57 protein-coding genes and 1 pseudogene (2 of these 58 cut by a window edge) are annotated in these 54,527 nt (G+C 63.9%); 23 read left to right on the top strand and 35 right to left on the bottom strand.

Annotated features, from left to right (window positions below; all coding sequences use genetic code 11):
* Positions 1-600, top strand: partial view of a metal ABC transporter permease gene (locus AC0V7N_RS06855; protein WP_475455894.1) — the 3' portion only. Its footprint begins 210 nt before the window's first position; only the last 600 of its 810 coding nucleotides appear in the window; its start codon lies beyond the left edge, outside the window; its stop codon occupies positions 598-600.
* Complete coding sequence (locus AC0V7N_RS06850) at positions 587-994, top strand: Fur family transcriptional regulator (protein WP_475455892.1); 408 nt, start codon at positions 587-589, stop codon at positions 992-994. Before AC0V7N_RS06855 ends, AC0V7N_RS06850 begins: the two co-directional genes overlap by 14 nt.
* Positions 995-999: 5 nt before the next feature.
* Here the strand turns inward: AC0V7N_RS06850 and AC0V7N_RS06845 are convergent.
* The 5 genes and pseudogenes from AC0V7N_RS06845 to AC0V7N_RS06825 form a co-directional block, all read right to left on the bottom strand.
* Positions 1,000-3,071 (bottom strand): annotated as a pseudogene (locus AC0V7N_RS06845) (3-hydroxyacyl-CoA dehydrogenase NAD-binding domain-containing protein).
* 130 nt (positions 3,072-3,201) lie between these two features.
* Complete coding sequence (locus tag AC0V7N_RS06840; protein WP_475455888.1) at positions 3,202-4,149, bottom strand: ABC transporter permease; 948 nt, start codon at positions 4,147-4,149, stop codon at positions 3,202-3,204.
* Between the two features lie 3 nt (positions 4,150-4,152).
* Positions 4,153-5,133 (bottom strand): ABC transporter permease, encoded by a 981-nt coding sequence (locus AC0V7N_RS06835; protein WP_475455886.1) that lies wholly within the window; start codon positions 5,131-5,133, stop codon positions 4,153-4,155.
* A gap of 1 nt (position 5,134) precedes the next feature.
* Positions 5,135-6,604 carry a sugar ABC transporter ATP-binding protein gene (locus AC0V7N_RS06830; protein ID WP_475455884.1) on the bottom strand — a complete coding sequence of 490 codons (1,470 nt, stop codon included), beginning with the start codon at positions 6,602-6,604 and terminating at the stop codon, positions 5,135-5,137.
* A 49-nt stretch (positions 6,605-6,653) separates the two neighbouring features.
* Positions 6,654-7,667 carry an ABC transporter substrate-binding protein gene (locus AC0V7N_RS06825; protein WP_475455882.1) on the bottom strand — a complete coding sequence of 338 codons (1,014 nt, stop codon included), beginning with the start codon at positions 7,665-7,667 and terminating at the stop codon, positions 6,654-6,656.
* A gap of 196 nt (positions 7,668-7,863) precedes the next feature.
* On the opposite strand from AC0V7N_RS06825, the gene AC0V7N_RS06820 reads away from it, so the two are divergent.
* From AC0V7N_RS06820 to AC0V7N_RS06790, 7 genes are all read left to right on the top strand, one after another.
* On the top strand, positions 7,864-10,272 hold the full coding sequence (locus AC0V7N_RS06820) for a glucan 1,4-alpha-glucosidase (protein WP_475455880.1): 2,409 nt from the start codon (positions 7,864-7,866) through the stop codon (positions 10,270-10,272).
* Positions 10,273-10,327: 55 nt separating this feature from the next.
* Entirely contained in the window at positions 10,328-11,347 is a 1,020-nt protein-coding gene (gene gnd, locus AC0V7N_RS06815) for a phosphogluconate dehydrogenase (NAD(+)-dependent, decarboxylating) (protein WP_475455878.1), read from the top strand.
* 22 nt (positions 11,348-11,369) lie between these two features.
* Positions 11,370-12,746: a glucose-6-phosphate dehydrogenase gene (zwf, locus tag AC0V7N_RS06810; RefSeq protein WP_475455876.1), complete on the top strand. Its 1,377-nt coding sequence runs from the start codon at positions 11,370-11,372 to the stop codon at positions 12,744-12,746.
* A gap of 14 nt (positions 12,747-12,760) precedes the next feature.
* Positions 12,761-13,465: an ROK family protein gene (locus AC0V7N_RS06805; protein ID WP_475455874.1), complete on the top strand. Its 705-nt coding sequence runs from the start codon at positions 12,761-12,763 to the stop codon at positions 13,463-13,465.
* A 212-nt stretch (positions 13,466-13,677) separates the two neighbouring features.
* Positions 13,678-14,136, top strand: a complete 459-nt coding sequence (locus AC0V7N_RS06800; RefSeq protein WP_258588625.1) for a Ros/MucR family transcriptional regulator — start codon at positions 13,678-13,680, stop codon at positions 14,134-14,136.
* 123 nt (positions 14,137-14,259) lie between these two features.
* Positions 14,260-15,360, top strand: coding sequence for an aminotransferase class I/II-fold pyridoxal phosphate-dependent enzyme (locus AC0V7N_RS06795; protein ID WP_475455871.1), 1,101 nt, complete (start codon positions 14,260-14,262; stop codon positions 15,358-15,360).
* A 159-nt stretch (positions 15,361-15,519) separates the two neighbouring features.
* Positions 15,520-16,758, top strand: coding sequence for an MFS transporter (locus AC0V7N_RS06790; protein WP_475455869.1), 1,239 nt, complete (start codon positions 15,520-15,522; stop codon positions 16,756-16,758).
* Between the two features lie 69 nt (positions 16,759-16,827).
* Here AC0V7N_RS06790 and AC0V7N_RS06785 read toward each other — a convergent pair whose 3' ends face one another.
* Positions 16,828-17,529 carry an alpha/beta hydrolase gene (locus tag AC0V7N_RS06785; RefSeq protein ID WP_475455867.1) on the bottom strand — a complete coding sequence of 234 codons (702 nt, stop codon included), beginning with the start codon at positions 17,527-17,529 and terminating at the stop codon, positions 16,828-16,830.
* Between the two features lie 175 nt (positions 17,530-17,704).
* Between AC0V7N_RS06785 and AC0V7N_RS06780 the strand changes: the two genes are divergently transcribed.
* Positions 17,705-18,646 (top strand): GlxA family transcriptional regulator, encoded by a 942-nt coding sequence (locus AC0V7N_RS06780; RefSeq protein ID WP_475455865.1) that lies wholly within the window; start codon positions 17,705-17,707, stop codon positions 18,644-18,646.
* A gap of 259 nt (positions 18,647-18,905) precedes the next feature.
* Here the strand turns inward: AC0V7N_RS06780 and AC0V7N_RS06775 are convergent, their stop codons facing one another.
* From AC0V7N_RS06775 to hemC, 6 genes are all read right to left on the bottom strand, one after another.
* Positions 18,906-19,622, bottom strand: a complete 717-nt coding sequence (locus AC0V7N_RS06775; RefSeq protein WP_496627763.1) for a glutamine amidotransferase — start codon at positions 19,620-19,622, stop codon at positions 18,906-18,908.
* Between the two features lie 19 nt (positions 19,623-19,641).
* Positions 19,642-20,121, bottom strand: a complete 480-nt coding sequence (locus tag AC0V7N_RS06770) for a tellurite resistance TerB family protein (protein ID WP_475455863.1) — start codon at positions 20,119-20,121, stop codon at positions 19,642-19,644.
* Between the two features lie 53 nt (positions 20,122-20,174).
* Positions 20,175-21,776 (bottom strand): heme biosynthesis protein HemY, encoded by a 1,602-nt coding sequence (locus tag AC0V7N_RS06765; protein WP_475455861.1) that lies wholly within the window; start codon positions 21,774-21,776, stop codon positions 20,175-20,177.
* Positions 21,777-21,786: 10 nt separating this feature from the next.
* Complete coding sequence (locus tag AC0V7N_RS06760) at positions 21,787-23,256, bottom strand: COG4223 family protein (protein WP_496627762.1); 1,470 nt, start codon at positions 23,254-23,256, stop codon at positions 21,787-21,789.
* A 110-nt stretch (positions 23,257-23,366) separates the two neighbouring features.
* Entirely contained in the window at positions 23,367-24,083 is a 717-nt protein-coding gene (locus AC0V7N_RS06755) for a uroporphyrinogen-III synthase (RefSeq protein ID WP_475455857.1), read from the bottom strand.
* Between the two features lies 1 nt (position 24,084).
* Positions 24,085-25,011, bottom strand: a complete 927-nt coding sequence (gene hemC, locus AC0V7N_RS06750; protein ID WP_496627761.1) for a hydroxymethylbilane synthase — start codon at positions 25,009-25,011, stop codon at positions 24,085-24,087.
* A gap of 157 nt (positions 25,012-25,168) precedes the next feature.
* Between hemC and tsaD the strand changes: the two genes are divergently transcribed.
* The 7 genes from tsaD (at position 25,169) to AC0V7N_RS06715 (ending at position 30,051) form a co-directional block, all read left to right on the top strand.
* Entirely contained in the window at positions 25,169-26,254 is a 1,086-nt protein-coding gene (gene tsaD, locus AC0V7N_RS06745; RefSeq protein WP_475460227.1) for a tRNA (adenosine(37)-N6)-threonylcarbamoyltransferase complex transferase subunit TsaD, read from the top strand.
* Positions 26,255-26,265: 11 nt separating this feature from the next.
* A complete protein-coding gene (locus AC0V7N_RS06740) occupies positions 26,266-27,297 on the top strand; it encodes an NAD(P)H-dependent glycerol-3-phosphate dehydrogenase (protein ID WP_475460225.1) in 1,032 nt (343 codons plus the stop codon).
* Positions 27,298-27,335: 38 nt separating this feature from the next.
* Positions 27,336-27,632 carry a YciI-like protein gene (locus AC0V7N_RS06735; protein ID WP_475455855.1) on the top strand — a complete coding sequence of 99 codons (297 nt, stop codon included), beginning with the start codon at positions 27,336-27,338 and terminating at the stop codon, positions 27,630-27,632.
* A 39-nt stretch (positions 27,633-27,671) separates the two neighbouring features.
* Entirely contained in the window at positions 27,672-28,097 is a 426-nt protein-coding gene (locus AC0V7N_RS06730) for an EVE domain-containing protein (RefSeq protein WP_475455853.1), read from the top strand.
* Entirely contained in the window at positions 28,052-28,750 is a 699-nt protein-coding gene (locus AC0V7N_RS06725) for a class I SAM-dependent methyltransferase (protein ID WP_475455851.1), read from the top strand. Before AC0V7N_RS06730 ends, AC0V7N_RS06725 begins: the two co-directional genes overlap by 46 nt.
* A 131-nt stretch (positions 28,751-28,881) precedes the next feature.
* Positions 28,882-29,298, top strand: a complete 417-nt coding sequence (locus tag AC0V7N_RS06720) for a DUF1761 domain-containing protein (protein WP_475455849.1) — start codon at positions 28,882-28,884, stop codon at positions 29,296-29,298.
* Between the two features lie 15 nt (positions 29,299-29,313).
* Positions 29,314-30,051, top strand: a complete 738-nt coding sequence (locus tag AC0V7N_RS06715; RefSeq protein ID WP_475455847.1) for a glycosyltransferase family 25 protein — start codon at positions 29,314-29,316, stop codon at positions 30,049-30,051.
* A gap of 28 nt (positions 30,052-30,079) precedes the next feature.
* On the opposite strand, the gene gcvA is transcribed toward AC0V7N_RS06715, so the two are convergent.
* Positions 30,080-31,009, bottom strand: a complete 930-nt coding sequence (gcvA, locus tag AC0V7N_RS06710) for a transcriptional regulator GcvA (RefSeq protein ID WP_475455845.1) — start codon at positions 31,007-31,009, stop codon at positions 30,080-30,082.
* Positions 31,010-31,175: 166 nt separating this feature from the next.
* On the opposite strand from gcvA, the gene AC0V7N_RS06705 reads away from it, so the two are divergent.
* Positions 31,176-31,427, top strand: coding sequence for a hypothetical protein (locus AC0V7N_RS06705; protein WP_475455843.1), 252 nt, complete (start codon positions 31,176-31,178; stop codon positions 31,425-31,427).
* Between the two features lie 208 nt (positions 31,428-31,635).
* On the opposite strand, the gene AC0V7N_RS06700 is transcribed toward AC0V7N_RS06705, so the two are convergent.
* Positions 31,636-32,172, bottom strand: a complete 537-nt coding sequence (locus AC0V7N_RS06700) for a L,D-transpeptidase family protein (protein ID WP_475460223.1) — start codon at positions 32,170-32,172, stop codon at positions 31,636-31,638.
* Between the two features lie 144 nt (positions 32,173-32,316).
* Here AC0V7N_RS06700 and AC0V7N_RS06695 point away from each other — a divergent pair, with 144 nt between their 5' ends.
* A complete protein-coding gene (locus tag AC0V7N_RS06695) occupies positions 32,317-33,000 on the top strand; it encodes a response regulator transcription factor (protein ID WP_010912284.1) in 684 nt (227 codons plus the stop codon).
* Between the two features lie 122 nt (positions 33,001-33,122).
* Positions 33,123-33,578, top strand: coding sequence for a cyclic nucleotide-binding domain-containing protein (locus tag AC0V7N_RS06690; protein ID WP_027031869.1), 456 nt, complete (start codon positions 33,123-33,125; stop codon positions 33,576-33,578).
* Positions 33,579-33,846: 268 nt separating this feature from the next.
* Here the strand turns inward: AC0V7N_RS06690 and xth are convergent, their stop codons facing one another.
* From xth to tesB, 7 genes are all read right to left on the bottom strand, one after another.
* On the bottom strand, positions 33,847-34,653 hold the full coding sequence (gene xth, locus AC0V7N_RS06685) for an exodeoxyribonuclease III (RefSeq protein ID WP_496627760.1): 807 nt from the start codon (positions 34,651-34,653) through the stop codon (positions 33,847-33,849).
* 170 nt (positions 34,654-34,823) lie between these two features.
* Positions 34,824-35,504: an outer-membrane lipoprotein carrier protein LolA gene (locus AC0V7N_RS06680; RefSeq protein WP_475460221.1), complete on the bottom strand. Its 681-nt coding sequence runs from the start codon at positions 35,502-35,504 to the stop codon at positions 34,824-34,826.
* A gap of 134 nt (positions 35,505-35,638) precedes the next feature.
* Positions 35,639-38,308 carry a DNA translocase FtsK gene (locus tag AC0V7N_RS06675; protein WP_475455839.1) on the bottom strand — a complete coding sequence of 890 codons (2,670 nt, stop codon included), beginning with the start codon at positions 38,306-38,308 and terminating at the stop codon, positions 35,639-35,641.
* A gap of 207 nt (positions 38,309-38,515) precedes the next feature.
* Complete coding sequence (locus AC0V7N_RS06670) at positions 38,516-38,791, bottom strand: hypothetical protein (protein ID WP_475455837.1); 276 nt, start codon at positions 38,789-38,791, stop codon at positions 38,516-38,518.
* Positions 38,792-39,113: 322 nt separating this feature from the next.
* Entirely contained in the window at positions 39,114-40,475 is a 1,362-nt protein-coding gene (locus AC0V7N_RS06665) for an ammonium transporter (RefSeq protein WP_475455835.1), read from the bottom strand.
* Between the two features lie 31 nt (positions 40,476-40,506).
* Positions 40,507-40,845, bottom strand: a complete 339-nt coding sequence (locus AC0V7N_RS06660) for a P-II family nitrogen regulator (RefSeq protein WP_010912291.1) — start codon at positions 40,843-40,845, stop codon at positions 40,507-40,509.
* Between the two features lie 300 nt (positions 40,846-41,145).
* Complete coding sequence (tesB, locus tag AC0V7N_RS06655; protein ID WP_475455833.1) at positions 41,146-42,006, bottom strand: acyl-CoA thioesterase II; 861 nt, start codon at positions 42,004-42,006, stop codon at positions 41,146-41,148.
* A gap of 98 nt (positions 42,007-42,104) precedes the next feature.
* On the opposite strand from tesB, the gene AC0V7N_RS06650 reads away from it, so the two are divergent.
* Complete coding sequence (locus AC0V7N_RS06650; RefSeq protein WP_475455831.1) at positions 42,105-43,364, top strand: ubiquinone biosynthesis hydroxylase; 1,260 nt, start codon at positions 42,105-42,107, stop codon at positions 43,362-43,364.
* Here AC0V7N_RS06650 and AC0V7N_RS06645 read toward each other — a convergent pair.
* The 4 genes from AC0V7N_RS06645 to AC0V7N_RS06630 all read right to left on the bottom strand — a co-directional run bounded on the left by AC0V7N_RS06645 (position 43,341) and on the right by AC0V7N_RS06630 (position 44,856).
* Positions 43,341-43,508: a hypothetical protein gene (locus AC0V7N_RS06645; RefSeq protein ID WP_475455829.1), complete on the bottom strand. Its 168-nt coding sequence runs from the start codon at positions 43,506-43,508 to the stop codon at positions 43,341-43,343. The two genes, AC0V7N_RS06650 and AC0V7N_RS06645, sit on opposite strands and share 24 nt — an antisense overlap.
* Positions 43,509-43,587: 79 nt before the next feature.
* Positions 43,588-44,115 carry a hypothetical protein gene (locus tag AC0V7N_RS06640; RefSeq protein WP_475455827.1) on the bottom strand — a complete coding sequence of 176 codons (528 nt, stop codon included), beginning with the start codon at positions 44,113-44,115 and terminating at the stop codon, positions 43,588-43,590.
* Positions 44,116-44,275: 160 nt separating this feature from the next.
* Positions 44,276-44,632, bottom strand: a complete 357-nt coding sequence (locus AC0V7N_RS06635; protein WP_475455825.1) for a YciI family protein — start codon at positions 44,630-44,632, stop codon at positions 44,276-44,278.
* On the bottom strand, positions 44,629-44,856 hold the full coding sequence (locus tag AC0V7N_RS06630) for a hypothetical protein (RefSeq protein WP_475455823.1): 228 nt from the start codon (positions 44,854-44,856) through the stop codon (positions 44,629-44,631). Before AC0V7N_RS06630 ends, AC0V7N_RS06635 begins: the two co-directional genes overlap by 4 nt.
* A gap of 261 nt (positions 44,857-45,117) precedes the next feature.
* Here AC0V7N_RS06630 and AC0V7N_RS06625 point away from each other — a divergent pair, with 261 nt between their 5' ends.
* On the top strand, positions 45,118-45,543 hold the full coding sequence (locus AC0V7N_RS06625; RefSeq protein ID WP_475455821.1) for an OsmC family protein: 426 nt from the start codon (positions 45,118-45,120) through the stop codon (positions 45,541-45,543).
* Positions 45,544-45,645: 102 nt separating this feature from the next.
* Here the strand turns inward: AC0V7N_RS06625 and AC0V7N_RS06620 are convergent, their stop codons facing one another.
* From AC0V7N_RS06620 to AC0V7N_RS06590, 7 genes are all read right to left on the bottom strand, one after another.
* Complete coding sequence (locus AC0V7N_RS06620; protein WP_475455819.1) at positions 45,646-46,275, bottom strand: YceH family protein; 630 nt, start codon at positions 46,273-46,275, stop codon at positions 45,646-45,648.
* Positions 46,276-46,511: 236 nt separating this feature from the next.
* On the bottom strand, positions 46,512-47,291 hold the full coding sequence (locus tag AC0V7N_RS06615; protein WP_010912301.1) for a succinate dehydrogenase iron-sulfur subunit: 780 nt from the start codon (positions 47,289-47,291) through the stop codon (positions 46,512-46,514).
* Positions 47,291-47,728 carry a DUF3052 domain-containing protein gene (locus AC0V7N_RS06610; protein WP_475460219.1) on the bottom strand — a complete coding sequence of 146 codons (438 nt, stop codon included), beginning with the start codon at positions 47,726-47,728 and terminating at the stop codon, positions 47,291-47,293. The genes AC0V7N_RS06615 and AC0V7N_RS06610 overlap by 1 nt, the downstream gene beginning before the upstream one ends.
* Positions 47,729-47,730: 2 nt before the next feature.
* Positions 47,731-49,566, bottom strand: a complete 1,836-nt coding sequence (gene sdhA, locus AC0V7N_RS06605) for a succinate dehydrogenase flavoprotein subunit (RefSeq protein ID WP_475455817.1) — start codon at positions 49,564-49,566, stop codon at positions 47,731-47,733.
* A gap of 1 nt (position 49,567) precedes the next feature.
* Entirely contained in the window at positions 49,568-49,966 is a 399-nt protein-coding gene (sdhD, locus tag AC0V7N_RS06600) for a succinate dehydrogenase, hydrophobic membrane anchor protein (protein WP_475455815.1), read from the bottom strand.
* Positions 49,966-50,388: a succinate dehydrogenase, cytochrome b556 subunit gene (gene sdhC / locus AC0V7N_RS06595; protein WP_475455813.1), complete on the bottom strand. Its 423-nt coding sequence runs from the start codon at positions 50,386-50,388 to the stop codon at positions 49,966-49,968. Before sdhC ends, sdhD begins: the two co-directional genes overlap by 1 nt.
* A gap of 259 nt (positions 50,389-50,647) precedes the next feature.
* A complete protein-coding gene (locus tag AC0V7N_RS06590; protein WP_475455811.1) occupies positions 50,648-51,088 on the bottom strand; it encodes a hypothetical protein in 441 nt (146 codons plus the stop codon).
* A gap of 340 nt (positions 51,089-51,428) precedes the next feature.
* On the opposite strand from AC0V7N_RS06590, the gene AC0V7N_RS06585 reads away from it, so the two are divergent.
* Entirely contained in the window at positions 51,429-51,791 is a 363-nt protein-coding gene (locus AC0V7N_RS06585) for a hypothetical protein (protein ID WP_475455809.1), read from the top strand.
* 12 nt (positions 51,792-51,803) lie between these two features.
* Here AC0V7N_RS06585 and AC0V7N_RS06580 read toward each other — a convergent pair whose 3' ends face one another.
* The 3 genes from AC0V7N_RS06580 to leuC all read right to left on the bottom strand — a co-directional run.
* The gene (locus tag AC0V7N_RS06580; protein ID WP_496627759.1) at positions 51,804-52,988 is read right to left on the bottom strand and encodes a diguanylate cyclase; all 1,185 of its coding nucleotides are present in this window, start codon (positions 52,986-52,988) and stop codon (positions 51,804-51,806) included.
* A gap of 76 nt (positions 52,989-53,064) precedes the next feature.
* Complete coding sequence (locus AC0V7N_RS06575; RefSeq protein ID WP_475455805.1) at positions 53,065-54,261, bottom strand: GGDEF domain-containing protein; 1,197 nt, start codon at positions 54,259-54,261, stop codon at positions 53,065-53,067.
* A 162-nt stretch (positions 54,262-54,423) separates the two neighbouring features.
* Positions 54,424-54,527: the final stretch of a 3-isopropylmalate dehydratase large subunit gene (gene leuC / locus AC0V7N_RS06570; protein WP_475455803.1), read on the bottom strand. Its footprint extends 1,306 nt past the window's final position; the window shows 104 of its 1,410 coding nt (coding positions 1,307-1,410); its start codon lies beyond the right edge, outside the window — the gene reads right to left on this strand; its stop codon occupies positions 54,424-54,426.

Genomic DNA, 54,527 nt, shown 5'->3' with positions numbered 1-54,527 from the left:
GTCGCCGGCATCGGCATCGGCCTGCTTGGCGAGCGCGCGCATCGCGACGTCGCCATCGGCATAGTGCTGACGCTGTCGCTCGGCCTCGGCCTTCTGTTCCTGCACTTCTACACCGCCTTCGCCTCGCAGGCGACGAACGTGCTGTTCGGCAATGTGCTTGGCATCAGCCTGCGCACCGTCGTGGTGCTCGCGGTACTGGCGGTGGCGATCCTTGTTGCACTGGTGCTGATCGCCCGGCCGCTGCTGTTCGCCAGCCTGCAGCCGGAGCTCGCCGAAGCAAGGGGGGTGCCGCTCAACCTCGTCTCGACCCTGTTCATGATCCTGGTCGCGGTCGCGACCGCCGAGGCGGTGCAGATCGTCGGCGTGCTGCTCGTCTTCTCGCTGATGGTCGGCCCGGCGGCGACCTCGCTGCGGCTGACGCGTGGCGTGCTCGCCGGCATCGCGGTCTCGATGGCGCTGGCCGTCACGATTGCCTGGGTCAGCCTGTCACTCGCCTTCCTGACCGACTGGCCGACGAGCTTCTGGATCACGGTGCTGGGTGCCGCAGCCTATCTGGTCAGCGGCATCGCGCAACACTCGATAGCCAATGACAGATCCTGAACTCACCCGGAACCAAAAGTTGGTGCTGGCGGCCATTTCCCGCGCCGGCAGGCCGGTCAGCGCCTACGACATTCTCGACGACATCAGGCCGCACGGCATCAAATCGCCGGTACAGGTCTACCGGGCGGTCAAGAAACTCATCGAGAATGGCGCGGTTCACAAGGTCGAGAGCCTCAATGCTTTCGTGCCGTGCGCCGGCCAGCATAGCCATGGCCGCGGAACCGCGATCCTGGCGGTCTGTGAACAATGCGGCCGGGTCACAGAATTCAGCGACGACATCATCGATCGCCGGCTCGCCGAATGGGCAACGCGCGAGCGCTTTCACATCGAAGCGACGAGCATAGAGGTCAACGGCCGCTGCGCCGACTGCACGCTCGGACAAAATCAGGGATAGCGCCGTCAGGCCGTCGCGTCGGTCTCCCACGAGCCGGTTTCGGCCATGCGCCGAAGCAGGGGCGCTGGCTTGAACACGTCCTTGCCGGTCCGCTGATGCCAATAGTCGAGCCGCTCGATGATCTTGCCGGCACCTTCGAGGCCGGCCCAGAACATCGGGCCGCCCTTACCAATGGGAAAGCCGTAGCCATTGACCCAGACGACATCGATGTCGGAGGCGCGAGCCGCGATCTTCTCTTCAAGGATCTTGGCGCCCTCATTGACCAGGGGATAGAGCGTGCGCTCGATGATTTCTTCCGCACCGATCGCGCGCGGCTCGATGCCCTTCTCGGCGGCCTTGTCGCGGATCAGCGCCTCCACCTCCGGATCGGGAACGCCCGCCCGCGCACCGGCCTCGTAGAGATAGAAGCCACGGCCGGTCTTCTGGCCGAAACGCCCCTGCTCGCACAGCGTGTCGGCAATCACGGCCGTGAGGCCGCGCGCCTTGCGGTTGCGCCAGCCGATATCGAGGCCGGCGAGATCGCCCATCTGGAACGGTCCCATCGGCCAGCCGAAATCGGTGAAGGCCTTGTCGATCTGGCTGGGCGTCGCCCCCTCCAGCAGCAGCGCTTCCGATTCCGAACCGCGCGCGGCCAGCATGCGATTGCCGACGAAGCCGTGGCAGACCCCGACGACGACCGCCACCTTGCCGATCCGCCGCGCCATGTCGACGACGGTTGCCAGCGCGTCCGGCGCGGTCTTTCGGCCCGCACGATCTCCAGCAGCTTCATGACATTGGCCGGCGAGAAGAAATGCAGGCCGAGCACATCCTGCGGCCGCGAGATCGAGGCGGCGATTTCATTGATGTCGAGATAGGAGGTGTTGGTGGCAAGGATGGCGCCGGGCTTGGCTATCGCGTCGAGCCTGCCGAACACCTCTTTCTTCACCGCCATGTCCTCGAACACCGCCTCGACGATCAGGTCGCACTCGGCAAGGTCGGCATAGTCGGTGGAGCCTTTGAACTGGGCGAGCCGTTGATGCTTGGTATCTGCCGTCAGTGAGCCGCGCGAGACCGAAACAGCATAGTTCTTCTCGATCGTGCCCAGCCCGCGTTGTAGGGCCTCCTCGCTGCTCTCCAGCAAGGTGACGGGATAGCCGCCATTGGCGAAGGCCATGGCGATGCCGCCCCCCATCGTGCCGGCGCCGATGACGCCGACGCGGCCAATCCTGCGCCTGACGATGTCCTTGCCGGGAAGCTTTGCCGCCTCGCGCTCGGCGAAGAACAGATGGCGCTGCGCCCGCGACTGGTCGCTGGCAACCAGCCCAGCGAATAGCGCGCGCTCGGCCGCCAGTGCTTCGTCGAAGGGCAGTGTGACGGCATTGCGCACCGCTTGCGCGCAGGCGATCGGCGCTTCGAGGCCCCGTGCCTTCTTGGCGAGATCCGCCGCCTCGGCATCGAAAGCCGCGAGATCCGTTTCCCCAAGCAAGTCATTGCGATCGCGCACCGGCGTGAACGGACCACCCTTGCGGGCGATTTCCCGGGCGAAGTTCACGGCATGCGTGGTCAGGTCGCCTTCAAAAACGGCATCGACCAGACCGGCGGCATGCGCTTCGGTCGCGCCGATCGGTGTACCTGAAACGATCATCTTCAGCGCCTTCACCGCGCCGGCCAGGCGCGGCAGCCGCACCGTTCCGCCGCCGCCGGGAAGGATGCCGAGCTTCACCTCGGGCAGACCGAGCTTGGCGCCGGCATCGGCAACGCGGAAATGACAGCCGAGCGCCAGTTCGAGGCCGCCGCCGAGCGCGGTGCCGTGGATAGCGGCGACCGTCGGCTTGGCGATGGTTTCCAGCATGGCCACGATGGCGCGCAGATCGGGTTGCTGCACCGGCTTGCCGAATTCGGTGATGTCAGCGCCGGCGACGAAGGTCCGCCCAGCGCAGGCAATCACAATGGCCGCCACCGACGCGTCATCGCGCAAGGCAACGAGCGCCTGCATCAGCGGTTCGCGGACGTGAAAACTCAGCGCGTTGACCGGCGGATTGTCGATGGTGACGATGGCGACGCCATTCTCGTTCACGACGCTGACAGAACTGGACAAGCGGAGCCCTCCCGAGGCCAACTGCGATCGCGGAAGGGTTTACTAGCCCGCGCTGCGAATGGAAACCTGATGTTGGGCTGGCCTAACGATTGCCCGGGAGCCCAGCGTCAACGCGTCGTGATCCTTCACGCTAACGCACCGCCTTTTCCCCTCCCGCCGCGGTAATAACCCCAACGATGATCAGCCCCGTCAACAGCAGCCGCACCCCGGCACTGACCCCAAACGTGTTGAGCATGGTGAGCAGCAGCACCAGGAACAGCGCCGCGCCCCAGACTCCCGGCACATTGGCCTTGCCGCCGGCTACCGACGTGCCGCCGATGACCACCACGGCGATCGAGGCCAGCAGGTATTCATTGCCGATATCGACATTGGCGCCGCGGAAATAGCCGGCCAGCAGGGCGCCGTCGATGCCGCCGAGCGCCCCCGACAGCGTGTAGGTGAGGAAGCGGATGCGGCCGACATTGACGCCGGCGAGCCAGGCGGCGCGGATGTTCTGGCCGATCGCCAGCACCGAGCGGCCATAGATCATGCGCTGCAAGGCGATGGCCGCCCCGACGGTGAACAGAACGGTGAGGATCGCCAGCACCGGAATGCCGAGGATCTGCCAATTGGCGAAATCGGCAAACCCTGGCGGCGGCTTGATCTGCAGCCCGCGCCCGTAGCTGATATCGATCGACTGGATGATGAAGCTCGCTGACAGCGTGGCGATGATCGGCGGAATGCGCAGCGCCCAGATCAGCAGATAGTTGACGGCACCGATCGCAGCACCGCAGGCGAGTGCCGCCAGCAGCCCGACCACGATCATGGAATCGCTGCCGGCCATGACCTTCATGGCGACAGCGCTGGCCAGGCCGATATTGGCCGGCAGCGACAGGTCGACATTGCCCGGCCCGAGCGTGATGACGAACATCTGGCCGACGCCGACGATGACAGTGAACACCGCGAGTGACAAGGCAGCGGTGACCATGCCGCCGGCGCCATAGCCGCCGGTGAAGGCGATCGTTGCCAGCCACACCAACAAGGCGCCGACAAACGACCAGATCCAGGGTTTGGCAACCAGCGATCTAACCAATGCCATCGCTCACCTCTCCCTGCGGCTGATCAGCACCCGCGCCGCCAGCACGATGATCAGGATGGCGCCGTTGGCCGCCACCTGCCAGTCGGGTGGGATGTGCATGAAGGTGAGCAGCGGCGAGGCGGCCAGCGCCAGTGTCAGCGCGCCGATCACCGCACCGATCGGCGACACCCGGCCGCCGACGAATTCGCCGCCGCCGAGGATGACGCCGGCGATCGCCAGCAACGTGTAGCCATTGCCGATATTGGCATCGGCCGAGGTGGTGATGCCGATCAGCGCCATGCCCGACAGCACGCCGAACAGGCCGGCCAGCGCAAACAGCACGATCTTGGTCTTCAGCAGCGACCAGCCGGCACGCTTGAGCGCAGCCGGATTGCCGCCGGAACCGCGCAGGATCACGCCGTAGGAGGTGCGCATCAGGCCGAAATGGACGATGAGACCGATCAGCAGCGCCGCGATGATCGGGAACGGGACGAAAGGCGGCTTGAACGCCATGATCGCCAGCAGCCAGTCCGGCGCCTTGCCGCCGGGCTTGGGCAGGACGAGAATGGCGAGCCCCTGCCAGACGAAGCTCATGCCGAGCGTCACCACGATCGACGGCAAATTGCGCAGATGGATCAGCGCGCCAAGCAGCGCATAGATACCGATCGATCCGAGCAGGATGGCGACACCGATCAGCGGCGCGTCCTTCAGCCAGGTCGCGGTGACGCAGCCGACGAAACCGACAAAGGTGCCGATCGACAGGTCGAGTTCATTGCCTGATATGACGAACATCTGCGCGATCGTCGCCAGCGCGATCGGGATCGCCAGATTCAGCATCAGGCTGAAGCCGAAATAGCTGATGGCGCGCGGGTTGAGCCAGGCGATGGCGAGCAGCACCAGCGTCAGCGACAGCGCCGGCAGCAGCCCACGCAAAAGGCGGGCGCGGGCCAGCGCCCCACGCTCGGCGGAGTTCTTTCGGCCGGTGTCGAGGCTAGCCGCCGTCATCTCAGGCCGCGTCGCCGAAGGAGGACTGGATGATCTTCTCTTCGGTCAATTCGTCGCGACGCAGATTGGCGACGATGCGGCCGTTCTTGAAGACATAGACGTGGTCGCAATTGTCGAGCTCTTCGGTTTCCGTGGTGTACCAGAGGAAGGTGCGGCCATTGCGCGCCTCTTCGCGAACAAGGTCATAGACCTCCAGCTTGGTGCCGATGTCGACGCCACGCATCGGATCGTCCATCAGCACGATTTCCGCATCCGAGCCGAGCGCGCGGGCAAACAGCGCCTTCTGCTGGTTGCCGCCCGACAGCGAGAAGATGTTGTTGTTCATGTCGGGCGTGCGGATGCCGATCTTCTTCTGCCAGACCGCGGCAAGTTCGGCCTCGCGCTGCGGCGAGATCAGCAGCCCGTTGCGCAACCGCGCCAGCGAGCGGATGCCGATATTCTCAGCGATCGACCATTGCGGGAAGATGCCGTCCGACTGGCGATCCCCGGCCACCAGCGCCACAGGTGCTGTCACCTCGATGCCTGCCTTGGTGCGTGACGCAGCCGCGAAGATCGCCAGCAGCAGGTCGGTCTGGCCGTGTCCCGCCAACCCGGCTAGGCCGATGATCTCGCCGGCACAGGCGACAAGGTCGGTGCCGTCCTTCTGCGCGGCGGGACGCGCCCGAACCCGCAACGGGCTGGCCGCTGGTTTGGTTGCGGCAATCTCCGCCGCGATTTTCTGGCGCGCTTCCGCACCGCCCATCGCCGTCACCAGCCGGTCGCGGTCGAAGGCATTTGCCGCATCAGCAACGACCACCTTGCCATCGCGCATCACCACGATGCGGTCGGCGTTTTTCAGCACCTCGCCCAGCACATGCGAGATCAGGATGCAGCTTTTGCCACCGGCGACGAAGCGGCGGACAAAGGCCAGCAACTGGCCTGATGTATGCGCGTCGAGCGACGATGTCGGCTCGTCGAGGATGACGAGGTCGAGCCGGTCCTGGGTGACGGTGAAGGCGCGCGCCACCTCGACCATCTGGCGCCGGCCGATCGACAGGTCGCCGACAATGTCCCAGGCCGAGATGCCATGGTCCGGAAAGATCTTGTCCAACTTGTCGGTGATGAGTGCCGCCGCCTTGCGCCGCCAGCCGAAGCCCGAGAGCGAGGCGTGGTTGATGCGCGTGTTCTCGGCGACGCTGAGATTGGGGCACAGCGACAGTTCCTGGAACACGCAGCGTATGCCGAGTTTTTGCGCCCGCGACACCGAGTAGTTGTCCTCGATGTCGCCATGCACGCCGATCTTGCCGCTGTCCGGCGTGAGCGTGCCCGCCACCATGTGCATCAGCGTCGATTTGCCGGCACCGTTATGGCCGACCAGGCCGACGCACTCGCCGGGCCCGACATGGAAATCCACCCCGCCAAGCGCGCGAACGGCGCCGAAATGTTTTTCGGCGCCGTTCAGTCTGATGATGTCAGCGTTCCCTTCAGGCATGCCTAGAGATATCCGCGCGATGGTACGAAGGGCAACGCTGCCGCGACACTTACTTGATGTTGGCCTTGATCGCCGCGAGGGCATCTTCCTGCGTGTATTCGTGGGTGGCGACGCCGCCTTCCTTGATCTTCGGCAGGGCTGCCTCGAAATCGTCCTGGGTGAAGGCGAGATACGGCACCAGCAGGTCGTGCGGGATGTCCTTGCGGCCATCGAGCACCTGCTGCGCCACCCAGAAGGCGAGCGACGACACGCCGGGCGCGATCGAAGCCGACCAGGTCTTGTAGCCGTCCTTGTCCTTCTGTTCCTTCCACCACTTCAGCTCGTCCTGGCGGTTGCCCATGATGATGGTCGGGCGCGGCTTGTTGGCGGCGGCGAAAGCCTGTGCGGCGCCATAGCCGTCACCGCCCTGGTCGACGATACCGACCACGTCAGGCAGCGAGGGCAGGATGGTCGCGACCGCCTTCTGCGCCGTCGTCTGGTCCCAGTCGCCGGTCACCGAGCCGACGATCTTGAATTCGGGATGGGCGGCGACCCCTTCGAGGATGCCGGCATGGATGGCATCGTCGATCGAGGTGCCGGCCAGTCCACGGATCTCCAAAAGGTTCCCGCCCTTGGGCTGGAACTTGGCCATCTGCTCGACTTCCTGCTTGCCCATGTCCTTGAAGTCGACGACGACGCGGTAGGCGCAGGGTTCGGTCACGACGCCGTCGAAGGAGACGACGGTGATGCCGGCATCGCAGGCCTGCTTGATGGCGCCGTTGAGCGCGTCCGGCGAGGCGGCGTTGATGACGATGGCGTCATAGCCCTGCAGGATCAGGTTCTGCACCTGAGCAGCCTGCGTCGGCACTTCCTTGTCGGCGGTGGTGAAGATGTCGGCGGCGCCGACCACCTTGTCGTCGACGGCTTTCTTGGTGACGATGCCATAGCTGTCGAGCATCGCCTGCCGCCACGAATTGCCGGCATAATTGTTGGAGAATGCGATCTTCTTGCCGCTGGCGTCGGCAAGTGCGGTGCCCGAGGCCAACATAGCCGCCAGCGCACCCAGAACGAGCAGTTTCTTCATATGATTTCCTCCCAAAGTTGCTAGTTTCGCCTGATGATCGTTACGCCCAGTCCCTGTTTTTTATCTATTGTCAGACAAATGCAGACGAACCGCAAGCTGTCAACTGCAAAGCTTGGCATGCCTTCGATCAACTTGCGGTGCGATGATTGAAAAAGCCGCCGGCACATGGTCTAGGAGCACGACAGGAGGCCAATTGATGGCAGTAACGCCGACCGTTGCCATAGGCGCGCCCGGAATACCGGCCCGCTGGACATCAAGCGCCAAGAGTGGCGTTGGCACCGCGTTTTCAGCCAAGAGCCCGCTCTGGTTCACGATCAGCCACGGCATCTTGAACGAGATCTACTATCCACGTCTCGACAGTGCCTGCACGCGCGACATGGAGCTGATCGTCACCGGCCCCAGTGGCTATTTCTCGGAAGAGAAGCGCGACGCCGCGCACGCAGTAGCGCCGTTCGAGGATGGCGTGCCGGGCTACAGGCTGACCAACACCGCGACAGACGGCGCCTACCGTATCGAAAAGCGCATCATTACGGACCCGAAACGGCCCGTCCTGCTGCAGGAGATCGCATTCGCACCGCTGAAAGGTTCGGCGGCCGACTACCATGTCTACGCGCTGCTTGCGCCGCATCTCGTCAACGCCGGCATGGGCAACACGGCCTGGGCCAGTGAACACAAGGGCCAGCGCATGCTCTTCGCAACCGGGCGCGGCGTATCCCTGGCGCTGGTCTCCTCACTGCCCTGGAATAGCTGTTCGGCCGGCTATGTCGGTTTCTCCGACGGCTGGCGGCAATTGCAGGACGGCGGTGCGCTCGATCCCTCCTGCCAACGGGCGGAAGACGGCAATGTCGCCCTGACCGGCGAGATCGGCTTTTCCGCCGGCAAGACCACAGCCTTGCTGGCACTCGGCTTCGGCGCGTCGCCGGAAGCAGCCGCCGACCTGGCGCTGGCCAGTCTCAAGCAGGGTTTCGACGCCGCCGCGCAAACCTATGTCGAGAACTGGCGGACATTTCAGGCCGGGCTCGAGAAGCTCGATCGCCACACCGCCTCCGGGCTGAACAGCTATCGTGTGAGCACAGCGGTTCTGGCCTCGCATCTCTCGATCGCGAGACCGGGTGCTGCCGTTGCCAGCCTGTCGATCCCATGGGGCTTCAACAAGGGCGACGACGATCTCGGCGGCTACCATCTGGTCTGGCCGCGCGACCTGGTCGAGACCGCTGGCGGTTTCCTTGCCGCCGGCGACGGCAAACAGGCGCTGCAGATATTGACCTATCTGCGCTCGATCCAGCAGCCGGATGGTCACTGGCCGCAGAATGTCTGGTCCGACGGCACCGCCTATTGGCGAGGCATCCAGATGGATGAATGCGCCTTTCCGCTGCTTCTGGCCGACGCCTTGCGCCGCGCCGGCCATCTGCCGCGCGCCAGGCTCGCCGATTTCCAGGCCATGATCGAAAGCGCCGCCTCCTATGTCGTACGCAACGGCCCCGTCACCGGCGAGGACCGCTGGGAGGAAGACGCTGGCTACAGCCCGTTCACGCTGGCCGTCGAGATCGCCGCGCTGCTTGCCTCCGCCGACATGCTGGATGTCGTCGGAAAGAGTGAGCCGGCAAACTACCTACGCGAAACCGCTGATTGTTGGAACGACCAGGTCGAACGCTGGACCTACGTCACCGGCACTCAGCTCTGCACCCAGGCAGGCGTCGCAGGCTATTATGTCCGCATCGCGCCGCCCGACGATGCGGGCGCCGCCGCGCCGAAGGACGGCTTCGTGCCGATCAAGAACCGGCCGCCAGGCGACACCGACAAGCCGGCGGAAGCCATCATCAGCCCCGACGCCCTGGCCCTGGTTCGCTTTGGCCTCAGGGCGGCCGACGATCCGCGCATCGTCGATACCGTCAAGGCCGTCGATGCCCTTTTGCGTTGCGATCTGCCGCAAGGCCCGGTCTGGTACCGCTACACCGGTGACGGCTATGGCGAGCACGAGGATGGCACGCCTTTTGACGGCACTGGCCAGGGACGCGCCTGGCCCCTGCTCACCGGCGAGCGGGCGCATTACGAGCTGGCGGCTGGCCGCAAGGAGAAAGCCGCGGAGCTTCTCGATACCTTCGAGCGCTCGGCGGGAATAGGCGGGCTGCTGCCGGAGCAGGTCTGGGACAGTCCGGATGTGCCGGACCGCGAACTGTGGCTTGGCAAACCGTCCGGCAGCGCCATGCCGCTGGTCTGGGCGCATGCCGAGCACATCAAGCTGTTGCGATCGCTGCGCGACGGCGCGGTTTTCGACATGCCGCCGCAAGGTGTGGAGCGCTACATCCAGGGCAAGACAGGCTCGCCGCTCAGGATATGGCGCTTCAACAACAAGATCCGCTCCATCCCTACCGGCAAGGTTTTGCGCGTCGAGCTTTCGGCGCCCGGCGTCGTCCATTGGAGCAGCGACAAATGGCTGACGATCGAGGACCACAAGACCAGGGAAAACGCTTTCGGCGTTCATCTGGTCGACCTGCCGGTCGCCGGACTGGAGCAGGGGAGCACCCTCGTCTTCACTTTTTTCTGGCCCGATGCGATGCGTTGGGAGAATGTCGACTTCAGCGTCGGCATCGACGCATCATGATTAAAGCAGCCGGGCCGATAGATTTTTTCTTTCCTCAAGCAATCGGGACGAAACCATGCAGATCGGAATGATGGGACTGGGCCGGATGGGCGCCAACATGGTGCGCCGCCTGATGCGCGACGGCCATGAATGCGTCGTCTACGACATCAACCCGGCAAGCGTCGCCGCCCTGGTCAGCGACGGCGCGCTCGGAGCGGCATCCCTGACGGAATTCGTCGGCAAGCTCGCCAAGCCGCGCTGCGTCTGGCTGATGCTGCCGGCAGCGATCACCGGCAAGATCATCGATCAGGTCGCGGCCCTGATGGAGCCCGGCGACATCGTCATCGACGGCGGCAATTCCTACTATCACGACGCCGTCGACCAGGCCGCGAAACTGGCCACCAAGGGCATCCATCTCGTCGATGTCGGCACCAGTGGCGGTGTCTGGGGCCTGGAGCGGGGCTACTGCCTGATGATCGGCGGCCCCGACGTGGCGGTGCAGCACCTCGATTCGGTCTTCGCCACGCTGGCGCCTGGCGCCGATGCCGGCGCGCCCACTCCGGACAAGGCTACTGCCGGCACCGCACCCTTCGGCTACCTGCATTGCGGACCGAGCGGCGCCGGCCACTTCGTCAAGATGGTGCACAATGGCATCGAGTACGGCGTCATGGCCGCCTATGCCGAAGGCATGAACATCCTGAAATCGGCCAATGCCGGCAAGCGGCAGCGCACAGCTGACGCCGAGACCAGCCCGCTGGAAAACCCGCAATATTATCAGTTCGACGTCGACCTTCCCCAGGTGGCCGAGGTCTGGCGGCATGGCAGCGTCATCGGCTCCTGGCTACTCGATCTCACAGCCGGCGCGCTGAAGAGCGATCCGGGCCTGGCGCAGTTCGGCGGCCGGGTTTCGGATTCCGGCGAAGGCCGCTGGACGCTGAAGGCGGCGATCGACACCGGCGTGCCGGCGCCGGTGCTGTCGTCGGCGCTGTTCGACCGCTTCTCCTCGCAAGGCGAATCCGAATTCGCCGACAAGCTGTTGTCCGCCATGCGCTATGCCTTCGGCGGCCATCTCGAAAAGCCGAAGGCCGGCAAGTGACGCCACAGCGGGAGACGCACGCATGAGCCAGGAACGGTCCGATACGCTGGTGCTCTTCGGGGCGACCGGAGACCTCGCCCACAAGAAGATATTTCCGGCGCTGTACCAGATGGTGGCCAAGGGCACGCTCACCGAACCGGTGATCGGCGTCGCCTTCGATGCCTGGGATTTGAAGCAGTTGCAGGACCGCGCCCGCGACGGCATCGTCCATGCGCTCGGCGCCATCGACGAGACGGTGTTCGCCAAATTCGCCTCGCTGCTGCGCTATGTCAGCGGCGACTACCGCGATCCGGCCACGTTCGAGAAGCTGAAGACAGCGCTGGGCAGCGCCCAGCGGCCGCTGCACTACATGGCGGTGCCGCCGACCATGTTCGAGACGGTCGTGCAAGGGTTGGAACAGTCGGGCACCGCGCATGGCGCGCGGCTGATGGTGGAAAAGCCCTTCGGTCATGATCTGCAGTCGGCGCGCTGGCTGAACCGGGTGCTGCATCTGGTGTTCGACGAACAGTCGATCTTCCGCATCGACCACTATCTCGGCAAGGAAGCGATCCAGAACCTGCTCTATTTCCGCTTCGCCAATTCTTTCCTCGAGCCGATCTGGAACCGCAATTACGTCGAGAGCGTGCAGATCACCATGGCCGAGGATTTCGGCGTCGAGGGCCGCGGCCGCTTCTATGACGATGTCGGCGCCATCCGCGATGTCATCGAGAACCATCTGCTCAACATCCTGCTGCTGCTGGCCATGGAGCCGCCGGTCGGCCGCTCCGCCGACGACCTCATCGACGAGAAGGTGCAGGTGCTTCGCGCCATCCGCACTTTGACGAAGGACGATGTCGTGCGCGGCCAGTTCACCGGCTATCTCGCCGAGCCCGGCGTGGCGCCGAATTCGCCGGTCGAGACCTTCGCGGCGGTGCGCTTCTTCGTCGACACCTGGCGCTGGCAGGACGTGCCGTTCTTCATCCGCGCCGGCAAGAACATGCCGGTGCATGTCACCGAGGTGGTGGTGCGGCTGAAGCGGCCGCCGCTTGACGTCTTCGACCCGATCAAGCCTGCAGATCAGAATTACGTGCGCTTCCGCATCGACCCGCAGGTGATGATCGCCATCGGCGCCCAGCGCAAGGCGCCCGGCGACGACATGGTCGGCGAGCAGGTGGAACTGACGGCACTCGACGACAGCAAGAGCGACATGCCGCCATATGAGCGGCTGATCGGCGATGCCATGAACGGCAATGGCCAGCTGTTCACCCGCCAGGACGCCAGCGAACTGGCCTGGCGCATCGTTGGCCCGGTGCTCGGCGACACCACGCCGCCGCACCTCTACGAGCCGAAAACATGGGGGCCGGCGGACGCCATGGCCGGCTTCGGACCGCCCAATGGCTGGATCGACCCAGTGGCATGAGTGGAGGGGACGCGATGGCCAAGGCCGTGAAGCAAACAGAACGGGGCGCCGAGACAATCGTGTTGGCGATCGATATTGGCGGCTCGCACGTCAAGATCCTGACCAGCGCCGGCGGCGCCGAGCGCCGGGCCGATTCCGGCCCGGACCTGACGCCGCAGCAGATGATCGCCACGGTGAAGAAACTCGCCGAAGGCTTGTCCTACGACGTCATCTCGATGGGCTATCCCGGCCCGGTGCGTCACAACAAGCTGGTGCTCGATCCCAAGAATCTCGGCAAGGGTTGGGCCGGCTTCGATTTCGCCGCGCAGTTCGGCAAGCCGGTCAAGGTGGTCAATGATGCGCTGATGCAGGCCATCGGCAGCTATGAGGGCGGGCGCATGCTGTTCCTCGGCCTCGGCACCGGCCTCGGTGCGGCGATGATCGCCGACCATGTCGGCCTGCCCATGGAACTCGCCCACCTTCCTTACAAGAAGACCAAGAGCTTCGAGGATTATGTCGGTGAACGTGGCCTGGAAAGGCGCGGCAAGAAGAAATGGGGCGAATCTGTCTTCGACGTCGTCAACCGACTGCGCGCCGCCCTGCAGCCAGACTATGTCGTCATTGGCGGCGGCAATGTCGACAAGCTCGACGAGTTACCAGCCGACTCCAGGCGCGGTGACAACACACGTGCCTTCGAAGGCGGATTTCGTCTGTGGCGAGACAAGGCCTTGATCGTCTGATAGTATTACAGTTTAGTATAGTTGTTCAAAATAACGTGTGACGCCGCGCTAAATCATTGCGTTATGCAGATTTGCCGACTAGGAATTTCGCGCACTGCCCGCGTGCTCCACTGGATACGCTAAAGACGCTTCAGCATTTTTTGAATTTCGTGCCTCGTCCTTTCGAAAACGATCCCCATTTTCGAGGCCGTGCGCCATAGACGGAGGAAGAATTGACCGACGATAGCAACGACGCTCGCACCGACCTTCTCGAGCTGACCGCCCACATCGTATCCGCTTACGTTGAGAAGAACCGCCTGCCCGTCTCCGGCCTGGCCGACCTTATCGCCAGCGTCGCCACCTCGATCGGCGGGCTAGGCAAGCCGGCCGTGCCGGTGGCAGCACCGCTGGTTCCCGCGGTCAACCCGAAGAAGTCGGTGACGCCGGATTTCATCATCTGCCTCGAGGACGGCAAGAAATTCAAATCGCTGAAGCGCCATCTCGGTGTGCATTTCAACCTGACCCCGGACGCCTACCGCGCCAAATGGGGCTTGCCGTCGGACTATCCGATGGTTGCTCCCAACTACGCCGCCTCGCGCTCGCAACTGGCGAAGTCGATCGGCCTCGGCCGCAAGGCCGTCGAAGTGGTGCCCGTCAAGGCCAAGGGCCGCAAGGCCAAGGTTTCAGCCTGAGCAGTTCAGTCCTGAGCCAATAGTTAGGACGACTGGAACAGAAGCCTGCCGGCGAAACCGCCTTGGCAGGCTTCATGTTTTCGTGGCTTGGAAACCCCAGACAATGATGATCTGGGGGAAGCCATGAACTACACCAGGATGGTGATCGAGAAAGAAGCACCGGAAGAATACGGCTACGACCGCATCCGCTACAATCTCTCCGAGAGCTCGATCGCCGACCAGAAGCTTTCCGACATCGGCCTGTCGCTGCCTGATCTCACGCTCTTCTATGGCGAGCATCGCGGCGACAAGGAGTTGCGGGCGCTGATCGCGGCGCAGGATGCCGGCGTTTCGCCCGATGACGTTCTGGTCACCGCCGGGGCGGCCGGCGCGCTGTTCATCATCTCGACATCGCTTCTGTCGGCGAGCAACCATCTCGTCGTCATCAGGCCCAACTACGCCACCAACATCGAAACCCCACGCGCGATCGGCTGCGCCATCAGCTTCGTCGACCTCGCCTTCGAGAACAGCTTTGCCATCGATATCGAGGCCATCAAGGCGGCGATCAGGCCGAGCACCCGGCTGATCAGCGTCACCTGCCCACACAACCCGACAGGAACGATGATGAGCCGCGCCGATCTCGACGCGCTGGTGGCGCTCGCGGAAAGCAGCAACTGCCATTTGCTGGTCGACGAGACCTATCGCGACCTCTCCTATGGCAGGCGCCTGCCGTCGGCGGCCTCCTTGAGCCCGAAGGCGATCAGCGTCTCATCGCTGTCCAAGGCCTTCGGCATTCCCGGCATCCGCATCGGCTGGCTGATCACCAGAGATGCGGTTCTTCAGGAAAAATTCCTCGCCGCCAAGGAGCAGATCGGCATTTGCGGCAGTGTCATCGACGAAGGCATCGCGCGCGGCATGCTGGAGCGCCGGGATGCCTTCTTGGGCGTGCTGCTGCCCGAAATGGCCAAGCGTCGCGACATCGTCCAGGCCTGGATCGATCGCGAGCCGCTGGTCGACTGGATCAGGCCCGAAGGCGGCGTCGTCGGCTTCCCGCGCCTGAACGTCGATCCCGGCTTCGACCTCGACCGCTTCTATGTCGATCTGCTGGAAAACCATGGCACCTATGTCGGACCGGGCCACTGGTTCGAAATGGAAAAACGCTTCTTCCGCGTCGGCTTCGGCTGGCCGACGGAAGCCGAATTGCGGGGCGGGCTCGACGCCATTTCCGCGGCGCTGCGACGGTAACTTCCTTGTGCGATCGAAGGAACAGGGGGAAAATCCCTTGATCCAGGCCTGATTTTAACGCACATCCCGCCGCGAACTTTGTTAGACGTTCCATTGGTCGGACCAGCGCCCATCCGGGAAGTGCCCCGCCGATCAATGCCATCGCAACGGGGCCTCTCCATGACATCAGTACAAACTTCACCGGAGCAGCGTTACGCCGCCTTCCGGCACAAAGCCTTCCTCAGCTACTGGACGGCGCGTTTCCTCACCACTTTCGCGACCATGATCGTCTCGGTTGCCGTCGGCTGGCAGATCTATGATCTGACGCGCGATCCCTTCGATCTCGGCATTGTCGGCATCGTCCAGTTCCTGCCGTCGCTGCTCTTGGTGCTGGTCACCGGCGCCGTCGCCGACCGCTTCGGCCGCCGCCTGATCATGGCGCTGGCAACGGTGGTCGAGGCAGGCTGTGCGCTCGTTCTCCTGTATTTCACGCTGCGCGGCCTCGTCAGTCCGCTGCCGATCTTCTTCGTCCTGGCGCTGTTCGGCATGGCGCGCGCCTTTTACGGACCGGCCTCGTCGTCGCTGTTCGCCAATCTGGTGCCGCCGGAGGATTTCGGCAACGCGATTGCGTGGAACTCGTCCGCCTGGCAGACGGCGACGATCATCGGCCCGGTCGCCGGCGGCCTGCTCTATGGCGTCTCAGCCGAAGCCGCATACGCCGTCGCCTCTGTGCTGATGCTGGTGGCCGGTCTGCTGATCTTCACCATCCCCAAGCCTGCCCAGCAGACCGCAACCGACAAGCCGACGATGGAGACGCTGTTTGCCGGCTTCCGCTACATCTGGAGCGAGAAGATCGTGCTTGGCGCCATCTCGCTCGACCTCGTCGCCGTGCTCCTGTCCGGCGCCTCAGCGCTGCTGCCGGTCTATGCGCGCGACATCCTGCAACTCGGCCCATGGGGCCTCGGCCTGCTGCGCTCGGCGCCCGGCATCGGCGCCATCTGCGTGGCGGTCTGGCTGGCCGGGCATCCGCTTCGCGACAATGCCGGCAAGATCATGCTCGGCTTCGTCGCGGCATTCGGCGCCTGCACCGTATTGTTTGGCCTGTCGACCGTCACCTGGCTGTCGATCGTCGCATTGGCGCTCCTCGGCGCCACCGACATGTTCAGCGTTTACATCAGAGAGACTCTGATCCAGTTGTGGACGCCGGACGAGGTGCGTGGCCGCGTCAACGCCGTCAACCAGGTTTTCGTCGGGGCCTCCAACGAAGTCGGCGAATTCCGCGCTGGCACTATGGCGGCGCTGATCGGCACAGTGCCGGCGGTGGTGATTGGCGGTGTCGGCGCCATCGCGGTCGCCGGGCTGTGGGCAGTGCTGTTTCCGCAACTGCGGCGGGTACGGCATCTCAACAGCCGGAACTGATCGAGCGCTGGATCTAGGTCGCTCGATCCGATGCTCGGACCAATCAAAAGACCGCCCCTAGCGAGCCAACTATACGACCTTAGGCCTTTGGATCGCGGCAGCCGCCTTGTGGATCGCATCCAACACCTTGTCAGGCTGGGAAAGCATGGGAACGTGGCTTGCATTGGTTTCCAGAACCGTAGCGCCCATGCGCTTCGAAGCTGCCCGCTGAAGCTCGGGATGAACGGTGTGATCATTGGTGCCCATGACATACCAACTCGGTTTTGTCTTCCAAGCGACACCGGCGTGCTTCTGGTCGAACAAATCGGGGACGGGAACGCCTTGCGTCGCCCAGACAAGTTCCTGGTCGGTTTCAGACAGATCGCCGCAGAAATGCGCTGTCCCGCTAGGCTTGAGCCAAAGGCGCCCGTCGGCGACCTCAACGTGGGAAAATACCTGCGTGGTGGGGAATTTATTCAACTGCCCTTGGGACGTCTCGCTCTCATCCGGCGCCAGGGCGCAAATATAGACCAGTGCTCCCACTCTGCTGTCCACGCCAGCATGAGTGATCAGTGTCCCGCCGTAAGAATGGCCTACCAGAACGATTGGACCATTTACCCGCCCCAGGCATTGGATGACACAATCAACGTCGCCTTTCAGGGAATTCAGCCCGTGTTGCGAAGCTATCACCTCATGCCCCTCGGCCTGTAGCGTCGGGATCACTTTCTGGAAGCATGAACCATCAGCCCAAAGGCCATGCGCGAAGACAATACCGGGCTTGTTCGTTGACATCGAAATCCTCCTAAAAATCGTGGCCAAGTGCGAAAGTGGCGCGGGAACACTAGGGCCCCCTCTGGAAAAACGCCTATGCCAAAGTTGCCACCATTCCGGCCATGTCGAATTATTGGGCATCGCCGACTTGAGTCATAAGAAGCGGATAGCTACGCTCAATCGAAGGAGGGGATCGGTGCGTATTGGACTGTTGTTGCCGCCTGGATTTGCGACTTTGAGCTTCGCGCCGTTGGGCGCGTTCGAAGCCGCGAACATGGTCTTGGGCAAAAACCACTACGAGGTTCACATCGTCTCGGCTTCCGGAGGCTGGGTGCCGAATTCTTTCGGCATGACAGTGACAACAGAACCGGCTTCCGAAATCGGCGTCGATACCTTGATTGTCGGTTCGACGCCCGACACCAAGAAACCACCAACCAGTGTCATCGCCACTCTTCACGAGGCCCAGCAAAAGGCCCGGCGCATCGCCTCCATCTGCGTGGGTGCCTTTATTTTGGGGGAAGCGGGGTTGCTTGACGGCAAGCGCGTGACCACGCACTGGATGTTCGGCGAAGAGTTGCAGGCCCGTTTTCCAAAGGCGAAAGTGGAAATAGATCGGATATTCATTGCCGATGGGCAAATCTGGACTTCGGCGGGCATGACCGCGGGCATCGATTTGGCGCTCAGTCTGGTCGAACGTGATCTGGGCGCGGCGATCGCCCGTGAAGCGGCGCGGACAATGGTTGTCCATCACCGGCGTGCCGGTGGCCAGTCACAGCACTCCGCTCTGTTGCAGATAGACGGCAGGTCTGACCGCGTGCAGCGGGTCCTCGATTATGCAAGGCGCAATCTGGACAAGGAGCTTCTGATCGACCAGCTGGCGAAAACTGCCTGCCTCAGCGTGCGGCAGTTTAGCAGGGTTTTCAAGAACGAGACCGGGATAACACCCGCCAGCGCAGTCGAGAATCTGCGGCTGGAAAGGGCGCGCTATTTGCTGGAGCAAAGCCGATTGCCTATAGAAGTAATCGCCATGGAGACCGGGTATGGCGGCCGGGAGCGCATGCGCAGAAGTTTTCAGCGAAGCCTTGGCCAGACGCCGCAGGCAATGCGCAACGCCGCGCCGCCACTGGCTTCTATCTAGTTTGTAGGGTACCACCAGCCCGCTCAATTCGGTCAGATCTTGGGCTTTTGGTCCAGGCGATATCCGGCCTGGCGGCCTGGCAGATGCGGCGCGCGAGGTGTTATCTCAGGAAATCTGGAATGAGGCTTTGGGTCAGGACTGGCCATCGCACCACCGTTCTACGAATGGCCGTAGTGAGGCGCAAAGCAGTCGTCCACGCCTCGGCAGACGTAAGCCTCCTTGCGTCAAGCTCGGCCGCTCAGAGCAATTGGATTTTATTCTATCCCTCAGCAGGCTTGCCGAAGATCACGCCCAAAAATTCGCTCAGCCAGCGCTTGAGGTGCATGTCCCAGATCAGCCGGCCACCGAGATGATCGCGGCCGGGTTGCGCGCCGGGCAGTTCGAAACGGTGTGCGCCACGCACCACCCAGCGCTGCATCATCAGCCGGGTCAGTTCGCCATGGAACTGGATGCCCCAGGCATTGTCGCCATAGCGGAAGGCCTGGTTGGGATAGGTTTCGGCGGTTGCCAGCAAGGTCGCGTCGCGAGGCAGCGAAAAACCCTCGCGGTGGAACTGGTAGACCATTTCGGGCCAGTGCATCAGTTTCTTGCCGGCTTCAGTCGCCTTGAGCGGATACCAGCCGATCTCGACCAGCCCTTCGCCGTGACCCTCGACCTTGCCGCCGAGATGGTTGACCAGCATCTGCGCGCCGAGGCAGATGCCGAGACATGGTCGGTTTTCCCTGAGCGGAATTTCCAGCCAGTTGGTCTCGCGGCGGACGAACTCGTCCTCGTCATTGGCGCTCATCGGGCCACCGAACACCACCGTGCCGGCATGACCGTCCAGTGTTTCCGGCAAGACATCGCCGAGCGGCGGGCGGCGAATGTCGAGCTCAAAACCCTCTTCGAGCAGCATGTGGCCGACGCGTCCGGGGCTCGAATTCTCCTGATGCAGCACGATCAGGATTTTTGGCTTCGAACTCGTTTGGCGCGGCATCGTCAGGCGAGATCCCCGTCTATTCGTCGCTCGACGTTCCACGGGCACCCGGCGCCTGCGCCGCTGCCTTGCGGCGCGCCTCGACCCGGTCGTGACGCTCGACGCCGATCAGCTCGGCGACGCGCCAGACCGTATTGTCCTCGAGCTCGTGCAGCTCGCCATCGGCATAGACGATCTCCCACATCAGCCCGATGAAGGCCTTGCGACCCTCCGCGTCGAGATGGCGCTTGAGCACGCTGGTGAAGGCATAGAGATCGATCGCCTCATTGTCGGCGCGCTCGCCGGCGGCGACGAGCGCTTCGAGTTCGGCACCGCTGATCGAGTAGCTCTCGGAGAGCACCGCCTTGAACCGCTCCCACTCGACATCCTGGCGCACGCCATCGGCATTCATCACATGGTACAGCAGCGCCGAGGCCGCGACGCGCGGATCATCCGTGCTGGCATGCGGGCTGGACGCGGCCGGTAAATCCCTGAGAAACGACAGAACGCGTTCGAACATCAATCCATTCCCAAACGGCCCAAAGGCCAAGTCAAATCACCCAATGGCCAAAATCAAAACAGCCGGAACCGGCGCGGCGACTTTTCCGCTTCCTCGTCCGGATCGACACCCGGGTCGTCCGGCAAGCGCGCCAGTTCTTCCGCCGGCTCGACGCCCTCCGCATCAGCCGGCACCGCCGCGAAGGCAGCGGCCGTGACCGGCGTGACGCGGTCTTCGCTTCTATCGATTCCTTTGCCCGCGGCCTCGCTGACCGCCGTGGCATGCTCGATCGCGTCGATCGGCTTTTCCGAAACCGGTCTAGCCGGCGCTTCGATAGCTACAACGGCGGCGTCGGGCGCATCGTCACGGCTGTCGATCAACTGGCCAAGCCGCTCCATCGGCGCGCGCCACTCGAAGGCGTCGAGCCGTCCGCTGACCGGCGATACCGGCGCCCAGCGCTCCGACACCACGCCATCGGCGACCCAGGCCGGGTCGCGCGGCGCCCGCACTGCCTTGGACAGCAGCTGCCGCACCTTGCCCTGGTCGCCGGTCTCGGCCTCCTCGATATCGGCCAGCAGCAAATAGGCACCCTCGCGGCGGTCCATCCGGATCGCAGCCTCGGCCTCACGGCGGGCAGTCGGGAAATCCTGCGCATCGAGCGCGGCACGCGCCACCGTCATCGACGATTCGGCGTGGTTCTTCTTCATTTCCTGCAATTTCTTGGCCCTGTTGAGCCGGTCGAGCACGGCATCGCCCGGCCTTGCATGGGTATAGAGCTCGGCGATCTCCGGATGCGGCTCGGCCTTCCACGCGGCTTCGAGGATCTTCGAGCCCTTGCGCACATCGTTCTGCTTGAACAGTGCGGCGGCGGCGGCAACAGCGGCAGGCGCGAAATCCGGCTGCAGCTTGTTCGCCTCCAGCGCCGCTGTCCTGGCGGCCGTGGGATCGCTGCCGGCGAGTGCCTGCGCCTTGGCGGTCAACAGCACGGCGCGGCGGCGGTTGGCGGCATCGCGTTCGATCTGCCGCGTCGATTTCTGCGCATCGACGAGTTTCAAGGCCCCATCCCAATCGCCACGCGCGGTCAGCTCTTCCAGCGTCGATTCGGCGGCCCAGGCCAGTTGCGGCGCCACGGCGGCGGCGCGGCCGGCATAGTGCCGGGCGGCGTTGCGGTCGCCGAGACGTTCGGCTTCCAGATAAAGCCCGCGCAGGCCGAGCAACCGCATTTCGGGATCGTCGAGCATGCTCTCGAACTTCTGGCGCGCACTTTCATGATCGCCCTCGAGCAGCGATGCCTGCGCCTCGAGGAGATGGATCAGCGGCTCCTGGTCGGAGCGGATCAGCTTGGCCGCTTCCTTGGTCTTCTTGCGGGCCAGCGCACCGTCACCAGCACCGGCGGCGATCATGCCGGTCGACAGTGCCTGATAGCCGCGGTCGCGGCGGCGAACGCGGAAATAGCGCGAGATGGTGTAGGGGCTGTTCCACAGCGACCTGATCAGCCACCACAGGATCATCACGGCGGCGACGACGGCAACGACCGCAACCGCCGCCACCATCAGGCTGACCTGGTACTGGTAGCCGTTGAAGGTGACGACCATGTCGCCTGGCCGGTCGGCCAGCCAGGCAAAACCCAGCCCGAGCGCGAAAACGACGATGAGGAAGGCGAGCAGGCGGATCATCGTGTTGCCCTCATGCCTTCATCGCGCCGGAGATCAGCGCGTCGACCTGGGTTTCGACCTCGATGCGCGCCTTCAGTTTGCCGGCAAAATCGGCGCCCGCCGCCTTCACCGCTTCGGGCAGCGTGCCATACTCGCTGAGCGCCTTGGCATAGTCGCCCTGCGTGACCGCCACCTCCATGCGCGCCACGGTTTCCGGCGCGCCGGGACCCTCGACGGCGCCGATCGGCCGGACCTTGACCAGCGATTCGGCGCTCGACATCAGATTCTGCAGGAAGCCGGCATTCTGGTCGACGGGCGTTGCCGCGGCGACCATGGCATTGGCGGCGGCATCCATCTGCGAGGCGATCTCGGTACGGGTGGGCACGCCCTTTTCGGCATAGGGCCGCAAGGTCGCGATCTCAGGCGCATTAGGCGAAATCGCGGCCAGCGTATCGAGTTCGGCCGAGAACGGCGCGCCGCGTTCGAGCGCCGACTTCAAAGCCGACGCGGCGATGGCGAGCGCGATCTTCGGCTGTCCGGCCGCCGCCTCGACCTTGCCGGAAAGCTGCGACACCGACTGTTCCAGCGCCGTGAGTCTACCATCCTGCGCCTTCGCCGCCTCGCCTGCCGACTTCACCAACGCATCGAGGTCGGCCAGCTTTTCGTTGAGCGGGCCAAGATCGACCGGTGCCGCGCTGCCGGCCTTGCCGAGGGCGGCGACCGCGGTTTCGATCTGCGTGACCTTGTCGCCAAGGGCGGCAAGCCCGGCATTGTCGCCCGCGCCGCCCTTTTCGACCGCCGATTTCAGCGCCGCTATATCGGCCTTTACCTGCTCCAGGCCCGAGGAAAGCCCGACCACCTTGGCCTCTGCGTCGTTGTTGCCGCCGCCCTCCTTCAGGCCGGCGATGTCGCTCTTCAGCGAAGCAATCTCGCCATTGACGCCATCGAGCGAGACGCCGGCGCCGGAACCCGGTGCACCGAGCAGACCGGCAAATTGCAGGCCGCCGGCGCCGACCAGTGCGATGACACCACCGATGATGCCGGCGGCGATGCCGTTGAGGCCGCCACGCTTTGCCGCAGCAGGTGTCGGCGCCATCTTTTCGTCCCGCGTCTGAGTTTTCGCCTTGCTGTCGTCGGTACGCTTGGCCGCTGCATCCTCGAAATTGTAATCGGAGGTCTTGGTGCGGCTTGTGGGGGGCGTATCCGAACCGGGATAAGGCAGCTCCGGCTCAGCGGCTTTGGCCTCCGCGGATGTGTTTGCTTCGGGCGACGCCGCGGCGGCATCGGCATGCTCCCAAGGCTCGAGATCGGCTTGGTCGGCATGCACCGGCTCTTCAGGAATCTCGGCTTGAGAGGTGGTCTCCACCAGCGCTTCTTCGGCGTCAGACTCCGGCTTTGCGGCATCCTCGTCGACGATGCGCGAGACAGCACCTGGCTCGAGATCGATGGTCACCGGCTCGCGGCGGCTTTTCGAGTGTCGCATCTTCGGCGTCTTGACCATGCCGGGGCTCCGCAAAATTCGCTTCGTCTCAACGCCTGGCGGCGCGTGATGGTTCAGAAAGGGTCTAGCACATCACCAAGCGGTGAAAAGGGGCGGTGTGATGACGCGGCTCAGGGCAGCACCCGCAAAAGTGCCAGCAGCGCTTCCTCGTCGGGCTGCGCGGCAATGCCGATTGCTTTGCCGGCGCTGTCGTCGAAGGCAGCCGCGATGCGCGCGGAAAGAGCGAAAAAACGCGTCTTTTCAAAGGCCTCTTGCAGAGCCGGCCGTTTGGCCAGACCCTGCATCGCGGCAGCCGCCTTGGCCGAATAGAGCAGCACCGCATCGACCGGTTGGCTGGACAGCAGTGCAAGGATGGCCGCGTCGGAATAAGGCACCGGGAGTGTGTCATATGTCTCCACGGCTTGGACCTGGACACCTGCCGCTTCCAGCCTCTGCTCGAACACCGGAAACCGAACGCGTCCGCAGAGATAGACGATTGCCTTGCGGGGAAGCGCGGACGCAATGATGTCGGCCAGCGCCTCGGCATCGCCGGAGCCTTCAATAACCGACAAAAAGCCCATCTTGCGCGCCGCTTCGGCGGTTCTCGCTCCCACGGCATGGCAAGGCAGAGCAGCAAGCGCCGCGATCACCTCTTTTGACGCATGGCGCGCGGCATTGGCGCTGGTGACAGCAACGGCGACAGCCTCATCTGGAATGAGCCCGGCATCGACCGGCAAGACCACAGTTTCGGTCAGCGGGAGAACAACCGGCTGGAATCCCATGTCCTGAAGCCGCCGCGCCGTGCGCGATGCGCCCGGTTCCGGTCTGGTCACCAGGACGCGAAGCATTTCAGAGCCAGCCGTCGAAGAATTTTTCGCCGGCCTTGGACCGCACCGTCCGCGCCGCCTCATCACCGATGCGGGCGGCATCCTGCGCTGGCCCCTGCAGCTCGACCGTGTGCGACTGCGTGCCATCGGGCGAGATGATCAGGCCGGCGAAAGAGAGCTTTCCGGCCTCGATCGCCGCATAACCGGCGATCGGCGTGCGGCAGGAACCGTCGAGCGCCGCCAGGAAGGCGCGCTCGCAGGCGAGTGCCTGTCCTGTCGGCACGTCGTGGATCGCCACCAGCATTTTTTCGACGTCGCGATCGCCGATGCGGGTCTCGATGCCGATCGCGCCCTGTCCGGGTGCTGGCGGAAAAATGTCGAGCGGCATCAGATCGGTGGCGACATGTTCGAGCCCCAGCCGCTTCAGCCCGGCATAGGCGAGGATGGTGCCGGCGGCGACCCCTTCGTCGAGCTTGCGCAACCGCGTCTGCACATTGCCGCGGAACATCACCACGTCGAGATCCGGCCGCATGCGGCGGATCAGCGCCTGCCGCCTGAGCGAGGACGAGCCGATTTTTGTCCCGTGCGGCATGTCGGCGATCGACCTCACCGCCTTGCCGACAAAGGCATCGCGCGCGTCCTCGCGCGGCAGGAAGGCGGAGAGCTCCAGGCCTTCGGGCAATTGCGTCGGCATGTCCTTCGACGAATGCACGGCGATGTCGATCGCGCCGGCGAGCAGCGCTTCCTCGATCTCCTTGGTGAACAGGCCCTTGCCGCCGGCTTCCGACAGCGGCCGGTCCTGGATGCGGTCGCCGCTGGTCGAGATGACGACGACCTCGAAGGCTTCCGCCGGCAGGCCATGCGCGGCCATCAGCCGCGCCTGCGTTTCATGCGCCTGCGCCAGCGCCAGCGGGCTGCCACGTGTTCCGATTTTCAAGGTTGTTTGCATGACGCGCCGTCCGTGATAACCCCCGGCCGGAGCATTTTGCAGCCAGGTGGAGCCACTTGGCGTCGCAGAAATGCGGCTGAAATAACCGAGGCCTTTCCGGGCTTTCTCCTAAAGGGGAAAGGCCCGATAAACAATCTCTTGGGATAGCGACGAATTGATCCGCGTTCTGGGCATTGAGACGAGTTGTGACGAGACCGCCGCCAGCGTCGTGGCGCTGGAGGGCGATGCCGCGCCGAAAATCCTGTCCAACGTCGTGCTCTCCCAGATCGAGGAGCATGCCGCCTTCGGCGGTGTCGTGCCCGAGATTGCCGCGCGCGCTCATGTCGAGGCGCTCGATGGCATCATCGAGGCCGCCCTTGCCGATTCGGGCACGGCCCTTGCCGATATCGACGCGATCGCCGCCACCGCCGGCCCGGGCCTGGTCGGCGGCCTGATCGTCGGGCTGATGACGGCCAAGGCGATCGCCGCCGCGGCGGGCAAGCCGCTGATCGCCATCAACCACCTCGAAGGCCACGCCTTGACCGCAAGGCTGACCGACGGGCTCGATTTCCCCTATTTGCTGCTGCTGGTCTCCGGCGGCCACACGCAGATCCTCGCCGTGCGCGGCGTCGGCGACTATCAGCGCTGGGCCACCACCATCGACGACGCGCTCGGCGAAGCTTTCGACAAGACCGCCAAGATGCTCGGCCTGCCCTATCCCGGCGGACCGAATGTCGAAAAGGCGGCACAGACGGGCAATGCCTCACGCTTTGCCTTTCCCCGGCCGATGAAGGGCTCGGCGCAAGCCGATTTCTCCTTCTCCGGTTTGAAGACCGCCGTGCGCCAGGCGGCAACGGCAATCGAGCCGCTGAGCGACCAGGATGTCGCCGACATCTGCGCCTCGTTCCAGGCGGCGGTCGCCGATGCGCTGGCCGACCGCGTTTCTCGCGCCCTGGCACGATTCAGCCAAACGTTTCCCGGCACGAAAAATCCGGCGCTGGTGGTTGCCGGCGGCGTCGCCGCCAACCGCACCATCAAGGCAACGCTGGAACGGCTCTGCACTGACGCCGGCTTCACCTTCGTCGCGCCGCCGCTGAAACTTTGCACCGACAATGCGGCGATGATCGCCTGGGCCGGCATCGAACGGCTGCGGGAAGGCATGGCGCAGGAGAACGGCTTCGATTTCGTGCCCCGCTCGCGCTGGCCGCTCGACAACATCTCGGCGCCGATGGTCGGCTCCGGCCGGCGCGGAGCCAAGGCATGACCGCTGGAGCGATGAGCAGCCATGACAAGGGCCATCAGGCCACAGACACCCCAGACAAAGGCGGCTGGCGCGTCACAGTGCTGGGCGGCGGCGCCTGGGGCACGGCGCTGGCGCTGGCGATGCTGCGCGCCGGCCATGCGGTGCGCCTGTTCGCGCGCGACCCGGAAACCGTGGCCGCCATCGGCCGTGGCGAGAACCTGCGCTACCTGCCCGGCATTGCCATTGCGCCCGGCATCGAAGCGACATCAGACATCAAGGCAGCGCTCGCTGGCGCCGATTGCGTGCTGGCGGTGACGCCGGCGCAATCCTTGCGGGCGACGCTGGCGGCCGCGAAGGACCATATGCCTCCTGGCATCCCGCTTGTTCTCTGCGCCAAGGGCATCGAGCGCGACACTGGTGCCTTGCTGTCGGCAATCGTCGAGGAGATCCTGCCGCGAAATCCGATCGCCGCGCTGTCCGGCCCGAGCTTTGCCACCGATGTTGCCAGGGGCTTGCCGACAGCGGTGGTGGTCGCCGCCGGCGACGAGGCGCTTGCCGCCGACCTTGCCGCGCGCTTTTCCGCCGAAAACCTGCGCTGCTATTCGAGCGACGACCTGATCGGCGTCGAGATCGGCGGCGCCTTGAAGAATGTCTTTGCCATTGCCGCGGGTGCGGTCACCGGCGCCGGGCTTGGCGCCAGCGCCCAGGCCGCCATGGTGACGCGCGGCTTCGTCGAACTGCGCCGCATCGGTGCCGCCTTCGGCGCCAGGCCCGAGACCTTGATGGGGCTTTCCGGCCTTGGCGACCTTTTGCTGACCTGCTCGTCGGCGCAATCGCGCAATTTCGCCTATGGGCTGGCGCTCGGGCAAGGCAGGGCGCTTGCCGGACTGCCGCTGGCCGAGGGCGTGCCGACGGCGGCGATCGCCGCCCGCATCGCCGCCGAGCGCGGTATCGACGCGCCGATCATCGCCGCCGTAGCGGCCATACTGGACGGCACCATCACCATCCGACAGGCCGTGACGGCCCTGATGACCCGGCCACTGAAGACCGAAACCAACGATTGATCCCCTCGACCTCGATCCCAACGACCAGGAGAAAGACCATGCTGTTTGCTTTTGTTTGCAAGGACAAGCCCGGAAGCCTGCAGATACGCCTCGACACGCGGCCCGTGCATGTCGCCTTCCTCGAAGGCCTGAATGCGGAGAAGAAACTGGCCTTTGCCGGTCCGTTCCTCGATGCCGATGGCAAGCCCAATGGCAGCCTCGTCGTCGTCGAGGCGCCTGACCTGGCGGCGGCGCAGGCCCTGTCGACCGCCGACCCCTATGCCAAGGCCGGGCTGTTCGAAGGCGTCGAAATCCGCCAGTGGAGCTGGACGTTCAACAAGCCGGCGGCTAGTTAATTTCCGATAGCCCGCAATTGGCTCGCAAGGAGGAGAAAAATGAACTACTGGCTGTTCAAATCGGAGCCTTTCAAGTTCTCCTTCGAGATGCTGAAGGCCAAGGGCAAGGCCGGCACGCAATGGGACGGCGTGCGCAACTACGCCGCCCGCAACAACATGAAGGCGATGCAGATCGGCGATCTCGGCTTCTTCTACCATTCCAATGAGGGGCTCAACATCGTCGGCATCGCCGAAGTCTGCGCGTTGGCCCACCCTGACACCACGTCCGATGATCCGCGCTGGGAATGCGTGGACATCCGCGCGGTTCGCGATGTGCCGACCCCGCCGACACTGGAACAGGTCAAGGCCAACCCAAAACTTGCCGAGATGGCGCTGGTGCGGCTCGGACGGCTTTCGGTGCAGCCGGTGACCCCGGCGGAATGGAAGGAAGTCTGCCGCATGGGCGGCTTGACACCTGCTCCGTGACGGCGCTGACCCCGCACAGCGCGAAGCAATTCATTCTCGACAACACGGCGCTGATAGCGCCGCCGCATGTGCCGGAGATTCTGCTGCATCTAGCCGATGACGCGCACGATCTTTGGCAGCGGACCGAGGACGAATTGGTGGAGATCGGCCTGCCGCCGCCCTTCTGGGCCTTTGCCTGGGCCGGCGGCCAGGGCCTCGCCCGCTATGTCCTGGATAATCCCGACACGGTGCGGGGCAAGCGCGTGCTCGACTTCGCCTCAGGTTCCGGCCTTGTCGCCATCGCCGCCGCCAAGGCCGGCGCGGCTCAAGTCATCGCCACCGACATCGACCCGTTCTGCGCCACCGCGATCCGCCTCAACAGCGAGGCCAATGGCGTCGGCATCGAATTCCTCGGTACCGACTGCATCGGCACAGATGCGGGCTGGGACGTGGTGCTGGCCGGTGACGTTTTCTACGACAAATCCTTCGCCGACCGCCTGATGCCGTGGTTCGCGACGCTCAAGGCGCGTGGCGCCGAGATCTTCGTCGGCGATCCCGGCCGGTCCTATATGCCGAAGACAGGGCTGGAGCCGCTTGCGGTCTATGAAGTGGACGTCACCCGGGCACTGGAGGATTCCCTGGTCAAGCGCACCACCGTCTGGCGCTTTGCTTGACGCCATCGCCGAAGCGCTTGATACAAAGCTGGAGCAATTCCAGGAAAAGTGTGTAGCGGTTTTCCCACAGGAATTGCTCGAAACAAAAAGATAGAGCACGCCGCACGGCCTGCATCTGGAGGGGGAAGCTCATGGATTTTTCAGCAGTGAACTGGCTGGCGGTGATCGCCGCCGCCGTCGTCGCCTGGCTGTTCGGCGCCGCCTGGTACATGGCGTTGAGCAAGCCGTGGCTGAAGGCCGCCAGGCTCGATCCGGCGACGATGAAGAAATCACCGCTGCCTTTTGTCATCAGCTTCATCGCCGAACTGCTCATGGCCACCATCATGGCCCTGGTCGTCGGCGCGATGACCGGTGGCGAGCCGACACTGCTTGCCGGGCTTGTCTTCGGCTTCGTGCTTTGGCTGGGTTTCGTCGCCACGACGCTGTCGGTCAACCATCGCTACGAGAATTTCGGCTGGGACCTGACCCTCATCGACGGCGGCCACTGGCTGGGTGTCCTGCTGATCATCGGTGCGGTGATCGGCTGGTTCGGTGCCACGGCAAGCTGAGACGGTGCGTTGATGATGGCAGCCGGATTTCCACGCGACCTGGTGTTCACCCGGATCTGCCACGTCAAGCAGGGCTATGACGACCGGCGCCGCCACATCGTCCGCGAATTCGAGCGGCGTGGCGTGCCGGTCTATTTCTACACCGACTGGGACCGGCCCGATGTCACCCCGGAGATCCGCAACGAGCTGGTCGCCCCTGCCTTTACCCACCCGCCGGCCGTCTCGCTGGCGCTGAAGCATGTCGGCATATGGCGCGATTTCCTCGAGACCGACCTGCCCTATTGCCTGGTCTTCGAGGACGACGTCTTCCTCGCCCGTGATTTCGTCGCCAAGTTCCGGCAGGGGCTTGCCGAACTCGGCGGCCCCACGCGCAAGGCCGTCATCTATCTCGGCAATGGCAGCAACTACTACACGCCGAGCTGGAAACTGCGGAAGGGCCAAAGGCTCTACCCGGCACTGCATGCCCGATGCACCGATTCCTACCTCATCACCCGCCCCGTCGCCGAAGCCCGTTGCGCCTGGATCGAGCAGAACAAGATATACACCTCGATCGACCACCAGGTCGAACAGATGGACGAGAAACTCGGCGTTGAAATGCTGTGGTTCGAACGGCCGATTGTCGAGCAAGGCAGCGAGAACGGCGCTTTCCAGACGTCCATTTCGGCGAAAAACTACCCGCGTTTGTACAAAAGCCTGAAATGGAAGTGGAAGAAATACACCCGCATGATCTTCGGCCATAACGCCCGGTCGTGACCGAAAGACCGGGCTCGGCGCAGCCGGCTCATGCCTCCGTGCTGTGCGTCTTTGCCGCCTCCTCGAGAAGCCATTCGCGAAACGCGACGATGCGTGCGTCGTCCTTCGCGGTTTGCGGATAGACCAGGAAATAGGCGAACTCCGGCGCGACCTTGATGCCGAGCTCGAAAGGGCGGACGAGACGCCCTTGCGACAGGTCGTTGGCGACCATGGCGAAGTCGGCCAGCGCCACGGCGTTGCCGTCGAGTGCTGCCTGCGTGGCATCGGTCGAGGAGCCGAAGACGAGGGTGCGGCTGTCGTCGAAATCGTCGACGCCGGCCGCCTGCATCCACATGCTCCAGTTCGGCCAGGTGACGCCTTGCCGCGACCATTCGATATGCGCGAGCGTGTGCCGGAAGAGGTCGCGCGGTTCATTGAGCGGCGGCCCTGACGCCAGCAGCGCCGGGCTGCACACCGGGATGATGATGTTATCAAACAGCCTATGCGCGCAAAGCCCTGGATATTTGCCGGTGCCGAAGCGAATGCCGATATCGACGTCGTCGCGCTCGAAGTCCCTGACATCGTAGGTGATGTCGAAGCGCAACTCGATGCCCGGCCTTTGACGGCGGAAATCGTCGATGCGCCGCATCAGCCATTTTGTCGCGAACTGCGCGTCGAGCGTCACTTTCAAGAGCGCCGTGCCGCGCGTCATCTTGCGGGCGCGGGACACAGCCCGGTTGAGCAGGTCGAGCGCGTCGATCGACGCCTCGAACAGCACGTTTCCCGCTTCCGTCAGCCGCATGGTGCGGCTGGTGCGCATGAACAGCACCAGCTCGAGCTGCTCCTCGATTTCCTTGACCTGGTGACTGACAGCGGCCGGCGTCAGCCCAAGCTCGTCGGCGGCGCGGGTGAAATTGAGGTGACGCGCGGCCGCCTCGAAGGTCCTCAGCGCACGCGTTCCGGGCAGGAGGCGGGACATCAGCGCATCATTTCGAAAGAGCGGATCATGGCGTCTCGATCCTCAAACAAAACTTGATGATTGAGTAAAAACTACTCGTTTCCTCCCAAGATTTCAATCAGGCATGATGTGAGCATCGAAGTACCATTAAACCGGATTTGAAGTCCGGAGAGAAACGGATCGCATCATGTCTCACATCGCTCTTCACCCTGCATACACCGCCCGGCCGGCCTGGCTGTCGGCGGTCCGTGCCTGGCTGCGTCAGGCCAGGGTCGCGGTCAATCTTCCGCACCAGAACGTCGAGGATCTGTCCGATCGACAGCTGCGCGACATCGGCGCTGGCCGCAAGGATATTGGCCGGGCCATGGACCGCGAGATCGGCCGCCTGGGCCTGCTCGATATCGGCTGGCAGCAGCCAAGGCGGAAGTTAGGGGAATAAGGCAGTACGGCAGTAGGGAAAAAGCAAGGCAGCACCGGAAGGCACACCCTACTGCCCTACTGCCCTACTGCCCTACTGCCCTACTGCCCTACTGCCCTACTGCCCTACTGCCCTACTGCCCTACTGCCCTACTGCCCTACTGCCCTACTGCCCTACTGCCCTACTGCCCTACTGCCCTACTGCCCTACTGCCCTACTGCCCTACTGCCCTACCTCACCACCCTCATCACCGTCCGGTCCGACAGCAGCGGCAAGAGCCGCTTCATCGTGCGCGCGGTCACCGCGACGCAGCCTTGCGTCGGCGTGAAGCCGGGACGTGCCAGGTGGAAGAAGATGGCGCTGCCGCGTCCGCGGCGGCGCGGCGAAATGTTCCAGTCGAGCACCAGGCAGGCGTCGTAGAGCCGGTCGTCGCGCCGCATGCGTTCATGGCTGGCGCCATAGGGAATCTTGACCGGCCTGTTGTAGTTGCGGTCGTCAGGCACTTCGCACCAGCCGAGATCGGGCCCGATCGGCGTCATCGCCAGCCGCGTCCGGCGGCCACCGGCAAACTGATCTCCCCGAAAATAACCCGACAGGATCCGCATCGAGCCAAGCGGCGTGGCGCCGTCGCCCTCGCGCTTGTCGGCCGAGATGCCGCCGCGCCCCAGCGCACAGGCAAACACCGCATTTCCGGCCTGCAGCAGGCCCTGGCGGGGGTGCCCTGGCCTAGCCCGCACGGTCAGCACACGCAGCCGTTTCAGCAAAATTGCGCCGGCTGCATTGCGATCGCGTTTTTTCTTGTATGATCGTGCCACGGAACAAATCACTGTGATCGGCTATTGTGTCGGCCAGCTTCCGCATAAATACGCAGCGGTCAACTGAATTCACTTTTCAAAACAACGGATTGATCCATGACTTCACGCACCATTCTAATCGTCGACGACGATGACGACCTACGCGGCACACTGGTCGAGCAACTCGCCCTCTATGAGGAATTCGACGTGCTGCAGGAAGCGACTGCGGCAAAAGGCGTCACCGCGGCACGCGGCGGCCTCATCGACCTGCTCATCATGGATGTCGGCCTGCCCGACATGGATGGTCGCGAGGCCGTCAAGATCCTGCGCAAGGGCGGCTACAAGGCGCCCATCATCATGCTGACCGGCCACGACACCGATTCGGATACGATTCTGGGTCTCGAGGCCGGCGCCAACGACTATGTGACCAAGCCGTTCCGCTTCGCGGTGCTTTTGGCGCGCATCCGCGCCCAGCTGCGCCAGCATGAGCAGAGCGAGGACGCCACCTTCTCGGTCGGCCCCTACACCTTCAAGCCCAGCCAGAAGCTGCTCATCGACCCGCGTGGCGGCAAGGTGCGGCTGACGGAGAAGGAAGCCTCGATCATCAAATATCTCTACCGCGCCGACCAGAAGGTGGTGACGCGCGACGTGCTGCTGGAGGAGGTCTGGGGCTACAATTCCGGCGTCACCACGCACACGCTGGAAACCCATGTCTATCGGCTGCGCCAGAAGATCGAGCGCGATCCTTCCAATGCGGAAATTCTTGTGACAGAAAGCGGCGGCTACAAGCTGGTTCCTTAAACATTTCATTATCCAATAAGCGGTCTGGGCGGGGCCGCGTTCGGGTGCGATCCTGTTGGAGGAGATTCAGGGTCTGCTCGTGAAGGAGGGATTGGACTGACCGTTCGGGGACGCAGCTAGAGATGGCGTTGGATGACGACATCCGCATCCTGTCCGCCGTGAAGCTCTTCCAGGGTTTCACGCAGGAACAGCTGCGTCTGCTCGCCTTCGGCGCCGAGAACACCCTGCTGCAAGCCAACCACAAGCTTTACCGCGAGGACGATGAGGCCGATTCGGCCTATGTCGTGGTCAGCGGACGCATCGTGCTCTATCGCGAGCAGACTGGCGAGCGCATCCCGATCGGCACCGCCGGCCCCGGCACCATCCTGAGCGAACTGGCATTGATCGCCGACAGCAACCGGCTGACCAGCGCCTCGGCCGAAATCGATTCGGAAGTGATCCGGCTGAGCCGCAAGATGTTCCGTCGCATCCTGGAGGAATATCCCGAAGTCGCGGTGAAACTCCACGAGCGCATTTCCGAGGAATTCCAGACCATGATCCGCCGCATCGAGAAACTGGCGCCACGATTTTCGGGATGAGTGAGAGCAATCGTCGGCCGCCGCCAGGAACTATCCTTCGACATTAGCTGGAGCCGCCCTCCACCCTTCGTCATCCTAGGGCGAAGCAGGAGCGAAGCTCCGTCGCGGAGACCCTGGGATCCATTCCGTGACCTTGATCAAAGGCCGCCGCGGAGCAAAAGTCTTCACCGTTTCAACGCTTTAACGTCACGGCATGGATCCTAGGGTCTGCGCTCCGCTTCGCGTCGCTCCGCCCTAGGATGACGAATTGGCAGGAGGTTCCGCACACCTAATCCAGATCGAACCGCGCAATCACCGGCACATGGTCCGACGGCCGCTCCCAGCCACGCGCCTGGCGCAGGATTTCGTAGCCGCTGAACTCAGGCACCAGGTTTGGCGACGACCAGACATGGTCGAGCCGCCGGCCGCGATTGGACGCTTCCCAATCCTGCGCGCGATAACTCCACCAGGTGTAGAGCTTTTGATCCAGCGGCACGTTGAGCCGCATCAGGTCGACCCAGTCGCCGGCCAACCGCATCGCCTCGAAATTTTCGGTCTCGACCGGCGTGTGGCTGACCACGTTGAGCAATTGCTTGTGCGACCAGACGTCGTGCTCGAGCGGCGCGATGTTGAGGTCGCCGACCAGCACCGAGGCGGACACTTCGCTGTGCTCGGCGCGGATGGCGTTCATCTCGGCGACGAAATCGAGCTTGTGCTTGAACTTCTTGTTGATCTCGGGATCCGGTTCGTCGCCGCCCGCCGGAACGTAGAAATTGTGCACCAGGATCGTCTTGCCGCCAGCCCGCACCGTCACCGACAAATGCCGGCTGTCCTCGATCTCGCAGAAGCGGCGTTTTTCGACCACCTCGATCGGCCGCCGCGCCACCGTCGCCACGCCGTGATAGCCCTTCTGGCCATGGAAGGCGATGTGCTGGTAGCCGAGCCTGCGGAATGCCTTTTCGGGAAACAGCTCATCGGGAACCTTGGTTTCCTGAAGGCACAGCACATCGGGCGCGTATTCGTCGAGCAGCCGCTCGACGATCGGCATGCGCAGGCGCACGGAGTTGATGTTCCAGGTGGCAATCGAAAAGGGCATTGGCAATCCGGGACAGCGTGATTCCTGCCAGGATCGATGAATCCTGATGGAGAAGACGCCTTTTGAGGGAGTCAGTCCGGAAATTGCCAGCCGGGCGCCACAAAGACAAGCCGGGCTATGCTTGGAAGCCCGCTAAGGTGCGGCCTAAGGTGCGGCCTAAGGTGCGTACCTTAGCGCGTCTTGGTGTTCAGCTCGCGGTTGGCCGTATAGTCGATGGCAAACGTGTCGGGGGCGAAGCTGACGCCTTCCTTGGTGTTGAAGATCATCACCGTCGTGTCCTTGCCTTGCGCGTCGGTGATCGTCCACTGGCGCAGATCGTAGGTTTTCGGATCGAACATCATGGTGATCATCGCATTGCCGAACACCGACTTGTCGGAAAGCTTGATGGTGGTGAGGTCGTCCTCTTCCTTGACGCTCTTGACGCGGTCGCCGGAGAGGTCGATGCGGTCGTCGAGCAGCAGCTTCAGCGGCGTCTTCGACAGCGGATAGAGATCGGACGTGTTCATTTTCTTGTTGAGGATGACCACCGACTTGCCGTCCGAAATGACCTTGAAATTCGATGACCCGTCATAGTTGAAGCGGATCTTGCCCGGCCGCTCGAGGAAGAACTTGCCGCCGGTCTGCTCGCCCTTGGGGCCGAACTGGACGAATTCGCCGCTCATCGATTTGACCGAGGAAAAATGGTCGGCGATCTTCTGCGCGGCGGCGGGCACGGCCGCCTGTGCCGAGGCCAGCAACTCGAAGCCGGGCACCACATTGAGGGCGGCTGCACCCGCGGCGACAAGGCCGAGGCCGAGCAGCTGGCGGCGGGTGGGAGCAAAATCGCTGCGTGCGGAAAGATCGTTCTTCATGTCGGTCACTCGCTTGGTGATTCCTGTATCTGTCGCTGTCGTGAACCCCCAGTTGGGCTGAAGTTTGGCGGTAGAGCGGCACTGCTTCGCCTCAACGCGCCAGAGGGTTCAAAGTTGCCGTGAGCTCCCCGCCATCAGAATTTGTCGTCTTCGGTCGGCACCAGGATCTCGCGTTTTCCGGCATGGTTGGCCGGACCGACAATGCCTTCCTTTTCCATCTTCTCGATGATCGAGGCGGCCCTGTTGTAGCCGATGCCGAGACGGCGCTGGATGTAGCTGGTCGAAGCCTTGCCGTCGCGCAGCACCACGGCGACCGCCTGGTCGTAGGGATCGTCGGAATCCTCGAAATTGCTGTTGCCGCCGCCACCGGAACCGCCCTTGCCGGACGGTTCGTCATCGTCCTCGTCGTCGTCCTCGGTGATGGCGTCGAGATATTCGGGCACGCCCTGCAGCTTCAGGTGCCCGACGATCTTCTCGACCTCGTCGTCGGAGACGAACGGGCCGTGCACGCGCTGGATGCGGCCGCCGCCGGCCATGTAGAGCATGTCGCCCATGCCGAGCAGCTGCTCGGCGCCCTGCTCGCCCAGAATGGTGCGGCTGTCGATCTTCGACGTCACCTGGAAGGAGATACGGGTCGGGAAGTTGGCCTTGATGGTACCGGTGATGACGTCGACCGACGGGCGCTGCGTCGCCATGATGACGTGGATGCCGGCGGCACGCGCCATCTGCGCCAGGCGCTGTACCGCGCCCTCAATGTCCTTGCCGGCGACCATCATCAGGTCGGCCATTTCGTCGATGATGACGACGATGTAGGGCATCGGCTCGAGATCGAGATCCTCGGTCTCGTAGATCGCCTCGCCGGTCTGGCGGTCGAAGCCGGTCTGTACCGTGCGCGAAATCTTCTCGCCTTTTTTCTCCGCCAGCTGAACGCGGGCGTTGAAGCCGTCGATGTTGCGGACGCCGACCTTGGACATCTTGCGGTAGCGGTCCTCCATCTCGCGCACGGTCCATTTCAGCGCCACCACCGCCTTCTTCGGGTCGGTGACGACGGGCGTCAAAAGATGCGGGATGCCGTCATAGACCGAAAGTTCCAGCATCTTCGGGTCGATCATGATCAGCCGGCATTCCTGCGGCGTCAGCTTGTAGAGCAGCGACAGGATCATGGTGTTGATGGCGACGGATTTGCCGGAGCCGGTGGTGCCGGCGACCAGCACGTGCGGCATCTTGGCGATGTCGACGATGACCGCCTCGCCATTGATGGTCTTGCCCAGAGCCAGCGCCAGCTTGGACTTGGTGGTTTCGAAATCGCGGCTGGCCAGTATCTCCCGGAGGTAGACGGTTTCGCGCTTGGCATTCGGCAGTTCGATGCCGATGGCGTTGCGGCCGGGAACCACGGCGACGCGGCAGGCGATGGCGCTCATCGAGCGGGCGATGTCGTCGGACAGGCCGATGACGCGCGACGATTTGATGCCGGGCGCCGGTTCCAGCTCATAAAGGGTGACCACCGGACCGGGCCGTACGGCGATGATCTCACCCTTGACGCCGAAATCCTCCAGCACGCCCTCGAGCAGGCGCGCATTCTGTTCCAGCGCGTCCTTCGACAGGCTCGGATCCTTCGCCACGTTCTTCGGCTCCGACAGGAAATGCAGCGACGGCATTTCGAACGTGTCCGAGCCGATCAGCGAGGTCTGCGCCTCGCGCTGAACGCGGGCACCCGGCACGGGGCGCGCCGCCGGCGCCGCGACGCGGGTGGCGGCGTCGGAGCGGAAGTTCTGCACCTTGGCGTTCGGCGTGGCGCGACGCTGGACCGGCTCGTCGTCGAGATCGACGTCCTCGTCGCCATTGTCGAAACCGGCATCGAAGACGTCGTCATCGTCCGGATCGACGGAAACGCTGCGGTCATTGACCATGGCGGCGAAGAATTCCGGTTCGACACGGGCGCGGCCGTCCTGGCTCATCCGTGACTCGGCGAACTCGGCCGATTCGACCCGTTCGGCGGCGCGGCGCCAGGCGGTGGAGCGCCGCTCCATCTCCGGCTCGTATTCGTCCCGCTCCTGCCTGCGGCGCACGGCGCGGCGATGCATCCACGCGCGCAGCGAGAGCCACCAATGGGTGATGGCGCCGAGCGCCAATATGCCCTCGTCGCCCTCATCTTCGTCATTGTCGAACAGAAGATCGTCTTCGCGTGGATCGGTGGCGGCAGGCTCTTCCATGACGGCGAAGCCATTCTTGCGCCCGATCAGCGCCGAGCCATAGGCGAACAGCCAGAGCGTCGGGGCGGCCAGCAAAACGGCAAGCACGCTGGCAATCAGCCCGGTCGGGTAGCCGCCGATGAGGACGCCGGGAATCTTGAGCACCATGTCGCCGAACACGCCACCGAGGCCGGTGGGCAACGGCCAGGTCTTGGGCGGAACGATGCAGCCGGCGATCGCGGCGGCGAGCAGCGCGAAACCGAACCAGAACAGCCCGCGCTTGGGCAGCCTGTCGACGCCGCGCGCCGAAAACAGCAGGTATCCCCAGATGACGGCGGGAACCAGCGCGGCAACCGCGGCGAGGCCGAAGAACTGCATGGCGAGGTCGGAGAACACGGCACCGGCATAGCCCATGGCGTTGGTGACGGTGTTGTTGGTGGCGTGCGAGAAGCTTGGATCGGCAACGTTCCATGTGGCGAGGCTGGCGACCCCGAAGGCGACAGCCAGGAACAGACCGGCGCCGACCAGCCGGCCGACCTGACGCCGCGCGAAAGCCTGGATGCCGTGCCCCGTATCGGCCAGCGCGAGCGGTGCTGAAGCCCCTGAACGCATGCTCTTCCCCGTCAGATTGCCTGGCCCGAGCGCATGACGCACTCCGGCAGATTCGGAGGTCAGACTAGCCGTGGGAAGGTTAAGGCCGCATTAACCATGGCTTTTTACCGACGCCTCATGAAGACAAAGATGGCGGGCCGCGAAGCCCGCCATCCCTGTCTTGAAACGCCGGCGCGATCGGGCCCTTCCGGACCCGATCTCGCGCAATCACTTGTGACCGGCATACATCATCAGGTTGGCGCAGAACTCGGCATGAGGCTTGCTCATCGCCGCGTCCTGGCATTCCTTCATCATCGTGTCCTGCTTGTCCTTGGCCGTCGAGGCCCAGGCCGCCTTGAAGTCCGCCTCCGACTTCATAGTCTTCATGCCGGTATCGGTGAAGAACGGCGCCATGTTGGTGGGCTCGTCGAGCGCGCCGGCCAATGCAACGCCGCTGACCATGGAAAACGCGAGTGCCCCGAGGCAGATAGTCTTGAAGTTCATGAGAAGTTCCTTCCCTGTGTTTTTCCACACGAGCGCCAGAACGACGATCGCATTCACAGTTCGGAACCAGGGCGGTCGATGTTTCTTCGAAAAACCTCTTCACCCGAACGTGATTGCGCGAGTCGACCTCGATCGGGACGAATTTGCCAAAAAGAGGCCCGGATCACTCCGGGCCTCAATGCGTGAGCCTCTTTCGAGAACGTCACGACGGGATCTCTGGAGCAATTCCGGGAAAGCCGAATAGCGGTTTTCCCTGGAACTGCGGGAGGAACTCTGGGGCCGGCGGGAGGAGGGTTCCGCCGGCCCCTTGGCGAGGCTGGCCTTACGGCACCACTTCGCCATGCTGGGAGATGTCGAGGCCTTCGACCTCTTCCTGGGTCGTCGGACGCAGGCCGACCAGCGCCTTGACGATGTAGAGGATCACGAAGGTGGCAACCGCCGTCCACAGGATGGTGAAGGCGATGCCATAGAGCTGCTTGAAAATCGAAGCGTCTTTGCCGAGTGCATTGATCGCCGGATCGGCGAGCACGCCTGTCAGCAACGCACCGACCACACCGCCGACGCCATGGACGCCGAAGGCATCGAGCGAGTCGTCATAGCCGAACATGTGCTTCACCTTGACCGCCGAGATGTAGCAGACCACGCCGGCGACGATGCCGACGATGAAGGCGCCGGTCGGGTTGACGAAGCCGGAAGCCGGCGTCACCGCCACCAGGCCGGCGACGGCGCCCGAGATGATGCCGAGCACCGAGGGCTTCTTGGCGACGATCCATTCGGCGAACATCCAGGCCAGTGCCGCAGCGGCGGTGGCCACCTGGGTGTTGAGCATGGCAGCACCGGCAAGGCCGTCGGCCGCCAGTTCCGAACCGGCGTTGAAGCCGAACCAGCCGACCCACAGCAGCGAGGCGCCGATCACCGAATAGACCAGGTTGTGCGGCGCCATGTTGGTGGTGCCGTAGCCTTCGCGCTTGCCGAGAACCAGCGCGCAGACCAGACCGGCGACACCGGCGTTGATGTGGACGACCGTGCCGCCGGCGAAGTCGAGCACGCCGGCCGTGCCAAGGAAGCCGCCGCCCCAGACCCAGTGCGCGATCGGCGCATAGACGAACACCAGCCACAGCGCCATGAAGATCAGCAGCGCCGAGAACTTCATGCGCTCGGCGAAGGCGCCGGCGATGAGGGCAGGCGTGATGATGGCGAAGGTCATCTGGAACATCGAGAAGACGAATTCAGGAATGTTCGCTACCCCCGGCAGCCACAGCGTCGAGACCGTGATGCCGTGATGGAAGAACCGCGAGAAACCACCGATATATTGGTTCAGGCTGGCGGAATCATTGGTGGAGAAAGCGAGCGAATAGCCGAACATGAACCACAGCACTGTCACCAGGCAGGTGATGGCAAAGCTCTGCATGATGGTGGCGAGCACGTTCTTCTTGCGCACCATGCCGCCGTAGAACAGCGCCAGGCCCGGAATGGTCATCATCAGCACCAGCGCCGTCGAGGTCAGCATCCAGGCGGTGTTGCCGGTGTCGAGCACCGGGGTGGGAGCGGCGGCCGGTGCGGCGGCGGCAGCGGCCGGAGCGGCTTCCTGCGCGAAGGCGGCGACGCTGCCCAATGCTGCGAGAGCAAGCGAGCCCAGAAGGGCCGCCCGTCCCGTCGTCTTCAAGGTGGAAGGTATGTTCATTGAACTCTCCATTGGAATACGTGTTCGCCGCTCAGAGCGCGTCGGTGTCTGTTTCGCCGGTGCGGATGCGCACCGCCTGGTCGATGCCGAAAACGAAGATCTTGCCGTCGCCGATCTGGCCGGTCTTGGCGGCGGCGGTGATGGCTTCGACGGCCTTGTCGACCGTGTCGGCACTGACAGCGACCTCGATCTTGATCTTCGGCAGGAAACTGACCGCGTATTCCGCCCCGCGATAGATTTCCGTATGCCCCTTCTGACGCCCGTAGCCTTTGACTTCGGTGACGGTCAGGCCCTGGATGCCGACGGCGGTAAGCGCTTCGCGTACCTCGTCCAGCTTGAACGGCTTGATGATTGCCATCACGATTTTCATAAGGTTTCACCCTTTGCTGTTGCGGTCCCCCGCGTTTGCACGACTTCACCGATCCCAAAGAGCCGGAGAGTGCTCCCAAGAATTCAAGCTTCGTGCCAAGTGCCGAAGCAGCATGTTAACCTGTTGTAAACAAAGGGAATGGGGTGGCCGGAGCCAGCAGGTGCCCGTGCCTGCGGCACGCCACATGCTTAAAAATTATGCAATTTTTCGAAAATGCCTAATTTGCCGGCTTTGAGCATGAGCCCGAAAAGCGGAGCCCGGTTTTTGGAAATGGCCCTGCTCAAACAAGACTCGGAATGCTCAGCGCTTGAGCCGGATCAAGCCTTCCTGAGCCATCGAGGCGATCAGCGTGCCGTCGCGGGCATAGAGCGTGCCGCGGCTGAAGCCGCGCGATCCCGAGCTTGACGGGCTGTCCTGCGCATAGAGCAGCCAGCCGTCGAGTGAATGCGGCCGGTGGAACCACATCGAATGGTCGAGGCTCGCCGCCTGGATGTCGGGATCGAACAGGCCACGCCCATGCGCGAAGGTCGAGGTGTCGAGCAGCGTCATGTCGGAGAGATAGGCGAGCAGCACCGACTGCAGCGCGCGATCGTCGGGAACCGGCCCGGCGAGGCGGATCCAGACATTTTGCCGGGGCGGCAGCTTGTCGCGGCTTTCATAGTGCTGGAGATTGACCGGCCTGAGCTCCAGCGGCCGCTCGCGCGCCCAGAAGCGGCGTACCGCTTCCGGCACCCGCTCGGCCCTCTCGAGCAGCTGCCGCTGCGTCTGCAGCCCTTCCGGCGGCGGCACGTCGTCGGGCAGCGCGAACTGATGCTCGAGCCCCTTCTCCTCGACCTGGAACGAGGCTTCCAGCGAAAAGATCGCCTGGCCGTGCTGGATCGCCAGCACGCGGCGGGTGGTGAAGGAGCCGCCGTCGCGGATACGGTCGACCTCGTAGACGATCGGCACCCTGATGTCGCCCGGCCGCATGAAATAGCCGTGCAGCGAATGCACGAAGCGGTCCGGCTCCACCGTCCGCTGCGCCGCGACCAGCGCCTGGGCGATGGTCTGGCCGCCGAACACGCGCTGCCATTCCACCTGGGGGCTGCGACCACGATACAGATTGTGTTCCAGCCTCTCGAGGTCGAGAATGCTCAGAAGCTCGTCCATGGCCGCCGTCATGTTTTGTGACCTCGCGCAAAATTGCTATGGCGGTTTCCGACAGGAAGAACGAGCCGTCAAGGGCGCAGGCCCGGGCCGGCGCGCAAGGAGCCAAGACGATGGAACGCAAGGCGGACGCCAAGACCAGATCCGGGCTCGATGTCCTCGTCGCCGGCGCCGGCTATGTCGGGCTGGCCACCGCCGTTTCGCTGAAGCAGGCGCGACCGCATTTGGCCGTGGCGCTGGTCGATGCCGCGCCCGCCGGCGCCTGGCAACGGGACGGCCGCGCCTCGGCCATTGCCGCTGCCGCCTGCCGCATGCTCGACCAGCTTGGCGTCTGGGCCGAGATTGCGCCGCAGGCGCAGGCGATCACCGAAATGATCATCACCGATTCGCGCAGCGCCGATCCGGTGCGCCCGGTCTTCCTGACCTTCGGCGGCGAAGTGGCGCCGGGCGAGCCCTTTGCGCATATGGTCGCCAACAGGGCGTTGAACGGTGCCTTGCGCGCCAGGGCCGAGACGCTCGGCATCGACATCATCGAGGGCGTCGCCGTGCAGGGTTTTGAGACCAACGGCGCCGGCATCACGGTGCATCTGGCCGACGGTGCCGCGCTGACCGCACGGCTGCTGGTCGCCGCCGACGGCGTCAATTCGAAACTGCGCGACATGGCCGGCATCAAGACGGTGAAGTGGGACTACGGCCAGTCCGGCATCGTCTGCACCGTGGCGCATGAACGCCCGCACAATGGCCGCGCCGAAGAGCACTTTTTGCCGGCCGGCCCGTTTGCCACCTTGCCGCTGAAACCCGACAAGGACGGCACCAACCGCTCGTCGATCGTCTGGGTCGAACGCGCGGAAGATGCGAAAGCGCTCGTCGAAGGCGACGATCTCGTCTTCGAGCATGAACTCGAACAGCGTTTCAGCCTGAAGCTCGGCGAGATCCGCGTTGCCGACAAGCCGCGCGCCTGGCCGCTGGGCCTGATCATCGCGCGGGCCTTCGTCGCACCGCGCGTGGTCCTTGCCGGCGACGCCGCCCACGGCATCCACCCGATCGCCGGACAGGGCCTCAATCTCGGCTTCAAGGATGTGGCGGCGCTTGCCGAGGTGATCGTCGAGGCGGACCGGCTCGGCCAGGACATCGGCGCGCTCGACGTGCTCGAGCGCTACCAGCAATGGCGCCGTTTCGACACGGTGCAGATGGGCATCACGACGGATGTGCTGAACCGGCTGTTTTCCAACGACATCACCCCGCTGCGCACCGTCCGCGACATCGGCCTTGGCCTGGTCGAGCGCATGCCGCGCTTGAAAGAGTTCTTCATCCGCCAGGCATCAGGGCTGTCAGCCGGCACGCCACGGCTATTGAAAGGGGAGGCGATCTAGCAGCCAAAGCAGATAATAAAAGACCACGACCGCGACCAGCATGCCGATCACAACCCTGCCGGCCCTGGACTTGCGCAGCCTGTCTCCGAACAGCGTCTCGATCAGATCGGCCAGTTCCGCAGCCACGTAGGCAATTGCTTCCATCTGCGCCTTGACGGTTTGGTGTGCCTTCCACTGATGTGGAGACGAACGCCTTCCGTTCAAAGATCGATGTTGACGAAGGTCAATTCACCTCAAAACCCAGCTTCTGCCGCAGCCGCAGCATGCGTTGGTCGGCGATCTCAAGGCGCTTCTCGCCGCCTTGTGCGGCGCGGTTGACCATCTGCAGCAGATCGTTTCTCTCCGCCACATCAAGGCGCTCACGCAGGAATGGCGCCAGCTTGTCGATGACGACAGTGGTGTCGTCGATCTGTGACGCCGCCCATTTGGCGTAGATCACCGCCTCGTCGGTCTTCTTCTTGTCGGCGATCTCGGAAATGACAGCGCGGATGACGGCCTCGCGCTGCGGCAGGATCGGCCCGCTCTCGGAAACGATCGATGTGATCAGCGTCGCGGCAGCCACCACCGGATCGTCGATCGCCGTCAGCGGCGACAGCGCCGCCTGCTTGCGCAGCTTCTTGCGCCTGATGTTGCCTTGCACGCGCCCGACAACGTCGGCGACCTCGCGCGCGGCGTCGTTCATGGCCTTCATCCGGTACCACCAGAACGCCGCCGCGCCGAGCACGCCAAGGACAGCAATCAGAAAAGGCATGTCGACATCCCCGAGGAATCCGCGCGACGATAGGAGAACTGTCGGGCTGCTTCAACACGCAAGAGTTGCTTCTGATGAAGAAAACTCAATTTGCGGCTGGTGAAGCTTAGGCGATGAAACAAGCCGACCTGCGGCCCCAACCGCCAAACCCAGGCTCCGCCTATGATCCCGGTATGTCGTAGATCGCCCGTACCTCGATCGTGCCGAGTTCGGCCAGCGGGATGCCGGCGGCGATGTCCAGCGCTTCGTCGAGAGTGTCCGCTTCGACCATCACGAAGCCAAGCAACTGCTCCTTGGTTTCGGCGAAGGGGCCGTCGATGACAAGGCGCTTGCCCTCGCGCCGTCGCACCGACTTTGACGTCCTCACCGATTGCAGCGCCTGCGCGATGATCAGTTTGCCCTCTTGGTCCAGGGACCTGTCATAGGCCAGCGAATCGGCGTCGAGCTTGGCCCCCCGTTCGGGCGTCAGCGCATAGAGGTCTTTCTCCTCGCCATAGACCAGGCAGACATATTTCATTTCCAGCTCCCTTGCTGCGATGAACCATAGGATGCGGTGACGAGCGTGTCAGCCTTGCCGTCGACCGCGGCCGCATGGTCGAGAAGGCATGCCGCGACACCGATGATGGCAACAGCCGCCAGCAGCCTGCCGAGGATGGGCGCCGGCGGATCCAGCCAGAAGTCTTCCTGTCGCCCGGGCTTATCGCCTGGGCTCTTCCACAGTGCGAAAAACAGATTGCCCATGTGAACCTCCATCCGGCCACGAAACCCATGGCCGCCCGCAGGACGGCCGGGCCGGATGGAAGTCGACATTTTTGCGTGAATATTTTTTCTGAAAAGCACGAATATTTTTCGGAGGCTCCGGGGCAACGAGTCCGTCATCGTGCCGTGGTCTAAACAGCGCAGTGGTCTTCGCGCCCGCCCGCGCTATAGTTGAACGGACGCCGGGGCTCACCCAGCCAAGTTCACGACAACCCCAAGTTCACGACAACCAAGGAGGACTTCATGGACCGCACCGCAACAGCCGTCTGGAAAGGCAATCTGAAAGAAGGCAAAGGCACGCTCGACAGCCAGAGCGGGACGCTCAAGGGCACGCCCTATTCGTTCAAGGCGCGCTTCGAGGATGAAAGCGGCAAATCCGGCACCAATCCGGAAGAGCTGATCGCGGCCGCGCATGCCGGCTGCTACGCCATGCAGTTCTCGCATTTCCTGGCCGAGAACGGTACGCCCGCCGACCAGCTCGACGCCAAGGCGGTGGTGACGCTGGTTCCCGGCACGGGGATCACTGGCAGTGCCCTCACCGTGGTCGGCAAGGTGCCGGGCATCGATGCGGCGAAGTTCAAGGAATTGGCCGAGAAGGCCAAGGCCGAATGCCCCGTCTCCAAGGCGCTCGGCGCGATCAAGGTGTCGCTCGACGCCAGGCTCGGCTGAGCAGGGTGACCTGAAGTGACAAACGCCGGCCTGAGAGCCGGCGTTTTCATGGCGGACAATGGCGCCCCTGCGCGGCGGCGTCTGGAATGATTGCTGGCCGCCCTAAGCGCCCAGCGTATCAAGCCGGGCGCGAAGCGCGGCGACTTCCTGCTCCAGCGCCTCCAATCTCGCTTCCAGGTCGGAGTGAGGCATGGCCGGCGCACTGCGCTGGGCCGAAAGGGCTGCAACGTCCACCGGGCCAGCGAGAAGATGCACGTAGCGGTCCTCGCGTTGGCCCGGCCCGCGCGGGATTTCCTGGATCAGCGGCGGCCGGCGGCCGATCAGCATGTCGAGTTCAGCGCGCAGGTCTTCGATCGACGAAAACCGCGCCATGCGCTCGGCTCGCGCCAGGAGCTCATGCGCCGTCTGCGGCCCGCGCAACAGGAGCAGGCCGAGCAAGGCGGTCTGCGGCGTGGTCAACGAGAAGCGCTGCGCCATCTGATGCTCATAGCGCTCGACGCGCGAGCCGAACATCTGCCGCACCAGCCCCTTCTGCTCGAGCAGCTTCAGACCCCGGTGCACCTCTGTCTGCTCCAGCGCCATCACCGGCTCGCGCGCCGTCTTCTGGTTGGCGGCGGCAAGGGCTGCGTTGAGCGTCAGCGGGTAGACATCAGGCGTCAGCTCCTTCTTCTCGATCAGGCAGCCGAGCATGCGCGCTTCGACGGGGGAGAGGATGGGAAGGTCTTCGCTCATTGGGTTGAGTATCCTTTTTGAGGCCGAGGGACAGCACCCCCCTCTGTCCTGCCGGACATCTCCCCCACAAGGGGGGAGATCAGCGGTTTTGTCGCTGTGCATCCATTCTTGCGCCGTTGGAGATTAGCGAAAGCAGGAACAATGGCCAATCTCCCCCCTTGCGGGGGAGATGTCCGGCAGGACAGAAGGGGGTGTGAAGGATCGCTACGTCCGAGGTTGCAGCAAATCTGCTCCGCCTAAACCCGCCGCTCCACCATCATCTTCTTGATCTCCGCGATCGCCTTGGCCGGGTTGAGGCCCTTGGGGCAGGTCTGCGCGCAGTTCATGATGGTGTGGCAGCGGTAGAGCCGGAACGGGTCTTCGAGATTGTCGAGCCGCTCGCCCTTGGCCTCGTCGCGGCTGTCGATCAGCCAGCGATAGGCCTGCAGTAAAGTTGCCGGGCCGAGATAGCGGTCGCCGTTCCACCAGTAGCTCGGGCACGAGGTCGAGCAGCAGGCGCACAATATGCACTCGTAGAGCCCGTCGAGCTTCTCGCGGTCCTCATGGCTCTGCAGCCATTCCTTGGCCGGCTGCGGCGACACCGTCTTCAGCCACGGCTCGATCGAGGCATGCTGGGCGTAGAAATTGGTGAGGTCGGGCACGAGGTCCTTGACCACCTGCATATGCGGCAGCGGATAGACTTTCACGGCGCCGGAAATGTCGTCGCAGCCCTTGGTGCAGGCCAGCGTGTTGGAGCCGTCGATGTTCATGGCGCAGGAGCCGCAAATGCCTTCGCGGCAGGAGCGGCGCAAGGTCAGTGTCGGGTCGATCTTGTTCTTGATCCACAGCAGCGCGTCGAGCACCATCGGCCCGCAATCATCCATATCGACGAAATAGGTGTCGATGCGCGGGTTCTCGTCATCGTCCGGCGACCAGCGGTAGATGCGGTATTCCCGCAGATTGGTGGCTCCTTCCGGCTTCGGCCAGGTCTTGCCCTGCTGTATCTTCGAATTCTTGGGGAGCGTCAGTTCGACCATTACCTCAGGTCCTTTCGGATGACGAGCTTCAGCCCGGACCAGATTTCATTGACGGCGGCGACCTTGACGTCGACGAGGTCAAGCTTCAGAGCTTCAGTGCGGACGACGCCCTCGGTGACATCGGTCGGCACCTTCGACGCCTTTTTCGGCCAGGACACCCAGACCATGCCGTTACGCTTGATCGCCGCCTCGACATCGCCCAGGCGATCCTCGATTTCGGCGCGCTGTTTGGTGAAGGCATGAACGGCGTCGTATTTGAGAGCGGCACCCGCAATCTCCGACCAATCGGCCAGCCGATCGACTCCGGCAAAAGCCACGGCGTCAGTCAGGTCGTCGAGCTCCGGCGGCAGCGCTATGAAGGCTGCGACCATGCCGTCCTTGAGGCCGAGCTTGGCCGGAAGCGGCGTGCCGGAATAGCCTGAGCCCACCAGCGCCATCATCAATACACCCTGGCCTTGGGCGCGATCTTGGCGAGGCTGATGCCACCGTCCTTTTCGGCCAGCAGCGGCTCGGTGTGCACCGGCCGGTAGGAGAGCGTCACCTTGCCGTCTTCGCTCAGCTTGGCCAGCGTGTGCTTGCGCCAGGTAGCATCATCGCGCGCGGAAAAGTCTTCACGCGCATGCGCGCCACGGCTCTCCTTGCGGGCCTCGGCGCTGTAGACGGTGGTGATGGCATTGGCCATCAGGTTTTCCAGCTCCAGCGTCTCGACCAGGTCGGAGTTCCAGATCATCGAGCGGTCGGAGACCTTGATGTCCTTGAGCTCGCCCCAGATTTGCGAAATGCGCCTGCAGCCATTTTCCAGCGATTCCTGCGTGCGGAATACGGCGGCGTCTTCCTGCATCGCCTTCTGCATCTTCTCGCGCAGCACCGCCGTCGGCGTCGAGCCATTGGCGTGGCGCAGCCCGTCGAAGCGGTCCATGATCTTTTCGACCGAAGCTTCGTTGGGCGAAGGGATCGCCGACTTGCGGTCGATGACCTGGCCGGCGCGGATCGCCGCGGCGCGGCCGAATACGACCAGATCGATCAGCGAGTTCGAGCCCAGCCGGTTGGCGCCGTGCACCGAGGCGCAGCCCGCTTCGCCGACCGCCATCAGGCCGGGCGACACCTTGTCCGGGCTGCCTGTTGTCGGGTTCAGCACCTCGCCCCAATAATTGGTCGGCACGCCGCCCATATTGTAGTGCACCGTCGGCAGCACCGGGATCGGCTCCTTGGTCAGGTCGACGCCGGCGAAGATTTTTGCTGATTCCGAAATGCCTGGGAGCCTTTCGTGCAAGACCGCCGGATCGAGGTGATCGAGGTGGAGAAAAATATGATCCTTCTTCTTGCCGACGCCACGGCCCTCGCGGATCTCCAGCGTCATGCAGCGCGAGACGACGTCGCGCGAGGCAAGGTCCTTGGCCGACGGTGCGTAGCGCTCCATGAAGCGCTCGCCTTCGGAATTGACGAGATAGCCGCCCTCGCCGCGCGCGCCTTCGGTGATCAGGCAGCCGGCGCCGTAAATGCCGGTCGGGTGGAACTGCACGAATTCCATGTCCTGCAATGGGAAGCCGGCGCGAGCGGCCATGCCGCCGCCGTCGCCGGTGCAGGTATGCGCAGAGGTCGCCGAGAAATAGGCGCGGCCATAGCCGCCGGTCGCCAGCACCACCATCTTGGCCGAGAAGCGGTGGATGGTGCCGTCATCGAGATTCCAGGCGACGACGCCGGTGCAGGTGCCGTCCGGCTCCATGATCAGGTCGAGCGCGAAATACTCGATGAAGAACTGCGCGTTGTTCTTCAGCGACTGGCCGTAGAGCGTGTGCAGGATGGCGTGACCGGTGCGGTCGGCGGCGGCACAGGTGCGCTGCACCGGCGGGCCTTCGCCATAATTCATCATGTGGCCGCCGAACGGCCGCTGGTAGATCTTGCCCTCTTCGGTGCGCGAGAACGGCACGCCGTAATGTTCGAGCTCATAGACCGCCGCTGGTGCTTCGCGCACCAGATATTCCATGGCGTCGACGTCGCCCAGCCAGTCCGAGCCCTTGACGGTGTCGTACATGTGCCACTGCCAGGAATCCGGGCCCATATTGGACAGCGAGGCCGCGATGCCACCCTGCGCGGCCACCGTGTGCGAGCGGGTCGGGAACACCTTGGTGATGCAGGCGGTGCGCAGGCCCTGCTCGGCCATGCCGAGCGTGGCGCGCAGACCCGCGCCGCCGGCGCCGACGACCACCACGTCGAATTTGTGGTCGACAAAAGTGTAGCCTGCCGTGTTGGCTGATTTCGCGTCCTTGGCCAACTCAGCCTCCGAATGCCAGCTTGAGCAGGGCGAAGATCGAGGCGACGCCAACCGCTATGGTGAAAAATGTGTTGAGCGCGATCGTCGCCAGCTTCAGCCCCTCGCCGGTTATATAGTCCTCGATGATCACCTGCATGCCGAGCCGCATATGGATAAGGCCGGAGATGAGCACCAGGGCAATCACCAGCGCCACGAACGGGTTGGCAAGCGCCGCTCGCACCTCCGCATAGCCGGCGCCGTTGAGCGCGATCAGGAACCCGACGAAGAACAGCGTCAGCGGAATGTTGGCGAGCGCCGTCAGCCGCTGGCGCCAGAAATGCTGCGTACCCTCGTGGGACGAGCCGAGACCGCGGACCTTCGCCAACGGCGTGCGCATGTCGTTCTTGTTGCCGCCGCTCATCACAGGGCTCCCCGCGCCATATAGCCGGCAACCCAGATCAGCAGCGTGAGCAGGATCGAACCGACAAGCGTCGCCCAGGCGATCTTCGAAGCCGTGTGCTTCTCCAGCCCCGCGCCCGTGTCCCAGACCAGGTGGCGGACGCCGCCCAGCATGTGATGCATCAGCGCCCAGGTGTAACCGAACAGGATGAGCCGGCCGAGCCAGGTGCCGAAAGCCCAGTTGACCCAGTCGAATGTCGCCTGCGAGCTCGCCGCCGCCATCAGCCAGACGGCGACCAGCAGCGTGCCGAAATAAAGCGCCCCGCCGGTGATGCGATGGATGATCGACATCGTCATCGTGATCGGCGGCCGGTAGATCGTCAGATGCGGCGAGAGCGGCCGTTCACGTCTGGCGAATTCGCGGGTGGCTGGTGATTTGCTCATGGCTCCCCCAGGTTCGGCGTCTCTGGAGCCGCAGGTAGAAATGCGGCATTGCCGCTTCCGGTTGCGACTTCGGACAGCCGGTTTCTAATGCTCTTTTTGCACCGCGTCAAAGCCAGAAAATCGTTTTGGAAACGTCATTTAGTCTGACAAAAAGGCAGGCTCGGGCTTCAATCGATTAGCGGCTGATGGCCCGCAGCCGGCTCCATATCGCTGCAGTGCAGCATATCCGGTCCAGGGCTCGGCTGTCCTGAGATTCGAACTACCGCTTGCAGGTCTGCGGCGTCGAGCCCCTCTTCATCACCAGCGCCTCACGCCCGTCGATCACGATTGCGTTATGCGTCGCGGCCTCCTGGTAGCGGCTGGACTGGTTGGCGGGCGACGCCACAAACTCCTCGGTCGCGCCACCCGGCTCGATCACACGCAACGACGAGCCGAGATTCTGAATGGTGATCGCACTGCCATTGCCGCATCCATAGGTCGCTGTACCCGCAGTGGATCGCGGCGCGGTGAGATCGGTGGTGATCTTGGTTGCCGGTGCTGGAGGCGCGGATGCCGGGGGCGCCGCGGCTGTGATGGACTGCTGAGCCGGCGCCGGCGAGACGGTATTGGCCGCGTTCGGCGAGCCATCCTGCGGCACACAGGCCGCGATGATAACGAGCAACGGGAAAACGGACACCCAAACCGTCCGGCATAACGCCATATGCTGTCCTCCCATGCGACAAGCTAGCCGCGATGCTTTGCCAAGATCAAGGGCACCCACCGCTGTCGCATTTGGAGCCGGCCGCGATGGTGCGGCCAAGCATGGCCGAATGATGGCCGCCGGGTTTTCCCTCCAGTCGGAAATTAACCATGTTTGACAAGACATCGCCGCGCAACGCGCCAGCCTCTTAACAAAGGTTAATAAAAGGTTAATTTCTGATTCGAGGAGCCATGCATGTCGCCCAAAAGTGCGTCAGCGGTTTTGGGGCAACGACATGCATCCAAACAAGAATTAAAGCGCGTCGCGACGCGCTTTGGCCTCTAACCATCAGGAGGACGCCATGCGTTCGAACTCTGGCAGATTGCGCCTTGCTGCGCTCATTGTGGCGGCCTCGGTCGCCGGCCTGGCGACGCCCACGCTGGCCGATGGACGCCATCAGGATCGCGTCTACGCCGATTCCTTCGGCAATCTCGTCATCGACAGCGCCGCCGGCTACAAGCGCATCATCGTCGGCGAAGGCAAACTGGCCAAGCAACTGTCCGACTACACCAGCGCCGGCCAGCCCAAGGTGATCTACCAGAACGAATCCGACGAAATTTCGGGCGACAGCGATTGCTACCGGCCGCCGGTCTTCGTCAAAGGCCGCAGCTACATGTACGGGCTGTCCGACGGCGAAATGCCCGAACTCAGCCCTTGCCGCTAGAGCTCATGACGATCACGTTGGACGACCATTCGCCTCCCGGCCCGGCCAGACACGTACGCAGTCGCGCCCGGCATTCTTCGCCAGATAAAGCGCCTCGTCCGCGCGCCGCATGAGATCGGCAATGGTTTCACTGGGATGAAGTTCGGCGACGCCGAAACTTGCCGTGCAGCGGTTGTCCGCCGGCAGCCCGTCGATGGGAAGCGTGCCGAAGGCACTGCGCGTGCCCTCGGCGAACAGCCGGGCGGCCGCCAGATTGGTTCCCGGCAGGATGATGGCGAATTCCTCACCGCCGATGCGGCCGGCGACATGGTGCCCGGCGGCGGCCTCGCGCAGGAAACCGGCAAAGGTCTCGATCACCCGGTCGCCCGAGGCATGGCCGAAATTGTCGTTGATGCTCTTGAACCGATCGAGATCGGCGATGACCAGCGTGACTGGAACGCCTTGCCGCATGGCGCCAAGCATCGCCTGCTCGGCCTGGCGCGTGAAGGCACCGCGATTGAGCAGCCCCGACAGCGTATCCGTCTCCGACCGCGACGTCACTTCCGCCAGCACCTCAAGAACCAGGATGGCCAGTATCAGCAGCGCCAGCGCCAGGGCAAAGACGGTGCCGAGCGATTGCGACACCAGCGCGTAATTGCTTTGCAGATAGGCCTGCGGACTGGCGCCCCAGCCACCGAGCGCATGCGCGATGAACGGCTTTGACGCGAACTGCACAGCACTGGCGGCGAGCACGGCCATCAGGATGCGATCGAGCCGGCCACGCCTTTGCCTGGACGACCAGACGATGGCCAGGCCGACGAATTGCATGACGGCATAGGGAAGCTGGTAGGCCATCATGCGAGCCAGCGACTGGCGCGGCAGGTCCTGCACGACATAGACGGCGATGGTGGCGGCGGCCAGGAAGAACAGCATCGGCGGCCATGGCGGCGTCACGCCGTATTTGCGGGCCAGTCCGGCATTGAAGGCCATGGTGGCGCCGAGGAAGACCGCGAAGGCGGTGACCACCGGTATCCGGGCATCGGTGAAGGCCGGAATGCTGAATTCGATCGCCGAATAGGCCATGCCCAGGATATAGCCAAAGGCAAACCAGCGCGCCGGAACGCGGCCGACATCGTGGAACGCGACCGCCATGAAGGATGCCGCCAGCAGGCCGGCAACCGACAGATTGATCAACAGGATGAAGTTCGCGCCGCTCATCTCTCCTCGCACCCCGTGCCTCAGCTAAACATCGACGGGCGAAAAAGACGTTAACGGGCGCTAAAATATGCTGGCGTCAGCCGGTCTTGGACGGCTCCAGGACGAACAGCGCTTCGGGCCGTTCGTAGGAGAGGCGCACGCTGTCGCGGCCATTCTTCTTGGCCTTGTAGAGCGCCTCGTCGGCACGGCGCATCAACGGCTCCAGTGCTTCGTCGCCGCTGCGGGCGGCCACGCCGAAACTGGCGGTGACCTTGGTGCCGGCGGGAAGTCCGTCGACGCCGCCAGCGGAGTAGAGCGTGCGTACAGCCTCGGCGAACAGCCGCGCGGCGGCGAGATCGCTCAGGGGCAGGAGCACGGCGAACTCCTCGCCGCCGATGCGCCCGGCAGCCCCGCGCGCGCCTGCAGCCGAGCGGAGCTTGGCGGCGAAATCGGCGATCACCCGGTCGCCGGCGGCGTGGCCGTGCACATCGTTGAGCGCCTTGAAATGGTCGAGGTCGGCCAGCACCAGCGCCACCGGGAACCTGGCCACCGCGCAGTGCTGCAGGAGCACGGCCGCGCGCTCCTCGAAGCCGCGCCGGTTGAGCAGGCCCGACAGCGGATCGGTGTGCGTCTCGGCCTTCAGCGCCTTCATGACGTCGAGGGCCGCGGCGGTGAACAGGCAAAGCGCGATCAGCAGCGACAGCAGCGCGTGCGACAGCAGCGCCGTGGTCCAGTAGGACGAACCGTAGAACCCGTCATAGCTGGTGAACGGCCCGTGCGCGATGACGACGACAAGCGTGCGCACGAAGAAGTTGAGGCCCGACAGCAGCGACAGCACGAACAGGATTTTCTCGGTCGGGCCGTTGTTGCGCACCGGCCGCAATTCGGCGGCGACCAGAAGGCTGATGCCGCCGAAGGCGAAATTCATCGCCAGGATACGCCAGGTGAGATCCGGCGCGACGAACAGGAACCAGCACAGCGATGCCAGGCCACCGCCTGCCAGAACGCCGATCCCCACATAGGGCACCTTGCGGCCGTAGCGGACGACGATGGCGCCCGACAGGCAGCAGCCGGCGATGGTGAAGCAGATGTTGGACACCAGCTTGGTCAGCGCCATGCCAATGGGCAAGGTGAAATACTGGAACAGAAAGCCGGGGGCCGAAACACAGTAGCTGAGCGCCAGCACGGCCAGATAGGGCCGGTGGCGCTGATAGGTCCATAGCACGAAGAAGGCCGCGCCGAGGGCCAGCGCGATCGTCGGATTGAGCAGCGCTATGAACAGACCGGTGTCCAAAGGACGGTGACTTCCCCTCGCTTGACGTCAGGGAAGAGCTTAGAGCGCAAGCGCAAACAAGCGGTTAAGCTCCGGCGAATATGTCGGCCGCATCAATGAAAAGACCCCGGAAGCGCAAGGCGATCCGGGGTCTGGCAATCAATAAACCGTGTAGACGGGACGTTATTTCCAGTCGCGGATGTCGACGAAGTGGCCGGCGATCGCCGCCGCCGCCGCCATCGCCGGCGACACCAGATGGGTGCGGCCCTTGAAGCCTTGCCTGCCCT

It is taken from the genome of Mesorhizobium kamtschaticum (assembly GCF_056174585.1).
This window is presented reverse-complemented; position numbering and strand designations above follow the sequence as displayed.

Excerpts from the sequence above, each read along its gene's own strand:
- AC0V7N_RS06850 (WP_475455892.1), top strand. The coding sequence starts at position 587 with ATGACAGATCCTGAACTCACCCGGAACCAAAAGTTGGTGCTGGCGGCC.
- AC0V7N_RS06840 (WP_475455888.1), bottom strand. The coding sequence starts at position 4,149 with ATGGCATTGGTTAGATCGCTGGTTGCCAAACCCTGGATCTGGTCGTTT.
- AC0V7N_RS06835 (WP_475455886.1), bottom strand. The coding sequence starts at position 5,133 with ATGACGGCGGCTAGCCTCGACACCGGCCGAAAGAACTCCGCCGAGCGT.
- AC0V7N_RS06830 (WP_475455884.1), bottom strand. The coding sequence starts at position 6,604 with ATGCCTGAAGGGAACGCTGACATCATCAGACTGAACGGCGCCGAAAAA.
- AC0V7N_RS06825 (WP_475455882.1), bottom strand. The coding sequence starts at position 7,667 with ATGAAGAAACTGCTCGTTCTGGGTGCGCTGGCGGCTATGTTGGCCTCG.
- AC0V7N_RS06820 (WP_475455880.1), top strand. The coding sequence starts at position 7,864 with ATGGCAGTAACGCCGACCGTTGCCATAGGCGCGCCCGGAATACCGGCC.
- gnd (WP_475455878.1), top strand. The coding sequence starts at position 10,328 with ATGCAGATCGGAATGATGGGACTGGGCCGGATGGGCGCCAACATGGTG.
- zwf (WP_475455876.1), top strand. The coding sequence starts at position 11,370 with ATGAGCCAGGAACGGTCCGATACGCTGGTGCTCTTCGGGGCGACCGGA.
- AC0V7N_RS06805 (WP_475455874.1), top strand. The coding sequence starts at position 12,761 with ATGGCCAAGGCCGTGAAGCAAACAGAACGGGGCGCCGAGACAATCGTG.
- AC0V7N_RS06795 (WP_475455871.1), top strand. The coding sequence starts at position 14,260 with ATGAACTACACCAGGATGGTGATCGAGAAAGAAGCACCGGAAGAATAC.
- AC0V7N_RS06790 (WP_475455869.1), top strand. The coding sequence starts at position 15,520 with ATGACATCAGTACAAACTTCACCGGAGCAGCGTTACGCCGCCTTCCGG.
- AC0V7N_RS06785 (WP_475455867.1), bottom strand. The coding sequence starts at position 17,529 with ATGTCAACGAACAAGCCCGGTATTGTCTTCGCGCATGGCCTTTGGGCT.
- AC0V7N_RS06775 (WP_496627763.1), bottom strand. The coding sequence starts at position 19,622 with ATGCCGCGCCAAACGAGTTCGAAGCCAAAAATCCTGATCGTGCTGCAT.
- AC0V7N_RS06770 (WP_475455863.1), bottom strand. The coding sequence starts at position 20,121 with ATGTTCGAACGCGTTCTGTCGTTTCTCAGGGATTTACCGGCCGCGTCC.
- AC0V7N_RS06765 (WP_475455861.1), bottom strand. The coding sequence starts at position 21,776 with ATGATCCGCCTGCTCGCCTTCCTCATCGTCGTTTTCGCGCTCGGGCTG.
- AC0V7N_RS06760 (WP_496627762.1), bottom strand. The coding sequence starts at position 23,256 with ATGGTCAAGACGCCGAAGATGCGACACTCGAAAAGCCGCCGCGAGCCG.
- AC0V7N_RS06755 (WP_475455857.1), bottom strand. The coding sequence starts at position 24,083 with ATGCTTCGCGTCCTGGTGACCAGACCGGAACCGGGCGCATCGCGCACG.
- hemC (WP_496627761.1), bottom strand. The coding sequence starts at position 25,011 with ATGCAAACAACCTTGAAAATCGGAACACGTGGCAGCCCGCTGGCGCTG.
- AC0V7N_RS06740 (WP_475460225.1), top strand. The coding sequence starts at position 26,266 with ATGAGCAGCCATGACAAGGGCCATCAGGCCACAGACACCCCAGACAAA.
- AC0V7N_RS06735 (WP_475455855.1), top strand. The coding sequence starts at position 27,336 with ATGCTGTTTGCTTTTGTTTGCAAGGACAAGCCCGGAAGCCTGCAGATA.
- AC0V7N_RS06730 (WP_475455853.1), top strand. The coding sequence starts at position 27,672 with ATGAACTACTGGCTGTTCAAATCGGAGCCTTTCAAGTTCTCCTTCGAG.
- AC0V7N_RS06725 (WP_475455851.1), top strand. The coding sequence starts at position 28,052 with ATGGAAGGAAGTCTGCCGCATGGGCGGCTTGACACCTGCTCCGTGACG.
- AC0V7N_RS06720 (WP_475455849.1), top strand. The coding sequence starts at position 28,882 with ATGGATTTTTCAGCAGTGAACTGGCTGGCGGTGATCGCCGCCGCCGTC.
- AC0V7N_RS06715 (WP_475455847.1), top strand. The coding sequence starts at position 29,314 with ATGGCAGCCGGATTTCCACGCGACCTGGTGTTCACCCGGATCTGCCAC.
- gcvA (WP_475455845.1), bottom strand. The coding sequence starts at position 31,009 with ATGTCCCGCCTCCTGCCCGGAACGCGTGCGCTGAGGACCTTCGAGGCG.
- AC0V7N_RS06705 (WP_475455843.1), top strand. The coding sequence starts at position 31,176 with ATGTCTCACATCGCTCTTCACCCTGCATACACCGCCCGGCCGGCCTGG.
- AC0V7N_RS06695 (WP_010912284.1), top strand. The coding sequence starts at position 32,317 with ATGACTTCACGCACCATTCTAATCGTCGACGACGATGACGACCTACGC.
- AC0V7N_RS06690 (WP_027031869.1), top strand. The coding sequence starts at position 33,123 with ATGGCGTTGGATGACGACATCCGCATCCTGTCCGCCGTGAAGCTCTTC.
- xth (WP_496627760.1), bottom strand. The coding sequence starts at position 34,653 with ATGCCCTTTTCGATTGCCACCTGGAACATCAACTCCGTGCGCCTGCGC.
- AC0V7N_RS06680 (WP_475460221.1), bottom strand. The coding sequence starts at position 35,504 with ATGAAGAACGATCTTTCCGCACGCAGCGATTTTGCTCCCACCCGCCGC.
- AC0V7N_RS06675 (WP_475455839.1), bottom strand. The coding sequence starts at position 38,308 with ATGCGTTCAGGGGCTTCAGCACCGCTCGCGCTGGCCGATACGGGGCAC.
- AC0V7N_RS06670 (WP_475455837.1), bottom strand. The coding sequence starts at position 38,791 with ATGAACTTCAAGACTATCTGCCTCGGGGCACTCGCGTTTTCCATGGTC.
- AC0V7N_RS06665 (WP_475455835.1), bottom strand. The coding sequence starts at position 40,475 with ATGAACATACCTTCCACCTTGAAGACGACGGGACGGGCGGCCCTTCTG.
- AC0V7N_RS06660 (WP_010912291.1), bottom strand. The coding sequence starts at position 40,845 with ATGAAAATCGTGATGGCAATCATCAAGCCGTTCAAGCTGGACGAGGTA.
- tesB (WP_475455833.1), bottom strand. The coding sequence starts at position 42,006 with ATGACGGCGGCCATGGACGAGCTTCTGAGCATTCTCGACCTCGAGAGG.
- AC0V7N_RS06650 (WP_475455831.1), top strand. The coding sequence starts at position 42,105 with ATGGAACGCAAGGCGGACGCCAAGACCAGATCCGGGCTCGATGTCCTC.
- AC0V7N_RS06645 (WP_475455829.1), bottom strand. The coding sequence starts at position 43,508 with ATGGAAGCAATTGCCTACGTGGCTGCGGAACTGGCCGATCTGATCGAG.
- AC0V7N_RS06640 (WP_475455827.1), bottom strand. The coding sequence starts at position 44,115 with ATGCCTTTTCTGATTGCTGTCCTTGGCGTGCTCGGCGCGGCGGCGTTC.
- AC0V7N_RS06635 (WP_475455825.1), bottom strand. The coding sequence starts at position 44,632 with ATGAAATATGTCTGCCTGGTCTATGGCGAGGAGAAAGACCTCTATGCG.
- AC0V7N_RS06630 (WP_475455823.1), bottom strand. The coding sequence starts at position 44,856 with ATGGGCAATCTGTTTTTCGCACTGTGGAAGAGCCCAGGCGATAAGCCC.
- AC0V7N_RS06625 (WP_475455821.1), top strand. The coding sequence starts at position 45,118 with ATGGACCGCACCGCAACAGCCGTCTGGAAAGGCAATCTGAAAGAAGGC.
- AC0V7N_RS06620 (WP_475455819.1), bottom strand. The coding sequence starts at position 46,275 with ATGAGCGAAGACCTTCCCATCCTCTCCCCCGTCGAAGCGCGCATGCTC.
- AC0V7N_RS06615 (WP_010912301.1), bottom strand. The coding sequence starts at position 47,291 with ATGGTCGAACTGACGCTCCCCAAGAATTCGAAGATACAGCAGGGCAAG.
- AC0V7N_RS06610 (WP_475460219.1), bottom strand. The coding sequence starts at position 47,728 with ATGGCGCTGGTGGGCTCAGGCTATTCCGGCACGCCGCTTCCGGCCAAG.
- sdhD (WP_475455815.1), bottom strand. The coding sequence starts at position 49,966 with ATGAGCGGCGGCAACAAGAACGACATGCGCACGCCGTTGGCGAAGGTC.
- sdhC (WP_475455813.1), bottom strand. The coding sequence starts at position 50,388 with ATGAGCAAATCACCAGCCACCCGCGAATTCGCCAGACGTGAACGGCCG.
- AC0V7N_RS06590 (WP_475455811.1), bottom strand. The coding sequence starts at position 51,088 with ATGGCGTTATGCCGGACGGTTTGGGTGTCCGTTTTCCCGTTGCTCGTT.
- AC0V7N_RS06585 (WP_475455809.1), top strand. The coding sequence starts at position 51,429 with ATGCGTTCGAACTCTGGCAGATTGCGCCTTGCTGCGCTCATTGTGGCG.
- AC0V7N_RS06580 (WP_496627759.1), bottom strand. The coding sequence starts at position 52,988 with ATGAGCGGCGCGAACTTCATCCTGTTGATCAATCTGTCGGTTGCCGGC.